This is a genomic window from Dinghuibacter sp. (genome assembly GCF_035492835.1).
In the GTDB taxonomy this organism is placed as follows: domain Bacteria; phylum Bacteroidota; class Bacteroidia; order Chitinophagales; family Chitinophagaceae; genus Dinghuibacter.
Window position 1 is genome coordinate 1 of the sequence record NZ_DATJIY010000158.1, and the last position, 50002, is coordinate 50002.

The window sequence follows — 50002 nt, forward strand, 5'->3', positions numbered from 1 at the left end:
TTTTGGCATTTTCGACACCTTTGAAGAACAGTCGGGCAGACAGGCTCATCTTGCCGGCGATATCGCCAAAGCCCTTATGGCCAAAGCCCCGGAGCTGCTGGCAAAGGCGCCGCTCATCGAGCAGCTGGATGTGCTGGCGGCAAAGTAAAATAGGCGTCTAAAGCAAAAATCAAAAGAAGCTCAAGCCCACGGCTCCGCCGAGCCATACCTCGGTGTGCTTGCCCCAGCCGTTGGAGGGCCAGCCGGTGCCGGGGATGTCGGACACGTGGGAGCCGGAGGGGAGCTTGGTGGGGGCGGCGTAGAGGTTGAGGGTGGGGCCGGCGGCGAGGATGGCGTGGGGGGAGATGCGGAAGCCAATGGTGGGTTGGCCGCGGACGATCTCGCCGAGGAATTTCCAGCTGTCGGTGAAGACTTGCTGATGGACGACTTCGCCGTTGAAGATCCACTGGTTGCCGAGGTCGATCTGGGTGCCGAGACCGACGCCGACGGAGTAGTTGTGGAGACCGGACCAGTCCTGGGCGCCGGCCTGGACGATGCCGTAGAGGCGGCGGGTGCCGCTTTTGAAGGCGACGGTGACGCCGGTGACGTCGGCGGTTGATACGGATACCTGACGGAAGCCGTTTTTTCGGACGATGTTGACGAGACCGATGGTGTAGCCGTCGCTGGTGTCGGCGATGTTGACGAGGCCAATTTGGGCGCCGTGGACGCGGGTGGCCCGGTTGACCAGGCCGGACATCTGGACGCCGCGGACGGAGATGGCCTGGTTATAGAGACCGGCCAGCTGCGCGCCGTAGACATTGTGACGGCTGACGTTGGCGAGCCCGGCCAGCTGGGCGCCGCGCACGGAATCACCGGCGAGGTTGACGAGACCGGCGACCTGCACGCCGCGGACGGAGTCGCGGGTGCGGTTCAGGACACCCGCCAGCTGAACGCCGGTGGCGGCGCCGCCGACGGTGTTGAAAAGACCGGCGACCTGTATATAACCGGCGTTGTGGGCGTCGATATTGAAGGCGCCGGCGAGCGCCATTCCCTGGAGACCGGCTTCCCTGCCGCCGACGAGGTTGAGGGCAAAATGGTTGACGATCTGGCGGTCGGCGCGGCCGTGGCTGCTGATGCCGGGGACGATCGAGACCTGCAGGGGCAGGGGTTTGTAGGTGACTGAGTCCTGGGCCGATGCGCGCTGCGCGAAGAGCAGCGCGAAGAAAGCGAGATGTTGGATGCGCATAGTCGTGGATTTACACCAGCAAGACAACGCAAGAGGAAGATACCCCTACGACCGCGGGAAAAAATGGGCGGCGCCGGGGCGCCGCGGGGCGTCAAAAGAAAATCAACCCCGCGGTCGCGCCGATCCACCCGGAGGTGCGGGGATCCCAGTCGGTGGCAAAGGAGGGAGGGACGTGCTCGTCGGCGGGCGGGTGCCGGTTGGCGGCGAAGAGCGAAGCGCGGACGCCCGCGAAGAGGCTAACGGTGCTGGATAACCGAAACGTGACCGCCGGGGTCAGGCGGTAGATGGCGCCGACGGAGCGCCAGCGTTGGTCGTTGATCGTTTCGCCGGTCAGTTCCAGGAGGAGGCCCCAGGGGGAGGTGTGGAAGTGGAAGGCGTGACCGACGCCGTAGCCCATGCTGAAGTAGCCGCCGCGAGGGTCGTACCCACCCAGGAGGATACTGTAGAGCGCGGGGTTGCCACCTTTGTAGGCGGCGGTAAAACCGGTCGTTTCGCCGTAGGAGACGGAGAGCTGGTGGATGCCGTGGCGGACGATGCTGACCAGGCCGAGGCTGTAGCCATAGGAGGTATCGGCGATATTGACGATGCCCAGCTGGAAACCGTTGAGGCGGCGGGCATGGTTGATGATGCCGATCTGCATGCCGTCGATACGGGGCGCCCGGTTGTAGGCGCCGGCGACCTGGACGCCGCGGATCGAGTCGCGCGACAGGTTGGCAAAGCCGGCCACCTCGAGACCCGCGACGGGGCCGTGGACGACGTTGGCAAAACCCGCGACGATACAACCGCTTACCGAATCCAGGTCGCTGTTGACGGCGCCGGCCAGCTGGGCGCCGACGACGGGACCGCCGGCCACGTTCAGGAGACCCGCGGCCTGCACCATGCCAACGCTGCGTTTGTCGAGGTTGAAGACGCCGGCCAGCTCCACGCCCCGCGTACCGGCGCTGTAGCCGCCGATGAGGTTGAGGGAAACCGTGTTGGTGACCTGCGGGGCCATCCGGCCGTGGGTGCCGAGACTCGGCAGCAGCGAGACCTGGTAGGGCTCGCTGGTAAAAAAGCGGGCCAGGTTCATGCTTTGGATCCTTTCCCGCGAAGATAGGAACAAGCGTCCCCACCAGTTGTGCTCTATACCCGTGGAGATCGTCAGGGGCGCGATCTCGGTGACCCGGGCTGGGCTGATCGCAATGGTGTATTCCTGCTCGCCGGCGTGTTCACCGGCGACGGATAAGGTGGTGTCCTGGTACCATTCCTTGCTGACCGTAAGGGTCGGCGCGCGGTTGCGTTCCCGCAGGCGCAAACGGAAAAAACCCTGCTCGTCGGTCAGGGTGGTCTGGAGTTGATCGGGTAAGTATACGCTCGCCTGGTAGAGGGGCTTTCCCGTGGACGCGTCGAGCACGTGCCCCGTCAGGAGCCAGGACGTTTCTTTGGGCGGGGGCGGTTGCCTCAGGATGATCAGGTACCGGCCGCTGGGGACGTATTGGTACCCCGTCCCCAGCAGGCCCTCGAGCACCTGCCGCAACGACGCTCGGTTATACGAGGCCGTTACCAGGCTGTCCTGCGGCAGGATGTTGCTGTTATAGGAAAAACCGCACCCCGCCCGCCGCGCCAGGGTATCCAGCACCCGCGCCAGGGGCTGACGGCGCACGTGCAGGGTGACCTGCCGGTCGAGATAGGACTGCGCGGACGCGCCGCTCAGGCACGCCACCAAAAGGAGCACGAACAGCGATCTCATCGGATCACCACCTCCTGTCCTTGCCTGGACCAGCTGAGCCCAAGGGTTTTGGTGGCGACGTCCAGGACCTGGTCCAGCGACTCGTCCCGGAAGGTCGCGGTCAGCGGCAGGTCCGCCGCGCCGGGCGTGTCGATGCGGATCGGCGTGTCATAGGCCTCGCTCAGGACCTGGGCCAACCGGCCGAGCGGCGTGGCGTGACAGGCAAAAACCCGGGTGCGGTAGTATTGATACAGCTGGTCGGTGGTGGTCCTTATCGTGGCGCCCCCGGCGGTTATCCGAACCTCCTGTCCCGCGCCGATCTCCTGTTGACGGTCCCCTCCGACACGTATGGCCACCCTGCCCGTTTCAACGGTTACGATGGTGGCGCTGTCGCCCTGGCGGATGTTGAAGGACGTGCCCAGCACCTGGACGGTGGCGGCGCCGACCTTTACCAGGAAGGGCTGGGCGGGGTTCTGGCGGATGTCGAAAAAGCCCTCGCCGTCCAACGTCACCGAACGGTCGAAGCGGGCGGTATATTTCAATGAAGAGTGTTTGTTGAGCGTTACCTGGGAGCCGTCGGGCAGGGTTTGGGTAAGGGCGATGGCGTTGGACTGGAGCGTCAGGGTGCGGTTGAGGTAGCCCCAGATGGCGGTGGCGGTCAGCGCGATAACGGCGGCGGCGGCGACCCAGAGTAAGGGGGAGCGGTGGCGGCGGATCGAGCGGACCGGAGACATAGCCGGCTCGGCACGGCGCGCCTGGAACCTTTCCCAGGCGGCCATCTCATCCACGGGCTCGGCCGGGGCCTGGGCGCGGCTGGCGTCCCACAGCAAGCGGAAGTGGTCGAAGTAGCGGCGGTTGGCGGCGTCGAGCGCGCACCATCCTGTGACCTGTTCCCGCTCGGCGGCGGTGGCCTCGCCCAGGAGGTACTTGACCAGGAGGGCGTCTATCGCGGGATCAAAACGGGGCGCTGACATACAAAATGGTTTTCAACACGATGATCAATATCACGGGCAGGTAATCGATCAACTGCTCCCGCAGGATTCGGAGAGCCTTACCCATCTGGTTTTCCACGGTCTTTACGGAGATACCCAGGTGGTCGGCGATCTCGCGGTATTTGAGGGACTCGAAACGGCTCAGCTGAAAAATGGTGCGGCACTGCTCGGGCAATTCGTTCATAGCCCCCCTGATCCGGCTTTCCAGCTCCTTTAACGGGGAACCGGGGCCGCCGGAGCTGGGCTCGCCCTGACGGACGGCGTGGGCCTGGTAGGCTCTTCTCACTTTGAGGTGCTTTTGATGATTCAGGCATTCGTGGTACACCGACCGGTACAGGTAGGCCTCGGTCGAGGTTTCGATACGGACCTCACCTGCCCGCTCATAGAGCCGGGCAAAGACGTTCTGTACCATTTCCTCGGCCTGGCTGCCGTCCCTGAGGAGGGTACAGGCATAGGCGTGCAACCTTCGGAAGTGGCTCTTGAACAAGCGTTCAAATGCCTCGTCGGTAAACCCGCCGGGTCCCGGCTGAAATTCCTCCATGCTGACGAGTTGAGGTGTCAAAGTCCTGCTTTTCGAATAAGACAACCCAGTTGTACTTTACCCCTATGCAGATTCGCTATTTTTGTTGAAGGTAGCCAATTCATGGAAACCGACTCAAGGAGGTCAATCCACCCGGAAAGTAACCGTGGCCTCGAAAGCGCCGGAATTGCAGATACCTTGTACCGTAGCCGTAAACCGCCCCTTCAGGTCGTCGGTGTAAAAGCGGATGACGGCCTCACCCTGTTTGTCGGTGGCGCGGAGCGGCATCCAGCCCAGCGTGGAAAAGGTGACGGGCTCCGGCGCCCGCAGGTTGGCGCTGTCCGAATTGTAGACGGCCCGGGCTGGAACGGTGATGGGCTGGATCGCCGACAACGTCGGCAAAACGGTATCCATACAGTGATCGTAGACGATATAACCCCGACCGAAAGACGGTCCGTTGCCATAGATATATTGTTCCCCCTTTCTCGGGCGGCGGCTCCCGATCTCGTGGCCCGGCGTCTTACAATTCAATACGTTGAACTGGCAGACGTAGTCGCGGCATCCCTTGCTGTAGGTGTCGTCCCAGTTGGCATCTTCGGCCCGGACCACGACGCGGCTCAGCGTCTTGACGGCGTTAAAACCGGCGGCGGCGGCCTCTTCGGGCTCCGTGCTGTCTTCGACGGCTTTGGGCTTTGGGGTATACGCGGTTCGGGCCAGCCGTGCGTCGAGGCTATCGTAATCGTTTTCGATAACCAGGTGGTAACCATCGGCTTCGCCCTTACCCGCGACCGAAAGGATGGGCGGCCGGGAACCCTCCGGTTCGACGAGGGCCTGGTATGGAATCCTGAATGCCCCGTTCGAATCGGTCTGGAAAGCGTATACGGTTTTGCCGAGGACGATCAGCGGCATGGGATGCTTCAGGCGGCGCTCCCCGAAAAGGACATAGCCGTGGTCTTCGCTGCGCGGGGACCCTTCCGTCGCGGTGTCGTTCCCCCAGGGTGTTTTGGGGCTTAGCTCGGTGAGCAGCGCGGTCTCCAGCGCGGTGTCGAGGTATTTTACGGGGAGCAGGCGGGAAGCGTCGCCGTCGTATTTCAGGGCGGCGTCGATGCCGCGTCCGGCCGACCTCGACGACAATGCCGAGGCAAAAGAAAATACGCCCGGCGCCGCGCCGCCTTTTTCGTCGGTTAACCGGAGCCGTAAGGTCACCAGCGAACGGGCATGGTGAACGGCCGAGTCGATGGTCAGCTGCGCGTGTACGGGCCGGTATGGCACGTATATCGCCCGGGCGGCCAGCCGGCGGCCGGCGCTATCGAAGAGGGCGATGGTCGCCAGTCCCCTGCTCCAGCCCTGCGTGGGCAGCGTTAACTTGCCCGATGCGTTCCTGAGGGTCAGCCCGGCCGAAAAGAGGACGTCGGTGTTGTTGTAGATCAACAGCAAACAGCGGCTGCCGGGGCCGGGACCGGTGATCGCCATCCGTAGGGAGTCGGTGGCGATGGCTGTATTCAGCATAAGGGTGAAGCCGTCCGGCCGTACTTCCGGGAACGCGCCCCGTATATAAGAGCCGCCGGGCAGATCGTCCGGCACGACGGCGTAGGTCTTACCGGTGTGGACCAGGCAGTCGGTGTACCCAAGCCCTAGGGCGTCGGTCTGGAAATAACCGACGTCGCTGCCGTCCTCGGTGATCCGGCCCGTCGTGGACACGCCCATCCCGTCTGCGCGGGTGAGGGCGATCCCGATCCTGCCCGTACGTCCGTCGACCAGCTCCCCGCCTTCAGGGAAACAACGGAGCCGTATCCGTCCGGGTGTGGGGTCCAGGGTCGTCCAGAAGTGCCGCGCGCGTTTATCCCTGCTCACGGTGACGGACAGGGTCAGGCTGTTTTTCAGGGTATCGGCGGGTGCCAGCGTCAATCGCACTTCGCCAAAGGCGTCGATGACGGCCTGGCCGCTCTGCAACGGCTGGCCGTCGCCGGTCAGGGTATAGCGGAAAACACCGCCCGCGGCGAGACCGCCATAGTCGGTGGTAACGCGGCAGCGCACGGTCAGGGTGTCGATCGTGGTTTGTAGCGAAAAGGCCTCCCGGCGGCCGGTCCTCACGGTGATGGGTAACTCGAAAGGGGTCGCCCGACCGGCAAAGGCATCGTTCGTATACGCCATCAACCGGTATGTCCCGCTGGCTAGGCTGTCGGGGATCTGCAGGGACCCGCTGCCGATGCCTTCCTGGAGGAGTACCCGGCCCGTCGCCGCAACGCTCCCGGTGGCCGGGTCCGCCAGCACCGCATAGACGGTATGCGGGGGCGTCGTGTCGCCGCCCTGGTTAAGCAGGTAGGCGGTGAAAAAAATGGATTCATTGACCGCATAGACCGACTTGTCCAGGTCAAGATAGAGCCGGGGCTGGCGGTGCGCGGCCCATACTTTCGTGAGCTCGGCGATGGCGCTATCGGGCGCTTGCGCGACGGCATGTTCCGTCATAGCCGCCGCCAGGAGCAGGAGGATAACTCGGTTCATTGCGGCCGCACTCCTTTTGTGACGCCCGCTTCGTTTACGGCATCGACGGTGAAGTAATAAGGGGTCTCCGTGTTGAGCGCATGGATGTCCAGGCTATGCCCGTCGTATACCTGGTAATTTCCATACAGCCTGTCGGGTTTTATACCGTAGCGCACGATGTAGAATTGGGCGCCGTCCGTGGGTTCCCATTCGAGGTGCGCGTTGCGCCCGTCGCGGTTCACTGTCAGGTTACGCACCCGCGCGGGCGCCGGGCCGGCCACGTTGCCGAATACCCGAAGGTCGTACAGGGAAAAAAGACTGCCGGCCGGGTTGTGGAGGCTGGTGATGCGGATATAGCGGACCGGCGCGGGTGCCCCGAGTTGCGTATAGTCGTGCGGGGTATCGCGGTTGGTCCGCCGGCTGACGAGGGGCGCCCATTTTCGATGGTCCCTGGAACCTTCGATGATATAGGCGTAACCATCGCCGGGTTGTAAGACGTCTCCGCCGGCGAGGCTGTCGGCGTCGATACCCTGGTCGGCGAAATTGACTTGTATGGCGTTGACGGTGCAGGTCTTTTGGAGGTCGACCTCCACCCATTCGTTTGGCCGCGGCGTAGCGGCGGACCACCAGGTACGGATGTTTTCGTCAAAGGCGTTGCTTACCGCGAAGGTGTCGTTCAGCGTGGAGGAGGACGTGGCGGGCTTTTTATAGGACAGGAGCATCCACCGGGGGTGGTTGTCGCCTTCCGCGGCCCCCGGGCTGCCGCCGTTTGCCGGGGCGCCGTCGACCGGCGTATCGCGCCCGGGCGCCCATTGCGGATAGTCGCCCAGGTAGGTATCGACCATGAGTTGCCCGTCGGGCAGGACCGCCGCCGGGAACAGCACGAGCCGGCGCTCGAACATATGCCGTACCGAGATCGTACCGGTGGAGATGTGCCAGAAGTTCCCGGTCTTGTCGGCAAAGGTGGAGGAGTGGCCGGCGCCGGCGATGAAGCCGGTGGGTTTAAAGGAGAAGGGGCTATAAGGTTGGTAGACGAACGGACCTTCGGGGTGATCGGACACGTATACGCCATCGGCGTAGGAGGCATACTGGGTGCCGGGGGCCGAATACTGCCAGTAGTAGCGGCCGTTGAGCTTATTCATCCAGCTGCCCTCGATCCAGGGGGCCCGGCCGGGGGCGCTGGGCTCGTTTTCCCAGCCATGATGGAGGGTATCGTAGGCGATCACGTTCCGGAATTCACCGAGGGGTTGCAGGGTTACGGGGTCCAGCCGGGTAACGCGCAGGGGCGTTTTGTCGGAGCACCCGTCGTAAAGGTAGACCTTGCCGTCCGTATCCTGGAAAAGCTCGGGGTCGGCGGCGCCTGGTTTGTAGGGGCCGATGGGCGTCCAGCGGCCGGCCACGGGGTCGGCGGTGGTGAAGGCGCCCTTGTTGCCGCTGCTCATATAGACGAGTCGCCCGTTCACCACCGTGATCGAAGGCGCGTATTCGGACAGGGGTAAACCGGTCGGCAGCACCTGGTGCCAGTTCAACAGGTCGTCCGACCACCAATAGCCGATCTGCTTGCTGGCGAAAAGCCAGTATTTGTCCTGGTACAATACGATGACCGGGTCTGCGGCCTCGCGGCGGACAGGGCCCGGGGCCTGAAAATGGTACGGCAGGTTGAGGGGGTTGCAAAAGGTTTGGGCGGAGGCGTGCAGGGTGGCGCAGGTAGCGGCGGCGGCGCACAGTCGTCTGATCATGTAGCGAAAGTAAGACAAGCCGTTCAAACACCGGCGGCGCGTCAATTGATCGCGCTCACCCAATACCGCCCGTGCGACTCGACGAACCAGATTTCGCCGGTACCCAGCATGGCGCCCTGCCCGTTGCGGAAGATGCGGTCGAGGCGCTGGCGCAGGATCACGGCCTTGAGCGTGTGGGTGAAGAGGTGCGGGTAACGCTCGCGGAACCAGCCGGGGGAGCCGGCGGCACGGAGGGGATAGCGGATGTGGTCCGAAATGCTGTCGACCTGGTCCTTTTGGACCCATCCGCGGAAGGTCAGCAGGAAACGCTTGAAACCCACCGGGTCGTTGAATCCGGCGCGGGCCCAGGAGGTGGGGCGGCTGCCGTCCTCGAAAAGGGTATCCGGGGCGTGTATCTGGGCCTCCAGGGAATCGACGTCCTGGGGAGCGGCCGCGCTGAGGGAGTCCTTACCACCGGGGACGACGTTGGAGCTGTCGTAAGGAAGCTTCTTTTTGTTGGCGGAATGACAAGCCAGGACCGCCAGGAGGAGCAAAAGACAAAGAGGCCGCATAACACAAAGGTAACCGAACCGGGGGGAAAAACTCCGGAAATAGAAGCCGGCGCTGCCATAATATCGTTAGATTAATGTATGGAAATCCGGATACCAACCCTCTCGGCGCCTTTTCGATCTGTCCTGAACCCCTACGTCCGCGAGGCGGACGAACGGGTGGCGCGGTGGGTGGGCGACGTAGGTTTTGCCACGCCGGAGGACTACCGCAGGTCCAAATTTACCTGGTTTGCGGCCCGGTGCTTCCCGGACGCCGATCTCCCGCAGCTGACCCTGGCCGCGGCTTTCAACGTATGGCTTTTTTTCCTGGATGATAGTTGCGATGGCGTGCCGCTGGGTCAGAAGTACGAACACGTGCGGGGGCTTTCCAGCGAGATTACGCTGGCGCTGGCGGGATATGTGCCGCGGGGCGGGGCCGGCGCTCGGGGCGATGGCGCGCAGCGCGACGAGCCGCTGGTGCGCGCGCTGGACGACCTCTGGAAGGACATGAAGATGCTGGGCTCCCGCGACTGGGAGGCCCACTGCGCCGGCGCCCTACTCCGTTACCTGGACGCCTGTAAGCTCGAGGCCCGGTGGCTGGACGAGGACGCCTGGCCGACGGTGGCCGCCTATACGCAATACCGTCCTTACCTGGGCGCCGTCCACCTGGAACCGGCGCTTTCCGAAATCCTCTGCGGGCACGTCCTTCAGCCGCGCGAACGGGATCACCCGGTGGTGGCCGCCCTGCGGTTGTTGTGTTGCAACATCGTTTGCTGGTCGAACGACCTTTTTTCCCTGGATAAAGAGCTGGCCCGCGGCGACAAGGGGAACCTGGCGTTGGTCCTGGCGCACGAGCGTGGATATTCCCTGGCGGAGGCGGTCCGCGACGCCGCGTCCATCCACGAGGAGGACGTGCGACGGTTCGTGGGCCTCTCCCGCGGTATCGGGGCCGACATGTCGCCGGCGCTGGCCCACTATGTCCGTTCGCTCGAGCACATCATCGCGGCGAACATGGAATGGAGCCTCCATGACACCCAACGATACCGCTTCGTAATGGAGGGCGCCGCATAAGCGGGGCGCGGGCACCGCGTAAAGAGCGGCGCCAAACGGTTTAGAGGGATAGTCTTCCCATGTAATAGTCCAGAATTTTTGTCTGAAGGATAAAATTGTACTTCGCGCCGATCAGGTTCACGGTCGCGGCGTCGAAGCTGTTCTTGGCCAGGACGAAGTCGTAGCTGGTGATGACGCCGGCGTCATAGCGGGCCTTGGCGACCTGGTAGGCGTTGCCGAAGTCGGCGACCTCGCGTTCGAGGGCCACGTAAGACTTGTAGGCGGCAGTCATGTTGATATAGTCGGTGGCGATGGACTGGCGCAGCTGGATGCGGGCGGTGGACTGGTTGAAGTGCGCCTGTTCCTCGGTGATACGGTTGTTGCGCAGGCGGTTCCTCGCGGAAAAGCCGTTCAGGATGGGGATCTGGAGCTGGAGACCGATATAGTAGTTGATGTTGTTCTTTAGCTGGTAGCCGTACTTGTAGGTGTAGGGGTTGTAGTTGTCCGAAGGGACGAACACGTTGTACTGGGTGCCCCCTACCGTAACATACTGGCTGGTCTCCTGCTGGGTGGTGCCGATAAGGGTCTGCCCCTGCGCCAGGTTGGAATAGTTGGTGGCCACGCCGCCTCCCAGGTAGAGACCGGGGAGCAGGGCCCCGCGGGCACCCTTCACGGCGTTGAGGGCGGCGCGCTCCTTCATGTCCACGGATTCGATCAGCGGCAGGTGCGTCACTGAATACGCGTACATCTCTTCAATGCTGTACGGATACGGTTGCAGGTCGGAGGTATCGGCAAAAGGCACCAGCTGGATCGACGTCGAATACTGGATGTTCATATCGGTCGACAGCTTCATCTTTGCCGTCTCCAGGTTCTGGATGGCCGTAGCGACGGCGACGTCGTTCTGGCCGAGGGTACCTTTCAGGTTATAATAGTCGCCGGGGGGGATAGCGCCCTGGTCGAACTTGACCTGGTTGACGCGGACCTGTTCCCGGGTCGCGGAATCCTGGGAGATCGCCGCATTGAGCTGTTCCTTGCCGGAAAGCACGGCCAGGTAATCCAGGATGATGGTGATGGTCAGGTTGTCCTTCCCTTGCTGGACATCCATACCCCCGGCCATATACGCTTCCCGGTTGGCCTTGAGGTAGTGGGTAAGGCTGGAGCCGTTCCAGAGCGCGATGCTCGCATTTACCTGGTAAGAACCGGTGAGCTGTTGCTGGGTTACCGGTTGGTTGGTATACGGGTTGATGCTACGGCCGTTGTAGTCCTGGTGATAGATACTCCCGCTGGCGCCGGGCAGTATATTCCCGATCGATCCCTGGTAAGCGACCCAGTCGCTCTTTTGTTGCAGGATAGTCGTCTTAAGCGTGATGTTATTCTTGATCGCGATGTCCACGCATTGTTTGAGGGTAAGGGTTTCACCATCCGTCCGCGCCGTCGTGTCCTGCGAATACGCGGCCCGCAGGAAGGAAAGAAAAACGAGGGGTACCAGGATGAAGCTCTTTACACAGTTCATAGTTATCATAATTATTATTCGAATACAAATTTTGGGGCGGCCATCCGTGAGGCGGCCGACCGGTAGCCGGGGGCGCTATTCCGATCGTAAATTTTTCACCGGATTCGCCATCGCCGCGCGAATCGTCTGCACGCTGATCGTCACGAAGGCGATGAGCAGCGCGACGACACCGGCGACGAGGAACACCCACCAGCGCACGGGGATACGGTAGGCGAAGCCTTCGAGCCAGCGGTGCATGGCGTACCAGGCGACCGGGAAGGCGACCACCGAGGCGACGACGACGAGCTTCAGGAAGTCGATCGAGATCAGCCGTACGATACTGGCGGTACCGGCGCCCAGGACCTTTCGGATGCCGATTTCCTTTACCCGTTGGGATATGGTGAAGGCAGACAGTCCGAGCAAACCCAGGCAAGCGATAAAGATAGCGATCCCCGCGAACAGGGAGAAGATCGCTCCCTGGCGGATTTCGGTTTTATAAATCTTGTCGAAGTTGGCGTCCAGGAAGTTGCTCTCGAACGCCTTCTGCGGCATGAAGCGGCGGAAGACTTCACCGATGTGGGCCAGCGCGCCGGGGACGTCCCTGCCCGTTACCCGGACGGTGACGTAGTTGTTGAAGTTGCTGTTTGGCCCCCAGATAAAGATCACCGGGGATATTTGCTGGTGGAGGGACTCGAAATAGAAGTCCCGCATCACGCCGATCACCCGGCCTTCCTGGCTGCCGTATTTCATCTGGCGGCCGATGGCGTTTTCGGGGGTCCAGCCCATCACCCTGACCGCGGTCTCGTTAAGGATAAAACCCGCGGTATCGGTGGCGTAGGCCCTGGAGAAGTTCCGGCCGGCGCGCAGGGCGAGGCCGTAGGTGGGGACGAAGTTCTCATCCACCGCGACGTAGTGGAGGTCGACCTTTACGTTTTGGGTCTTCCCGTTCTCGACGTACTGGGTGCCCATTTCGTCGAGGAGCCGGCCCGTGGGTATCCGGGAGGAACGGGTTACGTCCTTGACGCGGCCGTCGTCCATCAGCTGGGTGCGGAAGGCGTCGAAGGAGGTCGACAGCTCGCTCTCATACCGGAAAAGGACGAGGTGGTCCTTTTCGTAGCCCAGCGGTGTATCGACCATATAGCGGATCTGCTGGTACACGATCCAGGTGCAGATGATCAGGACGACGGATATCGAGAACTGGAAGACAACCAGTACGCGGCGGAGCGACAGGTCGGAGGTATTCGCCTTGAAAAGGCCTTTCAAAACGCTCACCGGTTTATAACCGGACAGTACGAGCGCCGGGTACAAACCGGACAACAGGCCGACGGCAAACGGAAGTAAGAACAACGCACACAAGACCGAAGGGTGCAACAGCGTCTGCATGGACAGTTGCCGCCCCGCCAGGGCGCCCATATAGGGCAACAGGATCCCGGTCAGCAGCACCGCCAGTGACATCCCCATCCACGTAATCAGCACCGACTCCGCCAGGAACTGGAGGATCAGCTCTCCCCTACCCGCCCCAACGGTCTTGCGGATACCGATTTCGCGGGCCCGGAGGGCCGAGCGGGCGGTGGACAGGTTCATATAGTTGATACACGCGATGAGCAGGATGAACAGCGCGATGGCGGCGAAGATGTAGACCTTGACGATGTCCCCGTTCTCTTCCACCTCGAAGTCCAGGTGGGAGCGGAGGTGGATGTCGGTGAGCTTTTGCAGGTGGAGCGATGAGGCCTTGGAGGGCTTCATGGGCGAGCCATAGGTGGGCGCGTGCTGGTCCATAAAGGCAGGCAGCTTTGCTTCCAGCGACGCCGCTGGATACCCGTAAGGCAACAGGATGTACGTAAGAACAGAATTATCGCCCCAGTTGGTTCGGAGCAGGTCTGCGCCGTAAATGGTGGTATCCCGCAGCGACGGGAACGACAGGAGCATCTCCGGGTGGAAGTGGGCGTTCCGGGGAAGGGCTTTATAGACGCCCGCGACCTTGAAATCGACCTGGTTGTTGTAGCGGATCACCTTGCCCACGGGCTCGTCGCTCCCAAAATATTTGTGCGCCTCGTCCTCGGTGAGGAGCACATTGTAGGGCTCCGCCAGCGCCGTGGACGGGTCGCCGCCGGACACCATGGCCAGGTCGAACACTTTGGGGAAAGCCGCGTCGACAAAAGCAGAGGCGGGCTCGTTGAATTTTTTATCGCCATACCGGAAACCCAGCGTTCCAAACGGGTAGACCTGGGTCTCCTGCTGGATGTCGGGGAAGTCGTTCTTGAGCAGCGGACCGACGGGCGGGGCCACCGTCCCGAGCCGCAGGGAGGGGTTCCCATCGGGCCCGTTAAAGTATCGCGCCACGCGGTAGATGCGGTCGGCGTTGCGGTTATAGCGGTCGTAGCTGGTCTCGTGCAGGATGTATATCAGGATCAGCAGGCAACAGGTGAGCCCGATCGCCAGGCCGGACAAATTGATGAACGAAGTCAGGGAGTGTCTCCTGAGGTTTCGCACCGCCATCTTGAAATAGTTCCTGATCATAACAATGGTTTTTATTCGTTCCTCAAACTTTTAACCGGGCTTGCCGACGCCGTCTTGACCGCCTGGTAACACACCGTCGCCAGCGCAATCGCGAGCGCAATCACCCCGGACAGCGCAAATATCCACCAACTGATGGGTGTGCGGTACGCAAAGCTGCGGAGCCATTGTGTCATGGCCCACCAGGCGAGCGGTCCCGCGATGGCAAAGGCGATCCCCACGAGCCACAGGAATTCGCGCGACAGCAGGTTGAACAGGTTGAACGGGCTCGCGCCGAGTACCTTCCGGATACCGATTTCCCTGGTCCGCTGGACCGCGGTGAAGATCGACAGCCCCAGGAGCCCAAGACAGGAGATCACGATCGCCAGGACCGCGAAGATGACCGACAGCCTGCCCACCAGTTCCTCGCTTTTGTAGAGCTTGGTGTACTCCTGGCTGGAGAACTGGTAGGTGAAGGGGAAAGAGGGGTTCATCGTACGGCAAAGGTTTTCCAGGCCGTGCACGACCTCGCGCGACGCGCCTGGTCGGGTGCGGATCAGGAAAATGCCATATTGCGGTTGTTTTTCATCATACCAAAGGATGAGTGGGTCGACATGGTCGTGGAGCGAGCGGAAGTGAAAATCCTGCGTCACGCCGATGACCCGGCCGTGGTGTCCCCAGAACGTCAGCTCCTGGCCGATGGGGTCGCCCTTATAACCGATCTTGGCTACGGCGGTCTGGTTCAATACATACCCCACGGTATCGGTAGCGTAGTCGCGGGAAAAATCACGGCCCTTCGCCAGCTTGATCTTCATCGTCCCGAGGAAGTCATACCCCACCCCCAGTTGTACGAACATAGGTTTGGCGTTGGGATCCTTACCCGGCCACTTCACACCAATGGTGCCGTTGTTGACCTGGGTGGGCGACTGGCTGACCATGCTCACCGAGGCGACGCCGGGGAGCCGGGCGGCTTCCTGGCGGAAGAGCTGGTGTTTGGCGATGAGGTCGCCCTCGATGGGAACATAGATCAGGTTTTCCCGGTCATAACCGAGGTTGGCGTTTTCCACGTAACCGATCTGCCGGGAGATGAGGATGGTCGATATGATAAGTACGATCGACAGGACGAACTGGAAGATCACCAATCCCTTGCGGAAAATGAGCGCCCCGGGGCCCGCCCTCAAAGAGCCGCCCTTGAGCACGCGTATCGGGTTGAAGGCGCTCAGCACCAGCGAAGGATAGCTGCCGGATACAAAGCCGGTGACGATGATGAGCGCCAGCAGGAAGAGCCAGAAGGAGCCGCTGGCATAGGGCAGGGAAATCTCTTTGCCCGTCAGCTGGTTGAAAGCGGGGAGTACCGCGGTCACGACGATCATCGCCAGCCAGGCGGAGAAGAAGGCGATAACCAGGGCCTCGCCCATGAATTGCTGGATCAGCAGACCGCGTTTGGCGCCCATCACCTTCCGCACCCCGATCTCCCTGGCGCGTTTGATGGAGCGCGCGGTTGTCAGGTTCATGAAGTTGATGCACGCGATCATCAGGATGAACAACGCCACCAGGCTGAACAACCGGACATACTGGATACGGCCGTTGTTGTCGATCTGTGCGTTTTCATCGAAATGGCTGTGCAGGTACACATCCTTATAGGGTTGGAGGTCGAGGTCTACTTTCCACCCGGGAATCGCCGTTCCTTCCTGGGCCAGGATGAACTTATCGATAAAGTTGTGGATCTTTCGGCGGACCGCATCGGGGTTGGCGTTGGGGTATAGCACGACGTCGGTCTCCGCGTCATTATTGTCCCAGGGCAACAGCCAGTCATAGTCCTTGAGCAGGAAGGTCCAGTTCAGCAGAAAATCGAACCTTTCGGAAACGTTCTTTGGGATGTCGGCAAAGACGGCGGTAACCTTGAAATCCTTCCGGTTGTCGTAACGGATGGTCTGACCGAGCGCGGTAGCCGGGCTGCCAAAGAAGTTATCCGCCATGGTCTTCGAGATGGCGATGCTTTCCGGACCGGCGAGCGCGGTGTTCGCGTCCCCCGCCACGAGCGGGTAATTGAACATCTTGAAGTAGTCGCTGTCGGCGCCGGCGCCTTTATTCTTCAATATCTTGTCGCCTACGCGGAAGGAATGCACGTCGATGTCCTCGAACGAGGTCGCGTATTGGATCTCCGGAACGTCCAGCTTGAGCTGGCGCGGCAACAGGCCCGGGGTGCTGTATTGCCCGGTGACCTTGCCGTCGAAGTGCAGCCTCTCCACGATGCGGTACAGGTGGGGGCTGTTACCGGCGTCCACGCTCAGCTCGTCCCGCACCCACAGCAGGATGAGCAGACTGCACGCCATGCCCAGGGCCAGACCGGTGACGTTGATCGCGGTAAAGCCCTTGTTTTTCGAAATATTGCGAAACGCTATGGTGAAGTAGCTCCGGATCATATCATTCAGTTCTTAGGCTTTTGATGGGGTTGGCGAGCGCCGCCTTGATGGCCTGGACGCTCACGGTGACCAGCGCGATCGCCAGCGCGAGCAGCCCCGAGACCGCGAATATCCCCCACCCCAGATGGATGTGGTAGGCGAAGTCCTGGAGCCAGCGGTGCATGGCCCACCAGGCAAAGGGGAAGGAGATAAAGAGGCTCAGCACCACCAGCCCGATAAAGTCGCGGGACAATAGCGTGACGAGGCCGCCAACGGACGCGCCCAGCACCTTGCGGATGCCGACTTCCTTGGTGCGCTGCTCGGCCGCATAGGTGACCAGCCCAAAAAGACCCAGGCACGCCACGAAGATGGCCAGGGCGGCAAAGAAGAGCGCGATACCGCCCATGCGTTGCTCGGCGTCGTATTGCCTGTTGAAGTCGTCGTCCATGAAGTTGGAGCTGAAGGGCTGTGCGGGCGCCATTTTGGTCCACACATCCTTGATCCTGGCGACCAGACCCGGGACGTCGCCGGTCTGAAGCCGGATGGCAATCGAGTTCCCGTCGCCGTCGAGGAACAAGGCCATCGGGGTGACCACTTCCCTCAGGGAGTTGAAGTTGAAATTGCGGAGGACGCCGACTACGTGGAGCTGCTGGACGTTGCCGCTTTTGTTGCCCCCGCTGAAATCACGGAGGGTGTAAAGCTTGTTGTCCAGCGGCTGCCGCCACCCGAGCAGCTTCACCGCCGCCTCGTTGAGGACGATGCCGGTGGAGTCGGTGGGGAAGTCGCGGGAGAAGTTGCGGCCTTGTATCACGCGCATGCCCAGCGTGGGGATATAGTGCTCGTCGACGTACCAGCATTGGAGCGAAATCGCCTTCTTCGGATCCAGGGTGGGATCGTCGAAGAGGGGGCTATCGTCCCGGTTGGGGTTGGTCGGCAGAAAGGAGCTTTGGGTGACGTCCTGTACCCCCTTGAGCTGCATCAGCTCGTCCCGGAAGGCCTTCTTCCGGTTGCCGAGGGCGCGGGTATTGGCGAGCACCAGGACGTGCGCCCGGTCGTAACCGACGTCCTCGTGCCGGATGTATTGGAGCTGGTTGTAGATCACGACGGTGCCCACCACCAGGAAGATCGAGATCGAGAACTGGAAGACGACCAGGATGCTCCGGAGCCAGCCGGTCTTGAAACCGGTGGAGAGTACGCCCTTGAGGACCTTTATCGGCTTAAAGCTGGAGAGGTAGAAAGCCGGGTACGCGCCCGCGAGCAAACCCACCACCAGCGAGAGCGCCAGCAGGGCCGGAGGCAGCCAGGGACGCTGCAACAGGCGCAGCCCGATGGCTTTCCCCGACAGGTGGTTGAAAAACGGCAGCGACAGCTCGACCAGGCCAAGCGCCAGGACAAAGGCTAGCAGGGACACCAGCACCGATTCCGTCAGGAACTGGCCGACGAGGTTCCCCCGGAGCGACCCCAGCGCCTTGCGCACGCCCACTTCCCGGGCGCGGCCGGCGGACCGGGCGGTGGACAAGTTCATGAAGTTGACGCAGGCGATCAAGAGGATGAACAGCGCCGCGGCCGAAAAGATATAGACATACCCGATGTCGCCATTCGGCTCCAGCTCCCCGGTCTTGTTGGAGTGCAGGTGGATCGAGGTCAGCGGCATCAGCGAGTAGTGCGCGAAGTTGCCCTGCCTGCGGAAGTTTTCATCGGTAATACCGAGGATCTGCGCAGCCTGGGGCATCATGTACTTGGTCACCATGTCCTCCAAACGGGCGTTGAACTTATGCGCGTCGACGCCTGGCCTCAAAAGGACATACGTCTGGAAATTGTTGGATACCCAGATGTTCTGCCGGCTGTCCGGGTTGGAGGCCATGGAGACAAAGACGTGGTAGTGGAAATGCGACTGGGAGGGGATGTCCTTAAAGACGCCGCCCACCTTATAGAGCAAGGTATCGTTGACCGTCAGGATTTGGCCGACGGCGGGGGTAGCGCCGAAGTACTTGGTGGCGGTCGTCTCGTCGATGACCACGGTGTTGGGCGACGCCAGCGCGGCGCGCGGATCGCCCTGGATCATCGGTAAGGAAAATACGTCGAACAGCGTGGAATCCGCGTACTCGACGGCGTCTTCCTCGATGTTTTGATTACCCTTGCGCACCAGGAAGTTGCCGCCATAGTACCGCAGGCGCACATATTGTTCTACGTCCGGGTAATCGGTTTTAAGCTGCGGCCCCATGGGGTCCGGCGCGACGGCCAGGATAAAGTGGTTCCCGCCAAAACGCAGGTCGCCGTCGACGCGGTAGATCCGGCCGGCCTTGGCGTTGTAGCGGTCGTAGCCCAGCTCGTCCAGCACGAAGAACAGGATGAGCAGACAAGTGGCCAGACCGACGGCCAGACCGGCGATATTGATGGCCGAAAAACCCTTGTTCTTCCTAAGGTTCCTGAAGGCTACTATGAGGTAATTCTTTATCATCATTCCGTTCTTAGGCTTTTTATGGGGTTGGCTATGGCGGCCCGGATCGCCTGATAGCTGACGGTAACGAGCGCGATCATCAGGGCGGACAAACCCGCCACCGCAAATATCCACCAGCCCAGGCCGATCTTATAGGCAAAGCCGTTGAGCCAACGGTGCATGAGGAACCAGGCGATGGGCGCGGCCACCACGAAAGAAACGCCGACGAGCAGCACGAATTCGCGCGACAGCAAACCGACGATACCGCCCACCGAGGCGCCCAGGACCTTGCGGATGCCGATCTCCTTGGTCCGCTGGACGGTGCTGTAGCTGGCGAGCCCCAGCAGCCCCAGACAGGATATAAGGATGGCCAGCACGGCAAAGTCCAGGAAGAGGTTGCCAAAGCGTTGTTCGGCGCGGTACTGTCGGTCGAAGAATTCATCGAGGAAATAATAGCTGAAGGGGCGGTTGGGCAATAAACGTTTCCATTCCTTTTCGATGGACGCGATGGTCCCCGGCAGGCTCGATCCGCTGGGCACGACCGCCGTCACCAGGCTGCAACCGCCGGGTTCGATCCGTATACTGAGGGGTTTTATTTCTTCCTGTAGCCCGTGGAAATGGAAATCCTTTACGACGCCGATGATCTGGCCCTTACGGCCCCATTGGTCGAAGTTGCGGCCGATCATATCCTGGGGCCGGCGGTAACCGAATAGTTTCATGGCGGCCTCGTTGACGACCATCGCCTGCGTGGTGTCAGAACCATAGTCGCGGGAAAAGGGCCGGCCGGCCAGGAACTTCATCTGGTATTGCGGGATATAGTCGAAGTCTACGAAGTAGAGATCGAGGTTGGCGATCTGCATTTCGCCCTTGGCGTTTTGGACCTTTGAATAGGCGCCGGGGTTACCGCCGCCGGGGACGCTCCCCGACATCGACACCGACTTGACGTTCGGCAACGATGCGACGGCGTTGCGGAAGGCCGTCCTGGCGTCGTCGCCTTCGGTGTCGATGATCATTTTCTGGTCCTTGTTAAACCCAAGGTCGGCGTTCCGCATGTATTTCATCTGCGAGTACACCACGATCGTGCCGATGATCAGACCGATGGAAATGGTGAACTGGATCACCACCAGGCCGCGCCTCAGGAGGACGCCTCGCGTCCCCGTGGCAAAACGGCCCTTCAGCGTTTCCACCGGTTTGAACGAGCTCAGCACCAGGGCGGGATAGATACCCGCCAGGATACCGACAGCCAGGGCGACGCCCAAAAGGACGAGCAGGTACTGCGGATGGCTGAAGATCGTCCGGCTGATGACGTTCGAGGCGACGTTGTTAAAGGCCGGCAGGAGGGCCGACGTCAAACCCAGACAGAACAAGAAGGCGATCAGGCATAGCACGACGCTTTCGCCGATGAACTGACGGGCCAGCTGCTGTCGTTCAGCGCCTACGACCTTCCGAAGCCCCACTTCCTTGGCCCGTTCCGAGGCCCGGGCGGTGGTCAGGTTGACGAAGTTGAACCCGGCGATGAGTAATATAAAAAGGGCGACAACGCTAAACGTATAGATATAGGTAATGTTCGGGGTTTTGCTCCCGTCCCGGGTGGAATACAGGTACACGCGGCGTAGCGGTTCCAGGAGCAGGGTCGGGTACATCTTTAGCTCGTCCATTTCCCGGCCGTTCATTTTCTTCAGGAAAGCCGGGAGGGTCTTTTGGAAGACGTCGGGGTTGATCCCCGGCTGGAGCAGCACATAGGTCCGTTCGCCGTAGTTCGCCCATTCGGAGTCGATGTGGGGGGCGAATTTTTGCGTCAGCGAGGTCATCGACACCAGGACGTCCCCCTGTATCTGGGAGTTCTCCGGCATGTCCTTCATGACGCCGGTGACCTTTACGGGGATGGCGTCGCCGGTCATCAGCAACAGTTGCCCCATGGGGTTAGTCTTTCCGAAGTATTTTTTGGAGGCGGACTCGGAGAGTACGACGCTCATGGGTTCCTTGAGCGCGGTGGCGCGGTTGCCCTGGAGGAGGGGGAAGTCGAATATCCGGAAAAAGGCCGAATCCACGAAGAGGCTGTGTTCCTCCTGGAACTTGACGTCGCCGCGGCGGAAGAGGAAACTGTTTTGCGCGACGCGCACCACGCCGTCGACTTCCTTTGGATACTCGCCTTTCAGGAAGGCGCCGACCGCCCAGGCGGGTCCGCTGGCGTTGAGCGTCTCCGTGGGCGTCTTGAGGTCGCACACGATCCGGTAGGTCCGGTCCGCCTTGGTGTTGAAGCTGTCAAAGCTCAACTGGAACCGGACGTAGAGGAAGATCAGGAAAAACGCCGTCATCCCCACCGTGAGGCCGAGGATGTTGATCAGCGAAAACGCCCTGTGACGCCAGAGGTTGCGGAAGGCAACCTGTAAATAGTTTTTTATCATTTATTCTGATCTTAAGCTTTTGACCGGGCTCGTGATCGCCGCCCGGATGGCTTGGGTGCTGATCGTTATCAGCGCGATCAGCAGGGCCGCAGCCGCGGTGAGCGCGAAGACGGACCAATCGATCGTGGTTTTAAAGGCAAAATTCTGGAGCCAACGCCGCATCACCAGCCAGGCAATGGGCGACGCTACCAGGATCGAGATCGCCACCAGTTTCAGGAAGTCCCCGGACAACATGGCCACGATCCCTGCGGGACTGGCGCCGAGGACCTTCCTGATCCCGATCTCCTTGGTGCGCTGCTCGGCGCTGAAGGCCGCCAGGCCCAGCAGCCCCAGACACGAGATCGCGATGGCGATGGCGGTGAACAAGGCTACGATATCCGCCAGGCGGGTATCGGCGTCATAGTTCTTTTGGAACTCCTGGTCCAGGAAGGTGTATTCGAAGGGCTCGTTCGGGTCGAGTTGTTTCCAGGTGCGTTCGATCGACCTTATCGTTGGACCGGGGTCCCCCGGGGCCAGGTGAACGACCAGGTAATTCATGTTATAGGGCGTGGTCTGCAGCATGATCGAATAGCCTTCGATCGCGGTGTGCAGGGTGGCGAAGTTGAAGTCCCCTACGACGCCGACGACGCGGGAGAAGTTCTTATTCCCCTGGAACTCGGTGACGAGCCGGTGGCCGATGGCGTTTTGCAGCGTAAGACCCATTTCCTTCATCGCGCGCTCGTTGATGACGATGCCATCCAGGGTATCGGAGGGGAAGTCCCTGGAGAAAACGCGACCCGCCAGGACGCGGACGCCGATCGTCTTCAAAAAATCGTAGTCCGCGAAATTCACCTTGATATCATAGGCGTCGTGAAGCGACTTGCCCTCCGCGTATAAAAGCCGGTCGCTGAAATTGTCGATACCGGGATACGAGAAGGACGCGCCGGCGCTGAGCACGTGCGGGTCATTGGCGATCGCGGCCTGGAAGGTTTCGTGGAGCTGCCTGGCGGAAGAACCCCGCAGGGGTATGACGAGCTGGTGGTCTTTGGTGAAGCCGAGGTCGGTGTTTTTTATAAAAGTCATCTGTTTGTTGATGACGACCGAAGCGACGATGAGGGTTATGGAGATGATGAACTGGACGATCACCAGCCCCTTCCGGAGGGAGGTCGCGGCCAGGCCCTGGGAGCCCTTGCCCTTCATGGTGCGCACGGGTTGGAAGGAGGACAGGTAAAAGGCCGGGTAGCTGCCGGAAATGATGCCCGTAAGGATGGCCAGGCCGAAGTATATACCCCCCAGCCGCCAAAGCTCCCCGGCGGTCAGGTGTATGTCCTTACCCGCCATATATTCGAACCCCCGGAAGGAGAGCTCGGCCATCAGGAGGGCCGCCCCAAAGGCGATGAGCGACATCAGCAGCGCCTCGCCCATGAATTGCCAGATCAGCGACATGCGCCCGGCCCCAAGGGCCTTGCGCACGCCCACTTCGGAAGCGCGTTTGACCGAGCGCGCGGTCGCGAGGTTCATGAAGTTGATACACGCGATCAGGAGGGTGAACAGGGCGATCGAGCCCAGGATGTACAGGGCGGTGACGCTGCCCTCCTGCGTGACGTCGTAGCCGTCCTCGGAGCGGGCGTAGAGGTGGATGTCGCTTACCTTGGTCAGGAACTGCTTCTTATAGAAGCCGGCCTGTTTCAAATCCTTTCCCTCGTACGTGTCCACAAAGGCGGGGAATTGACGTTCCAGGTCGCTGGCCCTGGCGCCCGGCCGCAACAGGAAGTAGGTATCGAACTGGTTGTTGTTGGCGAGGTTGGTGGTCTTTTTCAGGAAGTCGCCGTAGTTGCCGCCGTACATCGACATAAAGAAGCGCATGTCGATGTGGGAGGGCTTCCCGATCGGCCGGAACACCCCGGTCACCGCGTAGTCGTGGTCGCCGTTGGTGCTGCTGCTGATGTGGATAACCTTTCCGAGGGCGGAGCCGCTGCCAAACAGCTGGTGGGCGATGTCTTCCGACAGCACGATGCCATAGGGATCGTCCATCGAGGTCTCCGCGCTGCCCTCGATGAAGTTATAGGTAAATACGCGGAAAAAACCGGAGTCGGCCAGCCCGCCTTTTTCTTCGAAGATGGAGCTGAATTCACCGGTGGCGGTGTGGTATTGGAACAGCGTCTTGTCTTCAAAAAGGGGGCGCAGCCTGGCCGTGCGCTCGATCTGCGGGAATACCTGCTGCATCAGCGGGCCGACGGGGGCAGAGGTGGCGCCCTGCCGGTGCTCGACGCCTTCGGAGATAAAGGTGGTGCCCAGCTGGTACAGCCGGTCCCCGTTCCTCTGGTACCGGTCGTAGCTGGTTTCGTGGAGGATGTATAGGGTGATCAACATGCAGCAGGTCAGCCCTACGGACAACCCGAAGACGTTGATAAATGAAAATGCCTTGCTCTTCATGAGGTTGCGCCAGGCAACCGTCAGGTAATTCGCTATTAGCATAGGAATTCGTTTTACTGAGGCTGCGGCGCGCTCCTCGTGTTATTTTGCGGTGACCGTGACTCCCCCGCTGTTGGCGTCTATGGAGATGGGGATACCACCACCGTTGACGGTTCCGCGCACATGGTCTTTTTCTTTGGTGCCGTTAAAGCTACCCAGGCCCTCCATATCGACGTGGTTACCGTCCAGGGTCAGGTCGAGGCCCTTGCCTGCCGGGATGCTCAGCGTTACGCTGCCGGCCGAAGAGCTCAGCTTGACGTATTTGCCCAACGCGGTCATGGTCACGTGTACGCCGCCCCCGCTGGTGGATGCGTCCAGGGTACAGGCCAGGTCGTCCAGGTCGATCGAGCCGCCGGAGGTGCTGGTCTTGAGGTCGCCGTCGATGTTGTTTCCGTGGACGCCGCCCCCGCTGGTCCCGGCGTTGATCTTGCCGGAGAGGTTGGTGAGGGTGAGGCCGCCGCCGGAGGTTTCCAGGAAGATGGTCCCCTTCAGGTGGTCGGCGTGGATACCGCCGCCGCTGGTGGTCAGGTGGATGTCGTCGGCACAATGGTCTACATGGATGCCGCCGCCGGAGGTGGAGCCGTCGATCTTACCGGTAATATCGCTGACTTCGAGTCCCCCCCCGGAGGTATTGAAGACCTGTTTGCCGCCCTCCAGGTGGGCGATGTGGATACCGCCGCCGCTGGTGTTGAGCCGGGCGGAGGTGCTCCTGGGCGTAAAGACATGAAAGGCGATGTTCAGATTGTGCTCGCTGATCCATTGATGCTCTTCTACTTTGCGCTTGGCGCTGACGAAGAGTTTTCCGCCGTTGAGCTCGATCCGTACGGTATAGTATTTGTCGAGCCGGCTTTTTATCTCTTCGTTGGACAATTCCCGCCCATTGTTGCCACGGATATAGACTTCCACCCTGGATTGCGACGCGTCCCCGCCTTCCATCGTAATACCGCCTCCGGAGGTCTCGACCTCCGCCTCTGTGATACCGGCCCCCGCAAAGGACTTCGTCAGGTAAGGCTTGTCCTGGGCGTATATGGCGGTGCTTATTAAAAGCGCTATGGCTAGCGTTATCGTCTTCATGGCTATACTGTTTGTTATACTAAGATATTTTCTGTCACGGTCTGGCCGTCCAGCATACGGATGATGCGGTGGCTGTAGCGTGCGTCGTGCTCGGAGTGGGTAACCATGACGATGGTCGTGCCCTGCTCGTTGAGCTCGGTGAGCAGCTGCATCACCTCGTTACCGTTGGATGAGTCCAGGTTACCGGTCGGTTCGTCCGCCAGGATCAGCTTGGGGTGGTTGACCACGGCCCGGGCCACGGCCACGCGCTGTTGCTGACCACCGGAGAGCTGCTGGGGGAAGTGGTTCCGGCGGTGCATGATCTGCACCTTGGTGAGCACCTCTTCGACGCGTTTCTTCCTTTCGGCAGACTTGACACCGGTATAGATCAAGGGCAGCTCGACGTTCTCGAACACCGTCAGCTCGTCGATCAGGTTAAAACTCTGGAACACGAAGCCGATGTTGTGTTTGCGGAGGTCGGCGCGTTTGCGTTCGTTGAAGTGCGCGACTTCGATCCCGTTGAAGACGAAGCTACCGCCATCGGGATCGTCCAGCATGCCCAGGATGTTGAGCAGGGTGGACTTACCGCAGCCCGAAGGGCCCATCACCGCCACAAACTCACCTTCTTTTACTTCCATTGTCAGTTTGTTGAGCGCTACCGTTTCCACTTCTTCGGTGCGGTACATTTTCTCAAGCCCTGTGATTTTGATCATAGTTTGTTTATTTATTACCGGTTATAACAAGTTCTTGAATATGCTCGTAGTTGTCGTAGCTGCTGGTCACCACCTTGTCGCCGGGTTGGAGACCGGATATGACCTCGTAAAAGTCGGGGCTGGAGCGGTTGAGCTGGATGTCCTGGCGGAAGGCCGTCTTGCCGTCCGGGCTCACCTTGAATATCCAGTTCCCGCCCGTCTGCTGGAAGAAACCGCCCTTGGGGACCATGATGGCCTGGCTCGGGTCGCTCAGGAAGAGCTTGATCTGCAGCGTCTGACCGCGGCGGATGCCCTTGGGGACTTTGCCCAGGAAGAACATATCGACCTGGAAAGTGCCGCCGGTCTTTACGGCGGTGAACACCTTCCTGATTTCCAGGTTATAGGTCGTGTCCGCGAACTCGAAGCTCCCGCGGAGACCGTTGTAGACCCGGGAGAGGTAGTGCTCGTCGACGTCGGCCCGGACCTTGAAGCTGGTAAGGACGTCGATTTCCCCGAGCTGGTCGCCTTTGTTCTTGTTCATACCGATTTCGGCGTCCAGCGACGTCAGCTGTCCGTCGATCGGGGCGCGGACGATAAGGCCGTTCACCTTTTGCTTCATCAACCCCAGCGTACCTTGCATCTTTTTATAGTACTCCTCCGCCTGGTCCAGCTGTTGCTTGGTAGAGATCGAGTCCTCGTGCAGGATACCCTCCGCCAGCTCTTTTTTACGGAGGTTGTATTGGTAGGTGTTTTGCGCGGTGATCCATTCCTGTTCGCCGATAGCATGCTGGGCGTACAGCTTTTTGTCCACGTTATAAACCCTCAGCGCTTCGTTATACGTATTGGTGACATCCGCCAGCTCGTTCAGCTTGGCGACTGAGTTGACGTCGGCCTGGGTCTTCTGGATATTCATCTGGGTCATGGTGTTGAACACCTGGGTCTCCTGGTTGGCGAGGTCCAGCTGGACGTCGGGGTTGCTCAACCGCAGGATCGGGTCCCCCTTTTTCATCATTGCTCCGTCCTCGACGTAGCGTTCTTCGACCCTGCCCCCGTCGATGGCGGGTATATAGTAAGTTTCGATCGGCAGCACCACCCCGTTGATCGGGATGTTTTCCTGGAACATGCCCTTGGTGACCTCGCTGATGGTGATCCGTTCGGCGTCGACGTTCAGTTTTTGTTTGCCATTCTCCGAGTAAACGACATAGGCGATCAGCAACACCAGGGCGGTGATACCGCCGATGGTGAGGAGCCGTTTAACGGTCCAAGTCTTTTTCTTTATTGCTCTATCCATGCCATACAGGTATTAGAAACAGGTGCCAGAATAATTAATTATTGATTTTCAATGGGTTGAAAAAAAGGTGCCCCAGGGGGTGTACGGAAATGATACACTTTTCGTACGTTACCGATACAAGCACTCCCTATAAGGGGCATATGGCTATTCATTATCAATACTTTAGCTTTATGGTATGTTTGTAGAAGAACCCAATCCATTATGAAGCTGAAAAAGGCAAACGTACTGGCGATCGATGACGATCCGGACGTACTCACCGCGGTACGGCTGCTCCTCAAACCGGAGGTCAAGGAAATGATCACGGAAAAGAATCCAGAGAACATCCCGTCCATTTTGCAGCGTTTTGCGCCGGACCTCATCCTCCTGGACATGAATTTCAACGCTTCCATCAATACCGGGAACGAGGGCATCTACTGGCTCAAACGGATCAAGGAGCTCAAACCCGACGTGGCGGTGATCATGATCACGGCTTATGGGGACATCGACCTGGCCGTCCGTTCGCTCAAGGAAGGCGCTTCCGACTTCGTGGTAAAACCCTGGCATAACGAGAAGCTCGTCGATACGATGGAGGACGCGCTGGGGGGCTCGCGTTCGCAATCCTCTTTGGACCGCTCTTCCAGCAAGATCATCGGCTCGGAGCTGCTGGGGGTGTCGGGCGCCATGCAGGACATTTTCTTTAAAATCGAGAAAATCGCGCCGACCGACGCCAACATCTTGATTTTAGGGGAAAACGGCACCGGAAAAGACCTGGTAGCCCGCGCGATCCACGAGCGTTCCCTCCGGGCGGCCAAGCCATTCGTAAAGGTGGACGTGGGGGCCCTCACCGAAACGCTGTTCGAAAGCGAGCTCTTTGGCCACAAAAAGGGCGCCTTCACCGACGCCCGGGAGGACCGGATGGGCCGTTTTGAATCCGCCGAGGGCGGTACGTTGTTCCTCGACGAAATCGGCAACATCAGCCTGGCCCAGCAAGCCAAGCTGCTGAGCGTGCTGCAGAACCGGCAGGTCATCCGGCTTGGATCGAATACGCCCATCCCCATCAACATCCGCCTCGTGTGCGCGACCAACCTCCCCTTCCAGGAGCTGGCCAACGAACACCGGTTCCGCAAGGACCTGATCTACCGGATCAACACGGTGGAGATCACGCTGCCGCCGCTGCGCAAACGGCCCGACGACATCCTGATGCTGGCCAAGCACTTCGCCAAGCTCTACGCCGACAAATACCTGAAACCCGCGGTCGAGTTCGACGCGGAGGCTTTAGCGAAGCTGCAGCGATATCACTTCCCCGGGAACGTCCGCGAGCTTCAGTATACCATCGAACGCGCGATCATCATGAGCGACCGAAGCGTTCTTTCAGCCCGCGACCTCATCTTCTCCCCCATCGAAAGCGTCCCTCCCGAGGCTGCCGAGGAAAAGGCGGAATTGAACCTGAGCTCCATCGAAAAAACCACGATCCTGCAGGTGATCGAAAAACACAACGGTAACATCACCAAGGCGGCCAAGGAGCTGGGCCTGACCCGCACCGCCCTGTATAGGAGGTTGAGTAAATATGATATTTAGACTATGATTTTCAGACGATACGAATGGAGCATCCTGGTACGGGTGGGCTTCCTGTTTGGTACGCTGGTCCTGCTGTCTTACGAGATATTGCGCGGCCAGACGGTGTATGAGGTGATCCTGGGTATCGCGGTGCTCTGGCAGCTCGGCGGGTTCTACCGGTTTAATAAAAAGATACAGACCGAGGTCGAGCAGTTTGTCGAGGCGGTCCAGTACCGCGACTTCTCCCGTCACTTCGACGTACGGCACGCCCCCGCGGAGCTACAGCCGCTGCGCAAGGGTTTTAATGAGCTCAACCACGCGTTTAAGGTGATTAGTAACGAGAAAGAGACACAATATCAATATTTGCAGAAAATTCTCGAGCTCGTCAATACCGGGATATTGTCGTACGAGATATCCACGGGCGATGTGGTTTGGATGAACGAGGCGCTGCGGAATTTGTTGCAGATCCCGTATCTGAAAACGATCCATGCGCTGTCCAAGCGCGACTGGAGCCTCTACCACGAGATCATGTCGCTGCCTTTGGGCGAAAACGTCATCGCCACCGCGCACACCGGGTTGCAATCGTATAAGCTGCTGCTATCCGCGACGGCCTTTCAGACGGAGGGTCGCAAGTATAAGCTCATCGCCTTCCAGAACGTAAACGAGGCCCTGGACGAGACGGAGTCCAAGGCCTGGCAGAAGCTGTTGTCCGTGATGACGCACGAGATCATGAACTCGGTAGCGCCGATTTCGTCACTCGCAGATACGCTGGGGACGCGGCTGTCCCGTTCCCTTCCGTCCCTGCCTCCCGCCCTGGAGGACCTTGCGATCGGTATCGAGACGATCAAGAAACGCTCCGAGGGGTTGCTCAAGTTTGCCGAAACCTACCGGAATTTAAATAAGATAACTACCCTCAATATCAAACGTGTCTACGTTCGGGACGTTTTTGAGAACCTTCACCACCTCATGGCGCCCACGCTGGAAGCCAAGCAGATCGAGCTGGAGGTGATCCTGAAGGACCCTTCGCTGATCCTGGAGGCGGACACGTCGCTCGTCGAACAGGTGCTTATCAACCTGATCGTCAATGCCGTCGAGGCGGTCCGTGACGCCTCCCACCCCCGGATCACGCTAAATGCGATGCAGAATGCATCGAAAAAGACTTTATTGAAGGTCGCCGACAACGGGAGCGGGATGCCGGAGGAGATCATGGACAAGATCTTTATTCCATTCTTTTCCACCAAGCGCAACGGGTCGGGGATCGGGCTGTCGCTGGCCAAGCAGATCATGATGCTCCACAAGGGGAATATACAGGTGCAGAGCGCCGTGGGGGAAGGTACGGTGTTTACTTTGCAGTTTTAAAGCCATCTTTGGCGTCGTCTTTTATTCTCTTTACGTCCGGGCCTTTTCCCCCACCTTCGTAGAAGGATAAGTCCTCGTCCGTTTGTACGAGCCGCCAGCACTGGCCGCCGGGAGCCTGGAAGTACAGGTGGGGGTCGGGGACGTTCAGGATCGTTACGCCTGCGTTTTCGATCTTCTTTTTTGTTTCTTCTACGTTGTCCGCTTTTAGCTCCAGCCACATGGAGCGGGCGGTGCGTTGGAATTCGCCTGAGTCGGGGACGTCGCCGTAGAGGAAGACCAGAAACGTGTCGTCGTTTAGTTTTAGGATGTCTTTTTCCTTGTCGGCTTTGGTGAGCGCGGCGCCGAGGACGTTTTGGTAGAACTCCCTGATAGCATCGCGGTCTTGTTTGGGGACGATGACGGACATGTGGTTGCCGAGGGTTACCCGTTGCCCCACGTTCTCCGTTTTTGCCTCCGGCCGCTCCAGGTAATCGGCCAGGGCCGTCCCGATGAATTGGTTCCAGCCTTTTTCGCAGTCTTTGTAGCACTCTTTTTCCGGGGTGATACCCTTGTGAGTAAAGGTTAGTGCGTTTCCGATTATATCGAAGATCATTCTGGTGCCGGTCCATTCCTTTTGTTCCTTATACCACGGCATATGGCAATCCGTTACCAGCCAAACGACCCGTTTGCCGTGTATCAGCTCTTCGACGGTAATGTTGAAAAAGGAATCCCCGCTCATGCTGGCGGTGAAGGTATCACCTTGTTTTTGGGCGCTGCCGGAGAAGGTGATGCCCCACCATTGCGGGACGTTGGCGATCTTTTTGATGGTCTCGTCCGGGTTTCCTTTGGCGGAGATGGTTTTGCTGAAGTCCATATGCTTTTTTGTACAAACCTAGGGCGGTTTTGACCCCCGGTATTGTACGAATCGGAATTCAGCTCGTATAGTGCCTGGTGGCGAGCTCGTTCAGGCTGTTCTGGAGGTCGGTGGGGTTGAAACCGGTCATCCGCTTGAAGACGCGGAGGAAATGGGATTGGTCGTAGTAGTAGTCGTAGATGTGGTCTTTGAGATTTCCTTTGTTGGCATAAGCCTCGTACACCTGCTTGAATTTGATGATTTCCGCCAGGTTCTTCGGCCCCGTACCCAGGTGCTCCATGAATTTTTTGTGCAGCCAGCGCGTGGTATAGCCGGTTTCCTTTTCCAGTTGTTTTATATTGACCAGCCCCTTCTCGTAATATATTTTGTTGACGCAATAATCGTAGACGGGGTCCGGGGTGGCATTTTCCAGCTGCCTGAGCAGGAAGCTTTGCAGGAGTCTTGTCTTTTGTTGCGTTGTATTTGCCTCGGCCATTTGCACTTTGAGCATCTTTGTGGCATTCCCGAGCAGGTCCTCCATCTCCCCTATCCGGTTACTGACGTCCGTGTAATTCAGGCGGAACAACCGGTACGCACCGAGCGGGTTGAGCTCGACGCCGATCGTCTCCGTCATTTGGTCTTCCATCGGGTTCAGCAGGACTTTGGTGTCCACTATGCCCGTGAGGCTCAGCTCATTTTCCCTTTGGATAAAGGTTCCGTCGCCGACGTGGGCCGTGAGGCCGTTCCGGCTCGTGAACGCCAGCTTGAAATTGCCATTCGGGACGATCAGCTTGTTGTCCATCTCGGGCAGGCGGCCGGTGCTCTCGAAAACCCACATCTTGGCGATGAAGGGTTTCAGGAGGGGGTGGGGTTCCACGGGGGTGAAATGGAAAGTGGACATTTGGGCGTTAAGATAGGGCGGTTTGCGGGGTTTTGCAATCAGTCATGCTTTAAAGCTCTTCGAGCGCTTCCATCGACGGCAGGGCACTGCCGGCCCAAAAAGGCGAAACCTTGCCCCAATTCCAAGAGAAATTTTTGAATATGAAGAACAAGGTCATTTTCCAAGGCGCGTTCATCCTTGTTCTTTTCAAAGGTTAGGAAATCGAAGTTGTAAGGATTTTTCAGGATTTCACGAGCAAGGTCTGCTTGGGGCGGGGGTAAGGTGTCATTGAAGTTATGGATGGCTTTGCCTTGGCGATGATACAAATCGCTTTCGATCTGATGCAATAGCATGGTCCTGGACCAATTGTTTTGGATAGTCTCTTTTACATAAAACAATGCTTCGTCGATGGAAAGACATTTGGTAACGATCTCACGATTATGTCCCCAGGGAATTTGTCCCACAAGTTGTGGGACTTTCTCTAACTCATTGTAAAACAATCGCCACTTGCGGATATAGAACAAATTTGTCCTTGAAAACCCTTTCATATCCGGAAAGGAATTTAAAAGATCAATTGACAATTGGGGAATTAACGCGTCTCCCCATCCCGCTCGAGACTGCTTTTCGAGAATTTCTCCGCCCAGCTCCCAATAAAGCGCGAGCAACTCCCGGTTTACACTGAGGGCGGCCTTGATTTGTGCACGGTGGATTTTGTCTTTGAGGTCAACGAGCCATTGCCTGTAATTTCCGTCGGTGGTGATGATTGCTGTCATGAGGCGCTCCTTTGTGTGAGGTTAATAAACTTAAGTTAGGATATTTAACCAATTTAGCCCGATTAGCGGCGTCGGGCATGTAGGAGCATATGGTAGCATGTACAACAAAAAACCCCGGGGTTGCAGCCCGGGGCGTGGTTCTATTTCTCTCTGATGTACAAAAAAACCGTTGGTTGTTTAGGGGCGGCAGAGCCGCGGGCTTTTGATAGGCGGCGCGCTAGTTGTCGGCGGGGGCGTCGCCTGCGGAAGGGCCGCCGTCGGGGCGGTGGAAACCGTGGGCGCCGTCGCGACGGAAACCGCCGGCGAAGCGCGCGCGTTCGGTCTTGAGCTTTGTTTGCTGATCGGGGGTCAGGATGGATGCCATGGCATCTTTTTGCTTGGCGAAAAGAGACTGCATCTGGTCGCGTTTTTGTTCGGGGAGCAGGTCGTCGTTGTCGCGGATGCTTTGCAACTGGGTGCGGAACGTCAGGTCCTGCGCCTTGATTTTGGCGGCCTGGTCATCGGACAGCTGGAGGTGGATCTTCATGCGTTCGAGACGGGCAGCTTCCATGACCTGGGCGTTTTCTGAGGCGCGGGTCTTGCGTTGGGCGATTTGCTGCTGTTGCTGGGGGGTGAGGAGGGCCTTGAGCTTGTCCTTTTTTTCCTTGTTGAGGGCGACGAGCTGAGCCTTGTAGGCGCCGAGAGTCAAGTTATCTTGTTTATAGAGATCGGCTTGTTTGTGGCGGTAGTCGGTTTCGATCGCCATCATTTGCTTGCGTTGGTCGGGGGTGTAGTGGATGCCGCCGCGGTGGCCTTGCGCGAAGCCGTGGCCCTGTGCGAAACCGCCACGGGGGCCGCCGTTGTTCCAGCGCGCGCCCTGGCCGCCGCCCTGAGGGCCCCTGGCCCAGCCGCCTCGGTGCATCATATGATGATGGGTGGTATCAGACGGCTGAGTACCAGTCGTTTGAGCATTTGCTAGGAGACCGCCCGCGAGGAACAGGGCGGAGAATATGCCATTCTTTATCATGAGCTACAATTTCTTATATAGATCGGCATCGGAGGATGATGTTTAATGGGGCTTGGGGACGTTCACCTTTAAAAAAGGCGGTTTCGCCGATATGGGGGCGGGGCCGGACTCGGGGCATGGCGCATGAAAAAGCCCCCCGTTTCCGGAGGGCCTTGTATACACATGATGAAGCGGTAGCGGTTAGTAGATCAATACCTTGAACACGGGGTAGACGATCTCGTTGTTGCGGATACATACCACGCGGACGAGGTAGTAGCCGGGTTGGAGGGTGCCAACGTCGACCTGGAGGTCGTTGCTGTTCGTGGACACGTCGGTTTCGGACCGTACGACCTGGCCGTTGATGCCGAAGATGATGTACTTCGTGATCAGGTAGTCGGAGGTGAATCGGATGTGGATGGTTCCGTGCGCGGGGTTGGGGAATACGCCAATACCCGAATGGAAGCCGGCGCTGTTGAAGATATTGATCGTGTAGCTGACGGGCGGCGCCGGGAGGTAATCGTTGTTACCCGGCTGGTTGGCCGTAACGGTCAGGGTACCCGTGCCCGTGATCTGGAGCTGGTTGCCGCTGAGGGCGCCCAGGGTCGGGTCTGATAATGTGAACGAAACCGGCAGACCGGCGCTGGAGCTGGCCGACAGGGTTAGCGTTTGACCCGTAACGGCGTCGGCGGGCAGGGCCGCGAACGTGATGGTCTGGCTGGCCTTGTTGATCTGCAGGCTTTGGTCGACTTCGGGTGCGGGGGCGTACATGCCGTCACCGTCCTGGAAAGCGCTGATGGTGACCTGGCCCGCGGCTACGATGTGGACCATCCAGTTACCGCTGCCGTCCTGGTAGACCGTGGCGATCGTCGTATCCTGGGATACGAAACGAACGGCCAGACCCGAATTGGCGGTGGCGCTGATCAGGAAATCCGGGTCGCCGTAGGTGTGCACCGGCAGCGGGTTGAACGTGATCACGTTATTGAGCGACTGCACAACGGTCAGGACCGCATCCTGGTACAGGAGGGTGTAGTTGGCCGCGGTGCCACCGCTGAGCGTGATCGGGTACTGGCCGGGGGGCGATGTTTGCACCGCGGTCGTGCTGATCGACGGCTGGGACGTGAGGACGGAGGCATCGTCCCCGTTGACGAACCCGCTAAAGGTATACGTCAGCGGCGGGTTCGGGGTATTGAAGTAGCGCGTCACCGGAGCCGCGGTCACCAGGAGGCTGGCCGGGTTGATGGTGAGCGTACCGTTTACATAGACGATGTTATAGTTCGGGTCGACGGCGCCACTGGCGGTGATCGGGTATTGGCCGACGCCGCTGGCCGATGTGGCCGTGGTGGTTATCGTGGGCTGGGTGGTCAGGCTCGCGCTGTTGTCGCCGTTGATAAAGCCACTGTACGTGACCGTTAGCGCGGGCACCGTCCCGCCATACGTCATGCTTTGACCGTTGGCGGTGATGGTGAGCGTCGCCGGGGCGATGTGGACGGTATAGGTGGCGGAGCCGGTGTACGGACCGGCGCCGGTGGAGGCGTCGGTGGCCGTAACGGTGAACGTATAGTCGCCGACCAGGGTGGGTGTGCCGCTCAGGGTACCGTCCGAAGCCAGCGTCAGACCCGGGGGCAGGCTGCCGGAGGTGACGGCGTAAGTGTACGGGCTCGTACCACCGCTGGCCGCAATCGTTGCGCCGGCGTATACCTGGCCGTAGGAACCTGCGGGCAGTGTTGCCGGGGCAACGCTGATGCCCGCCGGGGCGTTCACGGTCAGCGTATAGGATTGCGAACCGGTATAGGGACCGGCGCCGGTGGAGGCGTCGGTGGCCGTGACCGTAAAGGTGAAGCTGCCACCTGCCGTCGGCGTGCCGCTGATCGTACCATCGCTGGCCAGCGTCAGACCCGCGGGCAGGCTGCCCGAGGTGACGGCGTATGTATAGGGGCTCGTACCACCCGTAGCGCCGACGGAGGCGTTGTAGCTTGCCGCGATCATCGCGTTCGGCAAGGTCGTCGGCGCAAGGCTGATGACCGGTGCGTTGACGACGAGGGTATAGGCTTGAGAACCCGTGTAGGGACCGGTGCCGGTAGAGGCATCGGTAGCCGTGATGGTAAAGGTGAAGCTGCCACCGGCGGTGGGCGTGCCGCTCAACGTACCGTCGCTTGCCAGCGTCAGGCCAGCGGGTAGGTTACCAGCGGTGATGGCGTACGTATAGGGGCCCGTACCGCCGGTCGCGCTGACGGAAGCCGTATAGCTTGCCGCGATCGTGGCGTTTGGCAGGGTCGTTGGCGTGAGACTGATAGCCGGTGCGTTTACTACGAGCGTGTAGGATTGAGAACCTGTGTACGGACCGGTACCGGTGGAGGCGTCGGTCGCAGTTATGGTAAACGTAAAGCTGCCGCCCGCCGTCGGCGTGCCGCTCAGCGTACCGTCGCTTGCCAGCGTCAGGCCTGCGGGCAGGCTGCCCGACGTAACCGCGTAGGTGTACGGGCTCGTACCGCCGGTCGCGGAAATCGACTGGCTGTAGGCTACACCAACAGTGGCTGCCGGGAGCGTTGCAGGGGCAACGACGATGGAGGCCGCGTTGACGGTGAGCGTATATGATTGTGAACCGGTATAGGGTCCGCTGCCAGTGGAGGCGTCGGTCGCCGTGATCGTAAAGTTGAAGCTGCCGCCCGCCGTCGGCGTACCGCTCAGCGTACCGTCGCTTGCCAGCGTCAGACCTGCGGGCAGGCTGCCGGAGGTGACGGCGTAGGTGTACGGGCTCGTGCCGCCGGTCGCGGTGACGGTTTGGCTGTAGGCGACTCCAACGGCGGCCGCCGGGAGGGTCGGCGTGAGCGTGATGCCGGCAGGGTTGACCGTGAACGAATAAGATTGTGTACCGGTATAAGGACCGGTGCCGGTGGAGGCGTCGGTCGCAGTGACCGCGAAGGTGAAGCTGCCGCCGGCAGTGGGTGTGCCGCTCAGCGTACCGTCGGAGGCCAGCGTCAGGCCTGCGGGCAGGCTGCCGGAGGTAACCGCGTACGTGTACGGGCTCGTGCCGCCGGTCGCGGTGATGGACTGGCTGTAGACTACGCCAACGGTGGCCGCGGGCAGGGTCGGCGTGAGCGTGATAATGGCGGGATTGACCGTAAGGGTATATGACTGCGAACCGGGGAATCCGTATGTATCGGTTGTCGTTACGGTGAAGTTGAACGAGCCGCCGGCCGTGGGCGTGCCGCTCAGGGAGCCGCCCGAAGACAGGGAAAGTCCCGCGGGCAAAGAACCCGCAGTGACAGCGAAGGTATAAGGAGTCGAGCCGTTCGAAGCCGTGATGCTCGCGGTGTAGGCTGCGCCTACGGTCGCCGCGGTCAGCGTGGAAGGCGAAACCGTTATAGCCGGCGCGCTCACGGTAACGGGCAGCGTCGAAGCGGCGCTCGATATGGAGCAGTTGCTTACGGCGACGACGCTGAGCGTACCGCTGGCGGCGGTCGGGCCGAAGTCGAGGGTCACGGCGTTGCCTGTGCCGTTGATGGTGACGCCTGCCGGCGGGGTATAGCTCCAGGTATAGGTGACCGTGGGATCGTTAGTGACGGAATACGCGACGCCGGTCTGCTCGTTGTGCACGGCGGCGGAGCCGGCGATCGCGCCGGGCGTGGCCGGTACCGGGTTGACCGCAACGGGCGAGGTGGCGTTATTGGTACAACCAAAACCGTTGGTCACGGTATATACGATGTTGGTATTGCCTTGTGCCACGCCGGTTACGACGCCGGAGGCGTCGACGGTGGCGACGGCGCTGTTGCCGGTGGTCCAGGCGCCGCCGGTGGGGTTACCGGTCAGCGTAATGGTGGAACCGGAGCAAACCGAGGACGCACCGGTTATGGCCGGCGCCGCCGGCTGGGCATTGATGGTGACGTTGATGACGATCTGCGCCGTCAGCGTGCCGTTGGTGACGCTGATGGTAAAGGCGTCTGTGCCGGAGTAGCCCGGCGTGGGTGTATAGGTCATGCCCGTAGGAGTCATTGTGCCGCCATTGGACGTGAACGGGCTGGGGTTAACGGTGAGCGAACCGTTCGCGGGCCCGGCTACGATGCCGTAGGTCAGGTTATCCCCGGTCGCCAGGTCGGACACCGCCAGCAGGCTGCTGAAGTCCTGGGCGCTACTATTGGCGCAATATGAGGCCGATTGCGAGGAGCCACCCGTGAAGGCCAGGCCCAGCGCCACCGATACGGTCTTGGTCGCGGCGATTGAATTCAGTGTTCCGTCGTTGACGGTGAAATTGACCGTCCTGTTCCCGAGGGTCGGGTTGGGCTTCCGGTCATCGAAGGTGATGGATTGCAGCTCGGTGTTCCATTGTGCGAGGGTCGCCGCCGGACTGGCGGTGATCGTCAACACCCCGGTGGTAACATTATAGGTGGTGGTAAAGCCGCCGCCGCTCGGGGCTTTCAGCACGTCGCCCGACGCGAAGCCGGTGGCAATCGTAATGGTGGCGCTGACGAGCGTCGTGTTGTCCACGTCGGAGACGGTTACACCCGGGTCCACCGCCACGGCCACGGAATTCGTACCGGTGGCATAGAACATCGTCGTACCGCCGGTCGTGGTGACAACGGGCGCCGCGTCGGGGGCGGTCGTGAAGTGTAATATGGGCGTGCCCGTCGCGGTGCCCTGGCTGTTGACGGCGACTACCTGGTAGTAGTACGTCGTGCTCGGCGTCAAACCGGTGAGGATGGCCGAATCCAAGGTATTCCCGGTGCCGGCGGCGATCGTGGGGATGATGCCGGGCACGGTGGTGGTGCCTCCCGACAACGCTGGATCGGTACCGTACACGAATGTCACGGCCGTATTGGCGGCGCTGTCGTCGACATAACCATAGACCGTGGCGCCCGTGGACGTGATCATATCCGCGGGGGCGTTGCTGGCAATGGGGGGTGCGGGGGCGATGACGTTGACGTTACCCGGCGTCGGGGATGTCGGGATGACGGGGTTGGTCAGCGACGTGTCCACCTGGTCGCCATACTGGTCGAGGATTGCGCCCCCATTGAGGTGGATGACCGGTCCCAGTTGCAGTGTTCCCGTGGCGTAGTCGCCCGGTTGTACCGTATAGATAAAATAGACCGTGCTGGCGGTGGGGTCGGCGCCGTTGGCGGTAACCGTCACTTTTTTATGACCGATGGTGAGATCGATGGTTGGCGTGCCGGTTACAGTGAACGGACCCTCGCCCGGTGTCCACGACACGTAGAAGTGCAGGATCTGGCCGGCGCCATACGTTCCGTCGGCGGGATAGGAAATGAAGTAAACTACCGGGGCCGTGTGGAAGGTTTGGATATTGCTGGGGACGGTAGCGGCGCTGTTTTGCGCGACGACCTGGTAATAGTATTGGGTGCTGTTGGCGAGACCGGTCAGCGTCGTGGTCACCGCGGTGTTGCCCGTGCCGGCGGCGATGGTTGCGGGCGTGGCGGCTACCGTCGTCGCAGAAGTCATCGTGGGATCGGTGCCGTACCGGAAAGTCACGGCCGTGGCGCCGCCGCTGTCGTCGACAAAGGCATTCAGCTTAGCGCCGGCGGTAGTGATGTTGGTAGCGGTTGGCGTGGAAACGATCGGCGGGGCCGGGGAGGCGACGGTTATGTTCGTCGGAACCGGCAGCGGGCTGGCGGGAGCGCTCAGGTCGGTGCTGACGGGCAGGCCGTCATTTAGCGTAATGTTTCCCCCATTGAGGTGGATAACGTTCCCCAGGGTCAGATGCCCGGGAGCCGCATAGTCGCCGGGTTGTACCTGGTAGGCGAAATACGCCGTCGAGCTGACGCCGTCGGTTCCGATGTAGACCGCCCTGACGGTTTTATTACCCAGGGTAAGGTCTATATAGGGCGACCCGGTCACCGTCAACGGAATGTTGTTGGACGTCCAGGTTACGTAAAAGTTGATGTATTGCGGGGTGGCGAAATTTTGATTGTCACCCGGATAGGCAACGCTGTTAACGGGCACCTGCGGAAGGGCCGGCGGCGTGGTGGCGGCGAAAGTGGGTTGATCCAGGGCAACCGTCAGCGTAAAGGGGCCGGAGGTATTGCCAGGGTTGAATCCATAAAGATTAAAGTCCCCGCCGGAAGGATAACCCGCCGCGTCATAAACGTAGGAGCCAACGGCCGGCGCCGTATAGGTCCCCCCGGAATAAACATAGATGTGGGAGGTCTCGAACATCACGTAACCCTCGTTGATGGTAAGGTCGGCCATCTTGCCGCCGGAAGGGATGTATATATTGACGGGCCTCAAAAAGAGCGGGTAATAATTGGCGTCCGCAAGGTTGAAGGTGCCGTATACGATGATGGAAGCGGGATTGTTGAACCCATCGAACGCCCCGCCGATCGGGTCCGGTATTTCGAGGTCGCCCGCGTCAACCAGGACGGTGGACCCCGCGGGTATGATGGCGATGTCTGTAGGACCGGGGACTATCCCTCCGACCCAGGTCGTGGTAGCGGTCCAATGCCCCCCTGCGGCGGTGGCAGTAATATACCCTGCCCTGGAGGCGAAGGATACGAGACACAGGATAATGGGGGTGACGGAGCGTAGAAGTCTTTTCATGCAGACATTTTGATGTTCAGAGAAATGCAAGCCTAGTTTCTGACCAATAAAGGTAATGACAATGCGATACGGTGACAGGCAAAAGCCGTGAATTCATGTTTCGAGGTTGTTAACGTTGGGCTTTTTCGGGTGAACGCAACCGTTCGGGGGGGCAAAAAAGTGGCCGCCCATCCGTAGGTGGCACTCCTTTCGAGAATGCCAGACCCGGATGGGCAGCCGTGTATCTAAGTAAGGGTTAAAGGGAAAACGATACTATCGATTGCCCCCGCCGCCTCCGCCGCCGCCTTGGCGGTTACGCATCCTGGCGCGCATGCGCTCTTGCATGGCGTGCAGCTTGGCGATCTGGTCCGCAGACAGGAACTTGGCATAACGGACGTCCGCCTGGTCGTTGAGGGTCTTCATCTTGGCCATCTTGTCGTCCTGGCTCATGCTCTGGTCCTGGAAAATCGCACGCATTTGCGGGCGCAAGTCTTGTTGGACAGCCATGACGGAATCGATCTGTACGTCCGTCAACTGGAGAGAGTCCTTATACATCTGGCGCATGCGCTCCTGCATCTGACCACCGCCACCGCCACCCTGGGCGCTCGCGGATATCGCGCAGACAGACAATATCAGGACGGTTAAACCTGCAAGCATTTTTTTCATAAATTCCATTTTTAGAACTGTAAACCAAAAATATTCCATTATCCATCGCCCCCGCCCAGGCGCAAGCCTAATTCGGTAAACCTTTGGATATTATCGGTAAATCAGGCTACTTTTACGCTATGACCAGGTACTCAAAACAAGCAAGACTGTTGCTGGCAGTGGATTGTATCATCTTTGGCTTTGACGGGAAAGAACTAAAACTGTTACTCATCAAAAGGGGCATGGAGCCTGAAAAAGGGAAATGGAGCTTGATGGGCGGTTTTGTGCAGGCGGACGAGGACTCCGAGACGGCCGCCGCCCGCATCCTTCAACAGCTCACCGGTCTGGAAGGGGTCTATCTGGAACAGCTCCATCTCTTCAGCGGCCCCGCCCGGGACCCCGCCGAACGGACGGTTTCCGTGGCCTACTTTGCCCTGATCAATATACACGACTATGAAAATCAACTCAACGAGGACTATCGCGCCGAGTGGTTCCCCATCCACGAGACCCCGCGCCTGATTTTCGACCATACGGAGATGGTATCCATGGCGAAAGCCAAGTTGCAATATAAGGCCGCCTTCCATCCCATACTGTTCGAGCTGCTGCCCGGTAAATTTACCATTCCGGAATTGCAAACGTTGTACGAAGCCATTTACGACACCACGCTCGATAAGCGGAACTTCAGCAGGAAGGTATTGTCGACGGGGCTGCTCATAAAGCAAAAAGACAAGGATAAAGAGAACTCCAAAAAGGGCGCATTCTATTTCAAATTGGATAAAAAACGGTATTCCGCGAAGTTCCACGCGTTCTTAAATTTCATTCCCAATCCGGATAACTTGAAGTGACCGCGACCCGTAGGCGGACCGGAGAAAAATTTGGGTGGTTAAAATAATACGTGTTATTTTGACAATTATTGCCCCATATGGAACAGGGAAAGGAAAATTACGTCATTGGCATGGACTTCGGCACCGATTCGGTCAGGTCCATCATCGTGGACGCCGCGGACGGGCGCGAGATCGCAGCGTCGGTGTTCTACTATCCGCGCTGGAAGGCGGGACGTTACTGCGACCCGGCGGAAAACCGCTACCGCCAGCATCCCCTGGACTATATCGAGGGCATCGAGGCCACGGTAAAGGATTGCGTCCGGCAGGCGGGCCCCGAAAAAGCCCGCGCCGTGCGGGCAATCAGCGTGGATACTACGGGGTCGACGCCGGTGGCCGTGGACCGGTCGGGTACCCCGCTGGGGCTGCTGCCCGGTTTCGAGGAGGACCCGAACGCGCTTTTCGTATTGTGGAAGGACCATACGGCGACCCGGGAGGCCGCCGAAATCAATGCCCATGCGGCCAGATACGAGACCAACTACCTCCGCTTCGTGGGGGGGATATATTCGTCGGAATGGTTCTGGGCAAAGCTGCTGCACGTGCTGCGTACGGACCCAAGGGTCCGCGCGGCCACCTGGTCCTGGGTCGAGCACTGCGACTGGGTGCCCTTCCTGCTGACCGGGGGAACGGACGTAAACGCCATGAAACGAAGCGTTTGCGCCGCCGGTCATAAGGCGCTGTGGGCGGCGGAGTTTGGCGGGTTGCCACCGGACAGCTGGTTCACCGCGCTCGACCCGCTGTTACAAGGATTTACCGATCGACTGTTCACCGATACCTATCCGGCGGATGAAGCCGCCGGCACCCTCAACGCTGAATGGGCGACCCGTTTGGGGTTGCCCCCGGACGTGCGCGTGGGGGTGGGCGCGTTTGACGCACATATGGGCGCCGTGGGCGGACAAATCGAGCCCTACCACCTGAGCAAGGTGATGGGGACGTCGACTTGCGATATGCTGGTGGCGCCGGCCGCCGACCTCGGGGACACCTTGGTAAAGGGCATCTGCGGGCAGGTCAACGGGTCGGTGATCCCCGGGCTCATCGGGCTGGAGGCCGGGCAATCGGCCTTTGGGGACACGTATGCGTGGTGGAGGGACGTCCTGTTGTGGCCGGTGAGGCGGTTTTTGCCCGCGGAGCAGGCGGATGCCATTGGTGAAAAGCTGATCGGCGCCCTGACGGAAGCTGCCGCGGGTCTGCCGGTCAAAGAGGACGACCCGCTCGCCCTCGACTGGCTCAACGGCCGGCGAACACCGGACGCCAACCAGGAGGTCCGGGGGGCGATCCTCGGGCTGGACCTGTCGACCGACGCGCCGCGTCTCTTCAAGGCCTGGGTGGAAGCCACGTGTTTCGGGGCCAAAGCCATCGTGGACCGGTTCCGCCAGGAAGGCGTTCCGGTCAACGGCTTGATCGGGTTGGGCGGGGTCGCCCGGAAATCGCCCTATATCATGCAGGTCATGGCCGACGTCATGGACATGCCGATCCGGATCCACCGGTCCGAACAGACGTGCGCGCTGGGCGCGGCCATGTTTGCGGCGACGGTGGCAGGGGTGTACGCCAGCGTCGGGGAGGCGATGGCGGCCATGGGGCCGGGGTTCGACCTGGAGTACAGGCCCGATCCGGTGCGGGCTGCGGTGTACGCCCGGCGGTATCAACGATATTTGGAACTGGGTCAGTTTCAGGCCAACTAGATAATTTTAAGAAAAAACGGGAACGATGTCATCCTATCAAAGCATACGCGAAGCCGCTTTCGAAGCCAACATGCAGCTCCCCCGGCTGGGGTTGGTGCTGTTCACCTTCGGGAACGTGAGCGCCGCCGACCGGGCGGCGGGGGTCTTCGCGATCAAGCCCAGCGGAGTCCCCTACGAGCTCCTGTCGCCGGCCAAAATGGTCATCGTCGATTTTGACGGCAAGACCGTCGAGGGTAGCCTGCGGCCGTCTTCGGACACGCTGACGCACGCGGTTTTGTACAAGCACTGGCCTTCGATCGGGGCCATCGCACACACGCACTCTGTCTACGCGACGTCATGGGCGCAATCGCAGCGCGACATCCCCATCTACGGGACTACACACGCGGACCACACCACGTGTAACATCCCCTGCGCGCCGCCCATGGACGACCGCATGATCGAGGGCGACTACGAATACCAGACCGGATTCCAGATCATGCAGTGCCTGGAGCAGCGGGGGCTGAGCTATGAAGAGGTAGAGATGATCCTCGTGGGGAACCACGCGCCCTTTACCTGGGGAAAGGACGCCGCCAAGGCGGTGTACAACAGCGCGGTGCTCGAGAACATCGCGCACATGGCGTACCTCACGGAGCAGATACGGGCGGATGCGCCGGCGCTGAAGGATTCGCTCATAAAAAAACATTTTGAAAGAAAGCACGGCCCGGGCTCATACTACGGGCAATAACTATGAACGATCTGAAAACTTTCGAAGCCTGGTTCGTCACCGGTAGCCAGCACCTCTATGGGGAAGAAACCCTCCGCCAGGTGGCGGAGCACGCGCTGATCGTGGCCGACGCGCTCAACGATTCGCCGCTGATCCCCGTCCGCATCGTGTGTAAACCCGTGGTAAAAACGCCGGAGGAAATCCACCGCTTGTTGCAGGAGGCCAACGCCGCGAAGGATTGCGTGGGGATCATTGCGTGGATGCACACGTTTTCTCCGGCAAAAATGTGGATCGGCGGCCTTAAGGCGCTGCAGAAACCGCTGCTGCACCTGCATACGCAGTTCAACAGGGACATCCCCTGGAGCGACATAGACATGGACTTCATGAACCTCAACCAAAGCGCCCACGGCGACCGGGAGTTTGGCTTTATCATGAGCCGGATGCGGCTCAACCGGAAGGTGGTTACCGGGCACTGGCAGGACCCGCAGGTCCACGAAAGGCTCGCCGCCTGGCTGCGCGCGGCCTGTGGCTGGCATGACTGGCAGGGTGCTAAGTTCGTGCGTTTTGGCGACAACATGCGGCAGGTAGCCGTGACCGAGGGGGACAAGGTGGAGGCTGAGATCAAGTTCGGCTATTCGGTGAATACGCATGGCGTGGGCGACCTGGCCGCGGAAATCGCGGCGGTCCCGGCGTCCACGGTCGAGGAGTTGATCGCCGACTACCACCGCAGCTATACGATGACGCCCGCATTGTTCACGAGCCCCGCTTTGAGGGACGCCACGCGGATCGAGGCGGGGTTGCGGTCGTTCCTGCAAAAAGGCGGATACAAGGGTTATACCGATACGTTCGAGGACTTACACGGTATCGTGCAGCTGCCGGGTATCGCCACACAGCGCCTGATGGCCGAAGGCTATGGCTTTGGCGCCGAGGGTGATTGGAAAACGGCAGCCCTCGTCCGCGCGATGAAGGTGATGGCCACCGGGTTGAAAGGGGGTAATTCCTTTATGGAAGACTATACCTATCACTTCGACCCGAACAACCCGCTGGTGCTGGGATCGCACATGCTCGAAATCTGCCCGTCCATTGCCGACGATACGCCCTCCTGCGAAATCCACCCGTTGGGGATCGGCGGCAAGGCCGACCCGGTGCGGCTGGTGTTCAACTCCGCGGCGGGTCCCGCGCTCAACGCCTCCATCGTCGACATGGGGAACCGCTTCCGGTTGCTCGTCAACGAGGTCGTTGCGGTAAGCCCCATCCATAGCCTGCCCAAGCTACCCGTTGCCCGCGTGCTGTGGAAGCCTTATCCCGACATGGCCACGGGCTGTACCGCCTGGATCTATGCCGGAGGGGCGCACCACACGTGCTACAGCCAGAACCTCACGTCGGAACACCTGGAAGACTTCGCCGAAATGGCGGGGATCGAGCTGGTGCTGATCGACCGGAATACGAAATTACACGCCCTCAAAAATGAGTTGCGGTGGAGCGAAGCGTACTATCGCTAATGACAGGCTCCCATGTTGTAGTGCCCTGCATAGGGGATGGCGACGCCATTGAAGTCGGTGGCGCCGACGTTGATGCCAAACCAGGCCGCCAGGTCGATGCCATATGCGCTTAGCGCCGAACCCGCCTGGAGCGTATAGCTGGTCAGGGTGCCGGGTGTCCCGGTTCCTATAGTGGTTGCGTCGCCCGCGTTGCTGAAATGGGGGTCGATCCCGATACCGTACTGGGTGCCTTTATACATCTCGTTGCCGGTGGTAATCACGGAGGCGATATATAAGTATGTCGCGCCGTTGATCGAAAATTGCGTGGGACCGCCCTGCGCCCAGTAACAGTTGTTGAGGAACCACGCGACGCTGGTATCGCCGGCGCAATAGACTACGCCCGGCCCGCTGACGGTCTCCAGGATGTTGTTATAAAAAGCGCTATGGTTGCCGCCATAAACGTAGACCGGCGTAGCGTTAGGAGAATAGATCGTATTGTTATAAAAGAGGTTTCCCGTGCAGCCGGGGCCGGTGACGATTCCCCCATATGCCGTGTTGCCCGAGGCGTCGCCGACGCTGATGTTGTAGCGGACGACGTTGCCGCTATTGTGTCCGCGGGTGTCGCCGTATTCCCACACCAGGAAACCCGCTGCCGCGTTGCCATGGCTGTAGTTGTATTGCACGACGCTGTGGGTGACGCCGCCGTCCAGGTCGAAACCGTCGCCGTCGGCTTTTCCCGCACCGGTACCGTTACCGTATGCCTCGTTGTACTGAAAGACCAGGTTGGTCGCGTCATAACACCAGATCGCCGCCGGGCCGCCGCTGGTGGAACCGCAGTCCCAGCCGTTGTTGTAAGCAACGTTGTGTTCGATGGTTCCGCCGCCCGCTTCCCCCACGAGGATGCCGTCGCCCGAGTGGTTGTCGGTTTTGGCGCTTATGCCCAGGTTATTGTACACTTTGTTATAGCCGATATATACGCTGGGAAAAGCGTAGGCCGTGCTGCCCGCCTTACCCTGATTACCCAGGCAGGTGAGGCCATAGGCGCCGTTATCGTGTACGGCATTGTGGCTGGCCTCGATTTTGGCATAGCCGCTCTGGCTGCCATCGGCGGGCCCGGAGAGGAAGACGATCCCGGCCGTTTGAAAACCGCTGACGTCGCAATAGTCGACGGTACAGCTCCCCAGTTGCGCGTTGCCGCCCTGGTCGGTATAGAATTCGATACCCGAACCCTGGTTGCCGCTTTGGGCGCTGCCGGTCCAGTTACCGGTGACTTTCAGGCTGTCGATGGTGACATTGCTTTTGTTATAGACGTAAATGCCGGTGCCGGTACCGGCGTCGATGGTAGCCAAGCCGTTGCCATAGCTTTTCAGCACGACCCCATCGCTGCTGACAACCAGGTTGCCGGCGAAGGTCTGGCCGCCCTCGAAGAGGATCATGTTGCCCGTCTGGAAGGGTGTGGCGTTGACTTTGGCGATCGTCTTCCAGGCGGTTGACGGGGACGAGCCGTCGTGGCTGTCGTTGCCAGTGGGGCTGACGTAGAAGACGGTGGGGGGCGGGGTCAGACCGCCGCCGCCGTTTGGCGAAGCGCCTTTTTTGCCGCACGCGGTCAGGAGGAGCGCGCCAAGGATTACAGAGCCCGTGAGTTTGGAGGTAAACATATAGTCCAAGATACGACATCCACGCTGCGCGCCAAATACAGGCCGGTTAACCGATTGTTGCGAGCAGACCGGCCGGCGTCACTTCGGTGTAGTTGTGAATCATTTTCACGACGTTAGGGTATTTTTTGAATTCGTCCGGGCCATGGAGGGTGGAGAGGATGACGACCGCCTTCATACCGGCGTTGAGCGCTGCCTCCACGCCCTTGGGCGCATCCTCGAAGACGAGACAGCGAGCCGGTGGCGTATTCAGGATGGCGGCGCAGGCCAGGTAGACTTCGGGATCGGGTTTGGAGACGGCTACGTCGTCGGCGGTGACGACCGCCTGGAACAGCTCTCTTAGATGGAGGTTGTCGAGCACGAAGTCGAGGTTGAAGGGTATGGCGGCGGTGCCTATGCCCAGGGCGATACCCTCCGCGTGAGCCGTCCCCAGGAACCCGTCGAGGCCGTCTATTAGCCGCAGGTGCGGTTTGTAGGTTTGCTGGTAGCGCCGCTCCTTTTCCTGCGAATAGTTGTTGATTTCTTCTTTCGTAAAGCGACCGGGGCCAAACACCCGGTGGAAGAGCTCTTCGTTCTTGCCATACATCTGGCCGCGGATATACGCGTCCGTGAGGCCCGCCTTCAGGTCTTCATTGAGGAGGGAGGTCCACGCCCTGACATGGTATTCCATGTCGTCGATCATCGTGCCGTTCAGGTCGAAGAGAAATGCGTTGCTCATTATTGATGCTCGGTGAGGCCGTTCAGGAAGGCTTCGGCTTTGGCTTTGTTTGTATTGTCCCACAATTTTTCCGCGGTGAACACGACCAGCTGATACGTCCCGTTCGTATCCGTGTAGTAGTACCCGTAATACACAAAGTGGACGCCGGAGGTCGAGCCGCGCATTTCCATGTTCAGCACTTTCAGCCCGTTGACGGTCCGGTATTCAAGATGCGTGACGCGCATATCCGGGGCGGCGTTGCGGGCGTTCTCCACGGCCACCTCCCGGAGCTTTTCCAGGGGCAGCTCGATCTTTTCGGAAATCAGCATACCGTAGAGGTCGCCGCTTTTCATTTCGAAGGCGTATTCCTGGGGGCCTTCTTTTTTCCTGGCAAAGTTCCATTTGGTAGCGTCGATCCAGACGGCCACCGGGGGCGCCGTGGCGCTTTTGACCAGGAAGCTCGACGAGGCTTCTTTGGCGAAGGGCTTCGGATTGGTAGCGATCTTTACGGTGTCCGCGTCGGTTGTGGAGTCCGTAACTGCTTTCCAGGTGCCGTCGTCGTAGAGGATGACCTGGTCGCCGTTTTCGGTAACGGCTTTGCGTTGTGCGTGGACGGAGGTTGTAGCGGTAGTGCAGGCGAACAAAAGGAGGATTACGGTGCGCATGGGAGCAAGTTACGGATTTATGTGTCTCACAGGTTTTCGACTTCCACGGTCCGGCTGCCGCGGCCCTTGTCGTTGAACACGCGGAGCTTGATGTGGCCGTGGGTCGTGATGGGCTTAGTGTACAATGCGCTGTGCGCGTCCGGTTCGGCGCCGTTGCTGGTGTAGCGGATCGCGAGTCCCGGGAACTGGACGTTGGCTAATACCTGTCCGTCTTTGACCAGGACGCCGGGCGGCGGCAGGCGATAGGCGTAGTCGTCGAGCTGGGGCAGGATATGGCGGCCCAGCAGGCTCGCGAAGGCGTACCAGGCGTCAGACATCGACTGGCGGGCGGCCGCGGTGTCGCGTTGGGTGGCCCAGACCGGGTCCGGCGCCCAGGCGCGTTCGGCCATGCCCAGCAGCTTGGGGAGGAGCTTGTATTCCAGGCCGTCGCCGCCCCGGAGGGTTTCGCCCCAGAGACAGCCCTCCAGGCCGACGATGTTGTTCCTGCCATAGTCGGTAAGGCGCTCCTTGGACGCTTTGAGCCCCGGCGGGAGCGGGTTGCCTTGCTCGTCTTGCTGGAGCAGGCGGAGGTAGTCGAACGGGATATAGGTAAACGGTTTGTCGGCGTCCTGGAAGGTGGCCCAGTAGTAGCCGAACTCATCGAACGACTTGTTGTAGGACATGTCGAAGTACAGGTTGGACGCCACCGATAGCACGACCTTGTACCCCGCGTTGGCCATCCGGTAGGCCAGGTCCTCCGCCCCACCCCCATTGTTCCAGATGTGGACCTGCATGCCGCTGCGCGCGAAGTCGGGATTGGGGAGGACGGAGGGGTGGCCGTCGGATTGGGTTTTGCGCATGCCGGCTTCCTCCCAGGCGCTCGGGTAAAGCCCCTCGGACTTCAAGATCGAATCCACTTTGCCAAAGTAGTAATACCAAAGATCGTTCACGCTCGCGAGGTGCAACGCCTGGCAGGCGGGTGAACGCTCCCACACGCCAGCGGGCACTTCGTCACCACCGAGATGGATCGTTTCCAGCGGGACGCCGGCGTCGCGGTACATCGAGACGATTTCCGCCGTCACGCGTCCGATGAAGCGGTAGACCGATGGTAGCGCCACGTTCATCACGTTGTCGTGGTAGAGCTGCGGCGTCGAATAGACGGACGCGTCGGTGGTATCGCGGAGGAGGAACTCGAGGGCTTCGGCGGGGCGTCCGTCACGCATTAGGCGGCGGTAGCGGTTGTCCATGGCCTTGACGGCGGCGCGGGCGTGGCCGGGGCTTTCGATTTCGGGGATGACGCGGATGTGCAGCTTTTGGGCGTAGCGCAGGATGTCGATGAATGTAGCGCGGGTATAGTAGCCGCTACCGGTGGGGCTGCTGGTGTCGGGACCGGAGCCGTAGCAGGGGCGCAGCCAGTCGCGGTCGTCGAGGGTGTGTCCGCGTTTAGCCCCGACCGTGGTGAGCTCGGGGAGCGATGGGATCTCGAGCCGCCAGCCCTCGTCGTCGGTGAGGTGGAAGTGAAAGGTGTTGAGCTTGCAAAAGGCCATGAGGTCGAGGACGCGATAGATTTCTTTTTTTGTCTGGAAATTGCGGCCGACGTCCAGCATCAGGGAGCGGTACGCGAAGCGGGGCTGGTCGGTGATGTCGACGGCGGGGAAAAGCCACTGGTTTTTTGTCGCGTTGCGGGGGAAGAGGCGGAGGAAGGTTTGGATACCATAGAACATACCGGCGGGGGTCGAGGCATCTAT

At 60.1% G+C, this 50002-nt stretch carries 33 protein-coding genes; 7 read left to right on the plus strand and 26 right to left on the minus strand.

Annotation, left to right across the window (positions count from 1 at the left end; genetic code table 11):
- Nucleotides 1–169: 169 nt before the first annotated feature.
- The 7 genes from VL547_RS14205 to VL547_RS14235 form a co-directional block, all read right to left on the minus strand.
- The gene (locus tag VL547_RS14205; protein ID WP_325578884.1) at nucleotides 170–1225 is read right to left on the minus strand and encodes a hypothetical protein; all 1056 of its coding nucleotides are present in this window, start codon (nucleotides 1223–1225) and stop codon (nucleotides 170–172) included.
- Between the two features lie 91 nt (nucleotides 1226–1316).
- Nucleotides 1317–2954, minus strand: coding sequence for an STN and carboxypeptidase regulatory-like domain-containing protein (locus tag VL547_RS14210; RefSeq protein WP_325578886.1), 1638 nt, complete (start codon nucleotides 2952–2954; stop codon nucleotides 1317–1319).
- The gene (locus VL547_RS14215) at nucleotides 2951–3907 is read right to left on the minus strand and encodes a FecR family protein (RefSeq protein WP_325578888.1); all 957 of its coding nucleotides are present in this window, start codon (nucleotides 3905–3907) and stop codon (nucleotides 2951–2953) included. The genes VL547_RS14210 and VL547_RS14215 overlap by 4 nt, the downstream gene beginning before the upstream one ends.
- Nucleotides 3888–4487: an RNA polymerase sigma-70 factor gene (locus VL547_RS14220; protein WP_325578890.1), complete on the minus strand. Its 600-nt coding sequence runs from the start codon at nucleotides 4485–4487 to the stop codon at nucleotides 3888–3890. Before VL547_RS14220 ends, VL547_RS14215 begins: the two co-directional genes overlap by 20 nt.
- A gap of 102 nt (nucleotides 4488–4589) precedes the next feature.
- Nucleotides 4590–6950, minus strand: a complete 2361-nt coding sequence (locus VL547_RS14225; protein ID WP_325578892.1) for a hypothetical protein — start codon at nucleotides 6948–6950, stop codon at nucleotides 4590–4592.
- A complete protein-coding gene (locus VL547_RS14230; RefSeq protein ID WP_325578894.1) occupies nucleotides 6947–8668 on the minus strand; it encodes a family 43 glycosylhydrolase in 1722 nt (573 codons plus the stop codon). The genes VL547_RS14225 and VL547_RS14230 overlap by 4 nt, the downstream gene beginning before the upstream one ends.
- A gap of 41 nt (nucleotides 8669–8709) precedes the next feature.
- Nucleotides 8710–9219: a hypothetical protein gene (locus VL547_RS14235; protein WP_325578896.1), complete on the minus strand. Its 510-nt coding sequence runs from the start codon at nucleotides 9217–9219 to the stop codon at nucleotides 8710–8712.
- A gap of 78 nt (nucleotides 9220–9297) precedes the next feature.
- Here VL547_RS14235 and VL547_RS14240 point away from each other — a divergent pair, with 78 nt between their 5' ends.
- Nucleotides 9298–10266 (plus strand): terpene synthase family protein, encoded by a 969-nt coding sequence (locus tag VL547_RS14240; protein WP_325578898.1) that lies wholly within the window; start codon nucleotides 9298–9300, stop codon nucleotides 10264–10266.
- Between the two features lie 40 nt (nucleotides 10267–10306).
- Here VL547_RS14240 and VL547_RS14245 read toward each other — a convergent pair whose 3' ends face one another.
- From VL547_RS14245 to VL547_RS14285, 9 genes are all read right to left on the minus strand, one after another.
- On the minus strand, nucleotides 10307–11758 hold the full coding sequence (locus VL547_RS14245; protein ID WP_325578900.1) for a TolC family protein: 1452 nt from the start codon (nucleotides 11756–11758) through the stop codon (nucleotides 10307–10309).
- Nucleotides 11759–11833: 75 nt separating this feature from the next.
- Nucleotides 11834–14257: an ABC transporter permease gene (locus VL547_RS14250; RefSeq protein WP_325578902.1), complete on the minus strand. Its 2424-nt coding sequence runs from the start codon at nucleotides 14255–14257 to the stop codon at nucleotides 11834–11836.
- Between the two features lie 11 nt (nucleotides 14258–14268).
- Nucleotides 14269–16659, minus strand: coding sequence for an ABC transporter permease (locus VL547_RS14255; protein WP_325578904.1), 2391 nt, complete (start codon nucleotides 16657–16659; stop codon nucleotides 14269–14271).
- Between the two features lies 1 nt (nucleotide 16660).
- Complete coding sequence (locus VL547_RS14260) at nucleotides 16661–19102, minus strand: ABC transporter permease (protein ID WP_325578906.1); 2442 nt, start codon at nucleotides 19100–19102, stop codon at nucleotides 16661–16663.
- On the minus strand, nucleotides 19099–21486 hold the full coding sequence (locus VL547_RS14265; protein WP_325578908.1) for an ABC transporter permease: 2388 nt from the start codon (nucleotides 21484–21486) through the stop codon (nucleotides 19099–19101). Before VL547_RS14265 ends, VL547_RS14260 begins: the two co-directional genes overlap by 4 nt.
- Complete coding sequence (locus tag VL547_RS14270) at nucleotides 21487–23943, minus strand: ABC transporter permease (protein WP_325578910.1); 2457 nt, start codon at nucleotides 23941–23943, stop codon at nucleotides 21487–21489.
- Between the two features lie 39 nt (nucleotides 23944–23982).
- Nucleotides 23983–25014 carry a DUF4097 family beta strand repeat-containing protein gene (locus VL547_RS14275; RefSeq protein ID WP_325578912.1) on the minus strand — a complete coding sequence of 344 codons (1032 nt, stop codon included), beginning with the start codon at nucleotides 25012–25014 and terminating at the stop codon, nucleotides 23983–23985.
- Nucleotides 25015–25028: 14 nt separating this feature from the next.
- Nucleotides 25029–25706, minus strand: coding sequence for an ABC transporter ATP-binding protein (locus VL547_RS14280; protein WP_325578914.1), 678 nt, complete (start codon nucleotides 25704–25706; stop codon nucleotides 25029–25031).
- 7 nt (nucleotides 25707–25713) lie between these two features.
- A complete protein-coding gene (locus tag VL547_RS14285) occupies nucleotides 25714–26976 on the minus strand; it encodes an efflux RND transporter periplasmic adaptor subunit (protein ID WP_325578916.1) in 1263 nt (420 codons plus the stop codon).
- Between the two features lie 201 nt (nucleotides 26977–27177).
- Here VL547_RS14285 and VL547_RS14290 point away from each other — a divergent pair, with 201 nt between their 5' ends.
- The gene (locus VL547_RS14290; RefSeq protein WP_325578918.1) at nucleotides 27178–28533 is read left to right on the plus strand and encodes a sigma-54 dependent transcriptional regulator; all 1356 of its coding nucleotides are present in this window, start codon (nucleotides 27178–27180) and stop codon (nucleotides 28531–28533) included.
- Between the two features lie 3 nt (nucleotides 28534–28536).
- Nucleotides 28537–29871 carry a HAMP domain-containing sensor histidine kinase gene (locus VL547_RS14295; RefSeq protein ID WP_325578920.1) on the plus strand — a complete coding sequence of 445 codons (1335 nt, stop codon included), beginning with the start codon at nucleotides 28537–28539 and terminating at the stop codon, nucleotides 29869–29871.
- Here the strand turns inward: VL547_RS14295 and VL547_RS14300 are convergent.
- From VL547_RS14300 to VL547_RS14325, 6 genes are all read right to left on the minus strand, one after another.
- Nucleotides 29855–30724, minus strand: a complete 870-nt coding sequence (locus VL547_RS14300; RefSeq protein ID WP_325578922.1) for a VOC family protein — start codon at nucleotides 30722–30724, stop codon at nucleotides 29855–29857. The two genes, VL547_RS14295 and VL547_RS14300, sit on opposite strands and share 17 nt — an antisense overlap.
- Before the next feature lie 58 nt (nucleotides 30725–30782).
- On the minus strand, nucleotides 30783–31604 hold the full coding sequence (locus tag VL547_RS14305; protein WP_325578924.1) for an AraC family transcriptional regulator: 822 nt from the start codon (nucleotides 31602–31604) through the stop codon (nucleotides 30783–30785).
- Between the two features lie 38 nt (nucleotides 31605–31642).
- A complete protein-coding gene (locus VL547_RS14310) occupies nucleotides 31643–32356 on the minus strand; it encodes a PDDEXK nuclease domain-containing protein (RefSeq protein WP_325578926.1) in 714 nt (237 codons plus the stop codon).
- 217 nt (nucleotides 32357–32573) lie between these two features.
- Entirely contained in the window at nucleotides 32574–33260 is a 687-nt protein-coding gene (locus VL547_RS14315) for a hypothetical protein (protein ID WP_325578928.1), read from the minus strand.
- 282 nt (nucleotides 33261–33542) lie between these two features.
- A complete protein-coding gene (locus VL547_RS14320; RefSeq protein ID WP_325578930.1) occupies nucleotides 33543–39887 on the minus strand; it encodes a putative Ig domain-containing protein in 6345 nt (2114 codons plus the stop codon).
- Nucleotides 39888–40139: 252 nt separating this feature from the next.
- Complete coding sequence (locus VL547_RS14325; RefSeq protein WP_325578932.1) at nucleotides 40140–40532, minus strand: hypothetical protein; 393 nt, start codon at nucleotides 40530–40532, stop codon at nucleotides 40140–40142.
- Nucleotides 40533–40651: 119 nt separating this feature from the next.
- Between VL547_RS14325 and VL547_RS14330 the strand changes: the two genes are divergently transcribed.
- The 4 genes from VL547_RS14330 (at nucleotide 40652) to araA (ending at nucleotide 45279) form a co-directional block, all read left to right on the plus strand.
- Nucleotides 40652–41356: an NUDIX hydrolase gene (locus tag VL547_RS14330; protein WP_325578934.1), complete on the plus strand. Its 705-nt coding sequence runs from the start codon at nucleotides 40652–40654 to the stop codon at nucleotides 41354–41356.
- 77 nt (nucleotides 41357–41433) lie between these two features.
- Nucleotides 41434–43074, plus strand: a complete 1641-nt coding sequence (locus VL547_RS14335) for a ribulokinase (RefSeq protein WP_325578936.1) — start codon at nucleotides 41434–41436, stop codon at nucleotides 43072–43074.
- Nucleotides 43075–43099: 25 nt separating this feature from the next.
- On the plus strand, nucleotides 43100–43798 hold the full coding sequence (locus VL547_RS14340) for an L-ribulose-5-phosphate 4-epimerase (protein WP_325578938.1): 699 nt from the start codon (nucleotides 43100–43102) through the stop codon (nucleotides 43796–43798).
- A 2-nt stretch (nucleotides 43799–43800) separates the two neighbouring features.
- Entirely contained in the window at nucleotides 43801–45279 is a 1479-nt protein-coding gene (gene araA / locus VL547_RS14345; protein WP_325578940.1) for an L-arabinose isomerase, read from the plus strand.
- Here araA and VL547_RS14350 read toward each other — a convergent pair.
- The 4 genes from VL547_RS14350 to VL547_RS14365 form a co-directional block, all read right to left on the minus strand.
- Complete coding sequence (locus tag VL547_RS14350) at nucleotides 45276–46916, minus strand: right-handed parallel beta-helix repeat-containing protein (RefSeq protein WP_325578942.1); 1641 nt, start codon at nucleotides 46914–46916, stop codon at nucleotides 45276–45278. The genes araA and VL547_RS14350 overlap by 4 nt on opposite strands.
- Nucleotides 46917–46962: 46 nt before the next feature.
- The gene (locus VL547_RS14355; RefSeq protein ID WP_325578945.1) at nucleotides 46963–47631 is read right to left on the minus strand and encodes an HAD family phosphatase; all 669 of its coding nucleotides are present in this window, start codon (nucleotides 47629–47631) and stop codon (nucleotides 46963–46965) included.
- Entirely contained in the window at nucleotides 47631–48275 is a 645-nt protein-coding gene (locus VL547_RS14360; protein WP_325578947.1) for a hypothetical protein, read from the minus strand. Before VL547_RS14360 ends, VL547_RS14355 begins: the two co-directional genes overlap by 1 nt.
- Before the next feature lie 26 nt (nucleotides 48276–48301).
- Nucleotides 48302–50002 (minus strand): family 20 glycosylhydrolase (locus tag VL547_RS14365; RefSeq protein WP_325578949.1); only part of this gene is annotated, 1701 nt, incomplete at its 5' end.

Excerpts from the sequence above, each read along its gene's own strand:
- VL547_RS14205 (WP_325578884.1), bottom strand. The coding sequence starts at position 1,225 with ATGCGCATCCAACATCTCGCTTTCTTCGCGCTGCTCTTCGCGCAGCGC.
- VL547_RS14210 (WP_325578886.1), bottom strand. The coding sequence starts at position 2,954 with ATGAGATCGCTGTTCGTGCTCCTTTTGGTGGCGTGCCTGAGCGGCGCG.
- VL547_RS14215 (WP_325578888.1), bottom strand. The coding sequence starts at position 3,907 with ATGTCAGCGCCCCGTTTTGATCCCGCGATAGACGCCCTCCTGGTCAAG.
- VL547_RS14225 (WP_325578892.1), bottom strand. The coding sequence starts at position 6,950 with ATGAACCGAGTTATCCTCCTGCTCCTGGCGGCGGCTATGACGGAACAT.
- VL547_RS14230 (WP_325578894.1), bottom strand. The coding sequence starts at position 8,668 with ATGATCAGACGACTGTGCGCCGCCGCCGCTACCTGCGCCACCCTGCAC.
- VL547_RS14235 (WP_325578896.1), bottom strand. The coding sequence starts at position 9,219 with ATGCGGCCTCTTTGTCTTTTGCTCCTCCTGGCGGTCCTGGCTTGTCAT.
- VL547_RS14240 (WP_325578898.1), top strand. The coding sequence starts at position 9,298 with ATGGAAATCCGGATACCAACCCTCTCGGCGCCTTTTCGATCTGTCCTG.
- VL547_RS14245 (WP_325578900.1), bottom strand. The coding sequence starts at position 11,758 with ATGAACTGTGTAAAGAGCTTCATCCTGGTACCCCTCGTTTTTCTTTCC.
- VL547_RS14250 (WP_325578902.1), bottom strand. The coding sequence starts at position 14,257 with ATGATCAGGAACTATTTCAAGATGGCGGTGCGAAACCTCAGGAGACAC.
- VL547_RS14255 (WP_325578904.1), bottom strand. The coding sequence starts at position 16,659 with ATGATCCGGAGCTACTTCACCATAGCGTTTCGCAATATTTCGAAAAAC.
- VL547_RS14260 (WP_325578906.1), bottom strand. The coding sequence starts at position 19,102 with ATGATGATAAAGAATTACCTCATAGTAGCCTTCAGGAACCTTAGGAAG.
- VL547_RS14265 (WP_325578908.1), bottom strand. The coding sequence starts at position 21,486 with ATGATAAAAAACTATTTACAGGTTGCCTTCCGCAACCTCTGGCGTCAC.
- VL547_RS14270 (WP_325578910.1), bottom strand. The coding sequence starts at position 23,943 with ATGCTAATAGCGAATTACCTGACGGTTGCCTGGCGCAACCTCATGAAG.
- VL547_RS14275 (WP_325578912.1), bottom strand. The coding sequence starts at position 25,014 with ATGAAGACGATAACGCTAGCCATAGCGCTTTTAATAAGCACCGCCATA.
- VL547_RS14280 (WP_325578914.1), bottom strand. The coding sequence starts at position 25,706 with ATGATCAAAATCACAGGGCTTGAGAAAATGTACCGCACCGAAGAAGTG.
- VL547_RS14285 (WP_325578916.1), bottom strand. The coding sequence starts at position 26,976 with ATGGATAGAGCAATAAAGAAAAAGACTTGGACCGTTAAACGGCTCCTC.
- VL547_RS14290 (WP_325578918.1), top strand. The coding sequence starts at position 27,178 with ATGAAGCTGAAAAAGGCAAACGTACTGGCGATCGATGACGATCCGGAC.
- VL547_RS14295 (WP_325578920.1), top strand. The coding sequence starts at position 28,537 with ATGATTTTCAGACGATACGAATGGAGCATCCTGGTACGGGTGGGCTTC.
- VL547_RS14300 (WP_325578922.1), bottom strand. The coding sequence starts at position 30,724 with ATGGACTTCAGCAAAACCATCTCCGCCAAAGGAAACCCGGACGAGACC.
- VL547_RS14305 (WP_325578924.1), bottom strand. The coding sequence starts at position 31,604 with ATGTCCACTTTCCATTTCACCCCCGTGGAACCCCACCCCCTCCTGAAA.
- VL547_RS14310 (WP_325578926.1), bottom strand. The coding sequence starts at position 32,356 with ATGACAGCAATCATCACCACCGACGGAAATTACAGGCAATGGCTCGTT.
- VL547_RS14315 (WP_325578928.1), bottom strand. The coding sequence starts at position 33,260 with ATGATGCACCGAGGCGGCTGGGCCAGGGGCCCTCAGGGCGGCGGCCAG.
- VL547_RS14320 (WP_325578930.1), bottom strand. The coding sequence starts at position 39,887 with ATGAAAAGACTTCTACGCTCCGTCACCCCCATTATCCTGTGTCTCGTA.
- VL547_RS14325 (WP_325578932.1), bottom strand. The coding sequence starts at position 40,532 with ATGAAAAAAATGCTTGCAGGTTTAACCGTCCTGATATTGTCTGTCTGC.
- VL547_RS14330 (WP_325578934.1), top strand. The coding sequence starts at position 40,652 with ATGACCAGGTACTCAAAACAAGCAAGACTGTTGCTGGCAGTGGATTGT.
- VL547_RS14335 (WP_325578936.1), top strand. The coding sequence starts at position 41,434 with ATGGAACAGGGAAAGGAAAATTACGTCATTGGCATGGACTTCGGCACC.
- VL547_RS14340 (WP_325578938.1), top strand. The coding sequence starts at position 43,100 with ATGTCATCCTATCAAAGCATACGCGAAGCCGCTTTCGAAGCCAACATG.
- araA (WP_325578940.1), top strand. The coding sequence starts at position 43,801 with ATGAACGATCTGAAAACTTTCGAAGCCTGGTTCGTCACCGGTAGCCAG.
- VL547_RS14350 (WP_325578942.1), bottom strand. The coding sequence starts at position 46,916 with ATGTTTACCTCCAAACTCACGGGCTCTGTAATCCTTGGCGCGCTCCTC.
- VL547_RS14355 (WP_325578945.1), bottom strand. The coding sequence starts at position 47,631 with ATGAGCAACGCATTTCTCTTCGACCTGAACGGCACGATGATCGACGAC.
- VL547_RS14360 (WP_325578947.1), bottom strand. The coding sequence starts at position 48,275 with ATGCGCACCGTAATCCTCCTTTTGTTCGCCTGCACTACCGCTACAACC.